The 57,314-nt window shown below is 68.5% G+C and carries 48 protein-coding genes and 5 pseudogenes (1 of these 53 running past the window's edge); 26 read left to right on the plus strand and 27 right to left on the minus strand.

What is annotated here, in order from left to right; genetic code table 11:
- Positions 1–68 precede the first annotated feature (68 nt).
- The gene (locus tag ACWDR3_RS06280; protein ID WP_450351229.1) at positions 69–1,250 is read right to left on the minus strand and encodes an amidohydrolase family protein; all 1,182 of its coding nucleotides are present in this window, start codon (positions 1,248–1,250) and stop codon (positions 69–71) included.
- A 213-nt stretch (positions 1,251–1,463) separates the two neighbouring features.
- Entirely contained in the window at positions 1,464–2,282 is an 819-nt protein-coding gene (locus tag ACWDR3_RS06285) for a FadR/GntR family transcriptional regulator (protein WP_450351231.1), read from the minus strand.
- A 155-nt stretch (positions 2,283–2,437) separates the two neighbouring features.
- Here ACWDR3_RS06285 and ACWDR3_RS06290 point away from each other — a divergent pair, with 155 nt between their 5' ends.
- On the plus strand, positions 2,438–3,265 hold the full coding sequence (locus tag ACWDR3_RS06290) for an enoyl-CoA hydratase-related protein (RefSeq protein WP_450351233.1): 828 nt from the start codon (positions 2,438–2,440) through the stop codon (positions 3,263–3,265).
- Entirely contained in the window at positions 3,262–3,837 is a 576-nt protein-coding gene (locus ACWDR3_RS06295; protein ID WP_450351235.1) for a DUF2889 domain-containing protein, read from the plus strand. Before ACWDR3_RS06290 ends, ACWDR3_RS06295 begins: the two co-directional genes overlap by 4 nt.
- A 178-nt stretch (positions 3,838–4,015) precedes the next feature.
- Here ACWDR3_RS06295 and ACWDR3_RS06300 read toward each other — a convergent pair whose 3' ends face one another.
- The gene (locus ACWDR3_RS06300) at positions 4,016–5,242 is read right to left on the minus strand and encodes an acyl-CoA dehydrogenase family protein (RefSeq protein WP_450351237.1); all 1,227 of its coding nucleotides are present in this window, start codon (positions 5,240–5,242) and stop codon (positions 4,016–4,018) included.
- Positions 5,243–5,375: 133 nt separating this feature from the next.
- Between ACWDR3_RS06300 and fabG the strand changes: the two genes are divergently transcribed.
- From fabG to ACWDR3_RS06325, 5 genes are read left to right on the plus strand one after another with little or no spacing between them, the layout of a single operon-like run.
- Positions 5,376–6,122 (plus strand): 3-oxoacyl-ACP reductase FabG, encoded by a 747-nt coding sequence (gene fabG, locus ACWDR3_RS06305; RefSeq protein ID WP_450351238.1) that lies wholly within the window; start codon positions 5,376–5,378, stop codon positions 6,120–6,122.
- 22 nt (positions 6,123–6,144) lie between these two features.
- The gene (locus ACWDR3_RS06310; protein WP_450351240.1) at positions 6,145–7,395 is read left to right on the plus strand and encodes an acetyl-CoA C-acetyltransferase; all 1,251 of its coding nucleotides are present in this window, start codon (positions 6,145–6,147) and stop codon (positions 7,393–7,395) included.
- Positions 7,395–8,834: an OB-fold domain-containing protein gene (locus ACWDR3_RS06315; RefSeq protein WP_450351241.1), complete on the plus strand. Its 1,440-nt coding sequence runs from the start codon at positions 7,395–7,397 to the stop codon at positions 8,832–8,834. Before ACWDR3_RS06310 ends, ACWDR3_RS06315 begins: the two co-directional genes overlap by 1 nt.
- A complete protein-coding gene (locus tag ACWDR3_RS06320) occupies positions 8,831–10,039 on the plus strand; it encodes an acetyl-CoA acetyltransferase (protein ID WP_450351242.1) in 1,209 nt (402 codons plus the stop codon). The genes ACWDR3_RS06315 and ACWDR3_RS06320 overlap by 4 nt, the downstream gene beginning before the upstream one ends.
- A gap of 16 nt (positions 10,040–10,055) precedes the next feature.
- On the plus strand, positions 10,056–10,850 hold the full coding sequence (locus ACWDR3_RS06325; protein ID WP_450351244.1) for an SDR family NAD(P)-dependent oxidoreductase: 795 nt from the start codon (positions 10,056–10,058) through the stop codon (positions 10,848–10,850).
- A gap of 7 nt (positions 10,851–10,857) precedes the next feature.
- On the opposite strand, the gene ACWDR3_RS06330 is transcribed toward ACWDR3_RS06325, so the two are convergent.
- Entirely contained in the window at positions 10,858–13,554 is a 2,697-nt protein-coding gene (locus tag ACWDR3_RS06330; RefSeq protein ID WP_450351245.1) for an ABC transporter permease subunit, read from the minus strand.
- A gap of 142 nt (positions 13,555–13,696) precedes the next feature.
- Between ACWDR3_RS06330 and ACWDR3_RS06335 the strand changes: the two genes are divergently transcribed.
- From ACWDR3_RS06335 to ACWDR3_RS06345, 3 genes are all read left to right on the plus strand, one after another.
- Positions 13,697–14,935 carry an ABC transporter substrate-binding protein gene (locus tag ACWDR3_RS06335; protein WP_450351247.1) on the plus strand — a complete coding sequence of 413 codons (1,239 nt, stop codon included), beginning with the start codon at positions 13,697–13,699 and terminating at the stop codon, positions 14,933–14,935.
- 75 nt (positions 14,936–15,010) lie between these two features.
- Complete coding sequence (locus ACWDR3_RS06340) at positions 15,011–15,715, plus strand: ABC transporter ATP-binding protein (RefSeq protein ID WP_450351249.1); 705 nt, start codon at positions 15,011–15,013, stop codon at positions 15,713–15,715.
- An 18-nt stretch (positions 15,716–15,733) separates the two neighbouring features.
- Positions 15,734–17,077 (plus strand): hypothetical protein, encoded by a 1,344-nt coding sequence (locus ACWDR3_RS06345; RefSeq protein ID WP_450351250.1) that lies wholly within the window; start codon positions 15,734–15,736, stop codon positions 17,075–17,077.
- 29 nt (positions 17,078–17,106) lie between these two features.
- On the opposite strand, the gene ACWDR3_RS06350 is transcribed toward ACWDR3_RS06345, so the two are convergent.
- Positions 17,107–18,300: an RNA-guided endonuclease InsQ/TnpB family protein gene (locus ACWDR3_RS06350; protein WP_450351252.1), complete on the minus strand. Its 1,194-nt coding sequence runs from the start codon at positions 18,298–18,300 to the stop codon at positions 17,107–17,109.
- A gap of 128 nt (positions 18,301–18,428) precedes the next feature.
- Between ACWDR3_RS06350 and ACWDR3_RS06355 the strand changes: the two genes are divergently transcribed.
- On the plus strand, positions 18,429–19,829 hold the full coding sequence (locus ACWDR3_RS06355; protein ID WP_450351253.1) for an acyl-CoA reductase: 1,401 nt from the start codon (positions 18,429–18,431) through the stop codon (positions 19,827–19,829).
- A 98-nt stretch (positions 19,830–19,927) separates the two neighbouring features.
- A complete protein-coding gene (locus ACWDR3_RS06360; protein ID WP_450351255.1) occupies positions 19,928–20,467 on the plus strand; it encodes a hypothetical protein in 540 nt (179 codons plus the stop codon).
- Positions 20,468–20,639: 172 nt separating this feature from the next.
- Here the strand turns inward: ACWDR3_RS06360 and ACWDR3_RS06365 are convergent, their stop codons facing one another.
- Both ACWDR3_RS06365 and ACWDR3_RS06370 read right to left on the minus strand, forming a co-directional pair.
- Positions 20,640–22,403, minus strand: a complete 1,764-nt coding sequence (locus ACWDR3_RS06365) for a protein kinase domain-containing protein (protein ID WP_450351256.1) — start codon at positions 22,401–22,403, stop codon at positions 20,640–20,642.
- A gap of 272 nt (positions 22,404–22,675) precedes the next feature.
- Complete coding sequence (locus tag ACWDR3_RS06370) at positions 22,676–23,383, minus strand: NAD(P)-dependent oxidoreductase (protein ID WP_450351258.1); 708 nt, start codon at positions 23,381–23,383, stop codon at positions 22,676–22,678.
- A 122-nt stretch (positions 23,384–23,505) separates the two neighbouring features.
- Between ACWDR3_RS06370 and ACWDR3_RS06375 the strand changes: the two genes are divergently transcribed.
- Positions 23,506–24,234 (plus strand): TetR/AcrR family transcriptional regulator, encoded by a 729-nt coding sequence (locus ACWDR3_RS06375; RefSeq protein ID WP_450351260.1) that lies wholly within the window; start codon positions 23,506–23,508, stop codon positions 24,232–24,234.
- Positions 24,235–24,533: 299 nt separating this feature from the next.
- On the opposite strand, the gene ACWDR3_RS06380 is transcribed toward ACWDR3_RS06375, so the two are convergent.
- The 3 genes from ACWDR3_RS06380 to ACWDR3_RS06390 all read right to left on the minus strand — a co-directional run bounded on the left by ACWDR3_RS06380 (position 24,534) and on the right by ACWDR3_RS06390 (position 26,527).
- Positions 24,534–24,917 (minus strand): hypothetical protein, encoded by a 384-nt coding sequence (locus tag ACWDR3_RS06380; protein WP_450351262.1) that lies wholly within the window; start codon positions 24,915–24,917, stop codon positions 24,534–24,536.
- A complete protein-coding gene (locus ACWDR3_RS06385) occupies positions 24,914–25,120 on the minus strand; it encodes a hypothetical protein (RefSeq protein WP_043665140.1) in 207 nt (68 codons plus the stop codon). Before ACWDR3_RS06385 ends, ACWDR3_RS06380 begins: the two co-directional genes overlap by 4 nt.
- 138 nt (positions 25,121–25,258) lie before the next feature.
- Positions 25,259–26,527 carry an MFS transporter gene (locus ACWDR3_RS06390; RefSeq protein ID WP_450351264.1) on the minus strand — a complete coding sequence of 423 codons (1,269 nt, stop codon included), beginning with the start codon at positions 26,525–26,527 and terminating at the stop codon, positions 25,259–25,261.
- A 620-nt stretch (positions 26,528–27,147) separates the two neighbouring features.
- Between ACWDR3_RS06390 and ACWDR3_RS06395 the strand changes: the two genes are divergently transcribed.
- Together ACWDR3_RS06395 and ACWDR3_RS06400 are read left to right on the plus strand one after the other, a co-directional pair.
- Positions 27,148–28,392, plus strand: a complete 1,245-nt coding sequence (locus ACWDR3_RS06395; RefSeq protein WP_450351266.1) for an MFS transporter — start codon at positions 27,148–27,150, stop codon at positions 28,390–28,392.
- A gap of 144 nt (positions 28,393–28,536) precedes the next feature.
- The gene (locus ACWDR3_RS06400; RefSeq protein WP_450351268.1) at positions 28,537–29,520 is read left to right on the plus strand and encodes a CehA/McbA family metallohydrolase; all 984 of its coding nucleotides are present in this window, start codon (positions 28,537–28,539) and stop codon (positions 29,518–29,520) included.
- A gap of 9 nt (positions 29,521–29,529) precedes the next feature.
- On the opposite strand, the pseudogene ACWDR3_RS06405 reads toward ACWDR3_RS06400, so the two are convergent.
- The 8 genes and pseudogenes from ACWDR3_RS06405 to ACWDR3_RS06440 all read right to left on the minus strand — a co-directional run bounded on the left by ACWDR3_RS06405 (position 29,530) and on the right by ACWDR3_RS06440 (position 38,438).
- Positions 29,530–30,337, minus strand: a pseudogene (locus ACWDR3_RS06405) (IS5 family transposase).
- 93 nt (positions 30,338–30,430) lie between these two features.
- On the minus strand, positions 30,431–30,823 hold the full coding sequence (locus ACWDR3_RS06410; protein WP_450351270.1) for a squamosa promoter-binding protein 15: 393 nt from the start codon (positions 30,821–30,823) through the stop codon (positions 30,431–30,433).
- 191 nt (positions 30,824–31,014) lie between these two features.
- Positions 31,015–32,244, minus strand: coding sequence for an acyl-CoA thioesterase/bile acid-CoA:amino acid N-acyltransferase family protein (locus ACWDR3_RS06415; protein WP_450351272.1), 1,230 nt, complete (start codon positions 32,242–32,244; stop codon positions 31,015–31,017).
- Between the two features lie 542 nt (positions 32,245–32,786).
- A complete protein-coding gene (locus ACWDR3_RS06420) occupies positions 32,787–33,203 on the minus strand; it encodes a nuclear transport factor 2 family protein (RefSeq protein ID WP_450351274.1) in 417 nt (138 codons plus the stop codon).
- Between the two features lie 118 nt (positions 33,204–33,321).
- A complete protein-coding gene (locus tag ACWDR3_RS06425; RefSeq protein ID WP_450351408.1) occupies positions 33,322–33,753 on the minus strand; it encodes an Rrf2 family transcriptional regulator in 432 nt (143 codons plus the stop codon).
- A gap of 556 nt (positions 33,754–34,309) precedes the next feature.
- Positions 34,310–35,263: a Ppx/GppA phosphatase family protein gene (locus ACWDR3_RS06430; RefSeq protein WP_450351276.1), complete on the minus strand. Its 954-nt coding sequence runs from the start codon at positions 35,261–35,263 to the stop codon at positions 34,310–34,312.
- Positions 35,264–35,637: 374 nt separating this feature from the next.
- Positions 35,638–37,218: an alpha/beta hydrolase gene (locus tag ACWDR3_RS06435; RefSeq protein ID WP_450351277.1), complete on the minus strand. Its 1,581-nt coding sequence runs from the start codon at positions 37,216–37,218 to the stop codon at positions 35,638–35,640.
- Positions 37,215–38,438 carry a serine hydrolase domain-containing protein gene (locus ACWDR3_RS06440; RefSeq protein WP_450351278.1) on the minus strand — a complete coding sequence of 408 codons (1,224 nt, stop codon included), beginning with the start codon at positions 38,436–38,438 and terminating at the stop codon, positions 37,215–37,217. Before ACWDR3_RS06440 ends, ACWDR3_RS06435 begins: the two co-directional genes overlap by 4 nt.
- Before the next feature lie 122 nt (positions 38,439–38,560).
- On the opposite strand from ACWDR3_RS06440, the pseudogene ACWDR3_RS06445 reads away from it, so the two are divergent.
- A pseudogene (locus ACWDR3_RS06445) lies at positions 38,561–38,767 on the plus strand (peptide-methionine (R)-S-oxide reductase); the annotation flags it as partial.
- An 81-nt stretch (positions 38,768–38,848) separates the two neighbouring features.
- Here ACWDR3_RS06445 and ACWDR3_RS06450 read toward each other — a convergent pair.
- Positions 38,849–40,141 (minus strand): annotated as a pseudogene (locus tag ACWDR3_RS06450) (IS701 family transposase).
- A 127-nt stretch (positions 40,142–40,268) separates the two neighbouring features.
- Between ACWDR3_RS06450 and ACWDR3_RS06455 the strand changes: the two are divergent.
- The gene (locus ACWDR3_RS06455; protein WP_450351280.1) at positions 40,269–40,670 is read left to right on the plus strand and encodes a hypothetical protein; all 402 of its coding nucleotides are present in this window, start codon (positions 40,269–40,271) and stop codon (positions 40,668–40,670) included.
- 82 nt (positions 40,671–40,752) lie between these two features.
- Here the strand turns inward: ACWDR3_RS06455 and ACWDR3_RS06460 are convergent, their stop codons facing one another.
- Both ACWDR3_RS06460 and ACWDR3_RS06465 read right to left on the minus strand, forming a co-directional pair.
- Positions 40,753–41,190, minus strand: coding sequence for a hypothetical protein (locus ACWDR3_RS06460; protein WP_450351282.1), 438 nt, complete (start codon positions 41,188–41,190; stop codon positions 40,753–40,755).
- Between the two features lie 51 nt (positions 41,191–41,241).
- A pseudogene (locus ACWDR3_RS06465) lies at positions 41,242–41,726 on the minus strand (IS5 family transposase); the annotation flags it as partial.
- Between the two features lie 604 nt (positions 41,727–42,330).
- Between ACWDR3_RS06465 and ACWDR3_RS06470 the strand changes: the two are divergent.
- Entirely contained in the window at positions 42,331–42,957 is a 627-nt protein-coding gene (locus ACWDR3_RS06470; RefSeq protein WP_450351284.1) for a TetR/AcrR family transcriptional regulator, read from the plus strand.
- 321 nt (positions 42,958–43,278) lie between these two features.
- Here ACWDR3_RS06470 and ACWDR3_RS06475 read toward each other — a convergent pair whose 3' ends face one another.
- The 5 genes from ACWDR3_RS06475 to ACWDR3_RS06495 all read right to left on the minus strand — a co-directional run bounded on the left by ACWDR3_RS06475 (position 43,279) and on the right by ACWDR3_RS06495 (position 48,639).
- Complete coding sequence (locus tag ACWDR3_RS06475) at positions 43,279–43,833, minus strand: TetR/AcrR family transcriptional regulator C-terminal domain-containing protein (RefSeq protein WP_450351286.1); 555 nt, start codon at positions 43,831–43,833, stop codon at positions 43,279–43,281.
- A 130-nt stretch (positions 43,834–43,963) separates the two neighbouring features.
- Positions 43,964–45,289: an amidohydrolase family protein gene (locus ACWDR3_RS06480; protein WP_450351288.1), complete on the minus strand. Its 1,326-nt coding sequence runs from the start codon at positions 45,287–45,289 to the stop codon at positions 43,964–43,966.
- A complete protein-coding gene (locus ACWDR3_RS06485) occupies positions 45,286–46,884 on the minus strand; it encodes an FAD-dependent oxidoreductase (RefSeq protein WP_450351289.1) in 1,599 nt (532 codons plus the stop codon). Before ACWDR3_RS06485 ends, ACWDR3_RS06480 begins: the two co-directional genes overlap by 4 nt.
- Entirely contained in the window at positions 46,881–47,786 is a 906-nt protein-coding gene (locus ACWDR3_RS06490) for an alpha/beta fold hydrolase (RefSeq protein WP_450351291.1), read from the minus strand. The genes ACWDR3_RS06485 and ACWDR3_RS06490 overlap by 4 nt, the downstream gene beginning before the upstream one ends.
- A 19-nt stretch (positions 47,787–47,805) precedes the next feature.
- Entirely contained in the window at positions 47,806–48,639 is an 834-nt protein-coding gene (locus ACWDR3_RS06495; RefSeq protein WP_450351292.1) for an alpha/beta fold hydrolase, read from the minus strand.
- A gap of 169 nt (positions 48,640–48,808) precedes the next feature.
- Here ACWDR3_RS06495 and ACWDR3_RS06500 point away from each other — a divergent pair.
- Together ACWDR3_RS06500 and ACWDR3_RS06505 are read left to right on the plus strand one after the other, a co-directional pair.
- Positions 48,809–49,024: pseudogene (locus tag ACWDR3_RS06500) on the plus strand (peptide-methionine (R)-S-oxide reductase); the annotation flags it as partial.
- Between the two features lie 229 nt (positions 49,025–49,253).
- Positions 49,254–49,637 carry a DUF2637 domain-containing protein gene (locus ACWDR3_RS06505; RefSeq protein ID WP_450351409.1) on the plus strand — a complete coding sequence of 128 codons (384 nt, stop codon included), beginning with the start codon at positions 49,254–49,256 and terminating at the stop codon, positions 49,635–49,637.
- Positions 49,638–50,503: 866 nt separating this feature from the next.
- Here ACWDR3_RS06505 and ACWDR3_RS06510 read toward each other — a convergent pair.
- Positions 50,504–51,382, minus strand: a complete 879-nt coding sequence (locus tag ACWDR3_RS06510) for a helix-turn-helix domain-containing protein (RefSeq protein ID WP_450351294.1) — start codon at positions 51,380–51,382, stop codon at positions 50,504–50,506.
- 84 nt (positions 51,383–51,466) lie between these two features.
- Between ACWDR3_RS06510 and ACWDR3_RS06515 the strand changes: the two genes are divergently transcribed.
- The 6 genes from ACWDR3_RS06515 to ACWDR3_RS06540 form a co-directional block, all read left to right on the plus strand.
- The gene (locus tag ACWDR3_RS06515) at positions 51,467–52,060 is read left to right on the plus strand and encodes a UbiX family flavin prenyltransferase (protein WP_450351296.1); all 594 of its coding nucleotides are present in this window, start codon (positions 51,467–51,469) and stop codon (positions 52,058–52,060) included.
- Positions 52,061–52,077: 17 nt separating this feature from the next.
- Complete coding sequence (locus tag ACWDR3_RS06520; RefSeq protein WP_450351298.1) at positions 52,078–53,502, plus strand: non-oxidative hydroxyarylic acid decarboxylases subunit C; 1,425 nt, start codon at positions 52,078–52,080, stop codon at positions 53,500–53,502.
- A gap of 30 nt (positions 53,503–53,532) precedes the next feature.
- The gene (locus ACWDR3_RS06525; RefSeq protein ID WP_450351300.1) at positions 53,533–53,769 is read left to right on the plus strand and encodes a non-oxidative hydroxyarylic acid decarboxylases subunit D; all 237 of its coding nucleotides are present in this window, start codon (positions 53,533–53,535) and stop codon (positions 53,767–53,769) included.
- Entirely contained in the window at positions 53,766–54,233 is a 468-nt protein-coding gene (locus ACWDR3_RS06530; RefSeq protein WP_450351301.1) for a pyridoxamine 5'-phosphate oxidase, read from the plus strand. Before ACWDR3_RS06525 ends, ACWDR3_RS06530 begins: the two co-directional genes overlap by 4 nt.
- Positions 54,234–54,307: 74 nt before the next feature.
- Positions 54,308–55,213 (plus strand): patatin-like phospholipase family protein, encoded by a 906-nt coding sequence (locus ACWDR3_RS06535; protein ID WP_450351303.1) that lies wholly within the window; start codon positions 54,308–54,310, stop codon positions 55,211–55,213.
- Between the two features lie 219 nt (positions 55,214–55,432).
- Positions 55,433–57,314: the 5' portion of an AAA family ATPase gene (locus ACWDR3_RS06540; protein ID WP_450351304.1), read on the plus strand. Its footprint extends 905 nt past the window's final position; only the first 1,882 of its 2,787 coding nucleotides appear in the window; the start codon lies at positions 55,433–55,435; its stop codon lies beyond the right edge, outside the window.

Genomic DNA, 57,314 nt, shown 5'->3' on the forward strand with positions numbered 1-57,314 from the left:
TAAGTTTGCTCTTCCGATCGGACCTGGTCGGTTGACCAGGTCCGCCGCCAGGCGGTGGCGTTCGGGGTTCAGCGGCTGATCAGCTGCTGCGCGTTGTTGTACATGATGTCGTCCTGGACCGACTCGTCGAGTTCCGCGAGGAGCTTGCGGTAGTCGGCGGGGTTGGCGATGCCTTCCGCGTGCGGGAAGTCCGAGCCCATCACGATCGACTCGTGGTAGCCGAGCCGCTTGACCAGGCTCGGGATGTCGTCCTCCGGGTAGGGCACCACGCGGATGTGCTTGCGGAACACTTGGCTGGGCCGCTCCGCCAACTGGCCGCCGATCCAGGGGCCGTTGCGGCCCATGCCGCGGCTCTTGTCCATGTGCCGGACGAAGTGGGGGACCCACTCGGCGCCGAACTCCGAGACCAGGACGTTGATGTCGGGGAAGCGCCCGAAGAGGTTGTCGAAGATGAGAGCGGAGAGCGTCTCCTCGATCGGGCGCTGGCCGTAGGTGTTCATCCACTGCCACGCGGACATCCGGAAGTGGATCGGGCTCGCGTCGTGACCCCAGGCGGGGGCGACATGCGAGTTGTAGTAGAACTCGCTGATGTGGTAGCAGACGCTGGCCTTGGCCTCGTTGACCAGTTTCCAGAACGGGTCGAAGTACGGGTCGCCCGGCGAGCGGCCGTACTGGGGCCCGGTCGGCAGCATGATGAACCGGGCGCCCTTGTCCAGGACGTACTCCAACTCCTTGACCGCGTGGTCCAGGTCGCGCAGCGAGAGCAACGCGGGGGAGTAGATGCGGTCCTGGTGGTTGAAGCCCCACACCTCGTTCATATAGCGGTTGAACGAGTGGTAGTTGGCGTAGAGCGGTTCGACGCCCTGCACGTACTCCTCGGCGACCAGTGCCCAGCCGCCCGGGTAGATGATCGTCTGGTCCAGGCCCTGCTCGTCCATGACGCGCAGCCGGGCCTCGCGGTTCTGGTACGACTCGTGCATCGGCTCGAACTGGTACGTCTCGTCGGGGTTGCCCGAGGCCATCGCCTTGAGCATCTCCTTGAGCGAGCCGGGCCGGTAGACCTGCCCGAACTCGGGCTCCAGACAGACCACGATCCGGTCCCCGGCCAGGATGACCTCGCGGCCGTCCGGGAGCGTCACCGGGGCCACCGCCTGGCCGAGGAACTCCTTCGGGAGGTAGCGGGTGAAGGAGTCCCGTTCCTCGTACATGTGCTGGTCGCAGTCGAAGATGGGCTTGCGCTGTTCGGCCATGGCCGTCGCCTCCGGACCCCAGATCTATTCAGTACGCCTCCTATAATTATCTAACTGTTTCGGAGACGCAAGGGGTGAAGGTGAGAACGGCAAGGGGTAGAGGTGAGAACGGCGGAACGGCTCGGCGATCCTCGGTCCGCCCGGTCAGCCGACGAGGGTCCGCCCGGTCGGTCGAAGAGAGTTCACCTGGTCAGTCGAAGAGAGTTCGCCTGGTCAGTCGAAGAGTTCGAGCACCGTCTTGGGGCCGGCCCCGTTCACCACGTCGTCGGCGCCGCTGATGTGGCGCTGCCACAGCTTCTCGGCCTCGTCCGCCTTGCCGGACTCGATCAGACCGACCAGCCGCACATGGGCCCGATGCCCCTTCAGGGCCTGCGCCTTCTGGGTCTCGGCGTCGGTGGCCGCCGCGGTGTACGAGGCGTTGGCCCGGTCGATGATGTTGCGCAGCATGCCGCAGAGGAGGATCAGCGTCTGGTTGCCGGTCAGTTCGACCAGCAGGGCGTGGAAGGTGTCCTGGGCCTCGACCAGGCCCAGCGGGTCGTCCAGGACGGTCTTCTCGGCCGCCACCGCGTCGCGCAGTCGCTTGATGTCGTCCGCCGTGTGCTTGGCGGCCAGTTGGCGCACGCACGGCGGCTCGATGACGGCCGCGGCGCGGTAGACGTCGCCCAGTGTGGCGCCGCGGTATTCGAGGATCAGGCCGGCGAAGCGGGCGGCGACATCGGAGTCCGGCGCGCTCACCCGGGCGCCGCCGTGCGCACCGCGCCGTACCGTGATCAGCGACTCGGACTCCAGGACGCGGAACGCTTCGCGCAGCGTCGGCCGCGAGATGCCGAACTGCTCCATCAGGCCCGACTCCGGCGGCAGGGCATCGCCGGGCTTCAGCTCGCCCCGTACGATCTGGCGGCGCAGCTCCGCGGCGACCAACTCGGCGGTCTTCGGGACACGCACCTGACGTCCGACGCGGCCACGCGCGGGGACGGGCACGGTGGGCGTTTCTGCACGGGCTGCCTCGGCCACGGCGGGCTCCTCCGTCATATAGCAAAATGAATCGTCTTAGTGCATCGAGGGTACCAGGTCAAGGTCTGGATGATCTTTCGTCGGCGGGGCCCGATCTGGTGCCCGGGCCATGGTTGGGTATATAGATGATTCATCTAGCTATAAACTCAACGCGGGCTCTGGGAGTGACCTCGATGAACGAGCATGTGGCCCCGGTGATCCTCAGCGAGCTGACCGGCGACGGGGTCATGCTGCTCACTCTGAACCGGCCCGAGCGGCACAACGCCTGGACGCTGGAGATGGAGCTGCTCTACAACGAGCTGTTCGACCGCGCCGAGGCGGATCCGGCGGTACGGGCAGTCGTCCTCACCGGCGCGGGACGCAGCTTCTGTCCCGGCATGGACATGAGCGTGCTGGACGGCGCGTCCTCAGGGGCGCGCCCCTGGCCGACCGACCGGCTGCCGCCGCGCACCCGGCCCATGTCGTTCCCCAAGCCCCTGGTGGCCGCCGTCAACGGCGCCTGCGCCGGCATCGGCTTCAATCAGGCGCTCATGTGCGACGTGCGGTTCGCCGTGCCGGGCGCCAAGTTCGCCGCCGCGTTCAGCGCGCGCGGCCTGGTGGCCGAGGACGGCGTCTCGTGGCTGCTGCCCCGGCTCGTCGGCTACGGGAACGCGAGCGACCTGCTGCTCTCCTCGCGCCGGATCACCGGCACGGAGGCGGAGGCGATGGGCCTGGTCAACCGTCTCGTCGAGCCGGAGGAACTGCTCCGGGCGGCCCTCGCCTACGCCACTGAACTCGCCCGCTCGGCCAGCCCGTACGCGATGTCCCTCATCAAGCGGCAACTGGCCGACGATCAAGCGAGAAGCTTCACCGAGAGCCGGGCCGCCGCCGCCGCGCTGCTGGCCACGGCGAAACGCGCCCCGGACTACCGCGAGGGTGTACGCAGCTTCATCGAGCGCCGGCCGCCGGAGTTCGCGGGCCTCGGGGAGAACGTGCCTGAGCCGGCGGAGGCCTCGTCATGAGCCGCGTCGAACTCCCGCTGCACCGCCGCACCATCACCGTCACCGCCCACCTGGAGCCCGGCGGCGAGGAGATCTCGGTCGAGGCGGAGCTGCGGGACGAGCGGCCGTGGGCGGAACCGGCGGTCGCCGACGTCCACCGGATGGTGCTGGCGGTGCGGGTCCGCCTCGCGGACATGACCATCGTGGCCGCCGACGCGGACATGCTGACGTTTCCGCACGCCGAGTGCCCGCTGATCACCCCGGTCTTCGACAGCCTGATCGGCCTCTGCGTCTCCGCCGGCTACAACCGGGCGATCCAGGAACGGTTCCGCGGCGTCCTGGGCTGCTCCCACCTCTACGAACTGGCCCGAGTGCTGGGCCCCGCCGTGGTCCAGGCGGCCATGTCGGCCAACGCGCGCAGCCGAGACGCGGGCGAACCCGCGAACGGCCCGCGCGCCACGGCCGGGGTGCTGAACAGCTGCCACATCTGGGCCCCGGACGGCGTGGGCCTGCGCAAGCTCGACGCGGGCTGGCAACCGGGGGTCGGGCCGCGTCCGGTGCCCGGACTCGGGACGTTCGAGACGCGCGAGTGAGTCCGCGGGGCTGAGAGTCGGCCACGCGAAGGCGGGGCCGGGGCGGTCGCGGCCGACCGCGCGGATGCGGAATCGGCCCGGCCGGGCGTACTCGGAGCCGACCGACGCGGCGGCAGCCGCTGATCGACCACGCCACTGGGGGCGCCGCCGAACTGGCCCAGCCGTCGCCGGCCCCGCTTCAACCAGTCATCGCCCTTGGCTCGCGCGGCAACCCCAGCACCTTCTCCGCGAGAATATTCCGCTGTACCTGCGAGGTGCCCGCGTAGATCGTCCCGGAGCGGGCGATCAGGTACGTCGTCGACCAGGACGCCGAGGAGTTCGAGGCGCCGGGGTCGTCCGTGCGGTAGGTGCGCAACGGCGGGCGGCCGACCGGCACTTGGGCGTGCAGGCCCATGATGTCCATCGCGAGATCGGTGACCTTCGTGTGGTACTCGCTCCAGAACAGCTTGGCGATCGACGACTCGGGGCCCGGCTCCGCGCCCTTGAGCCAGCCGGTGAGGATCCGGTAGCCGAGGTAGCGCATGATCTCGACCTTGGACCAGCACCAGGCGATCCGCTGCCTGATGATCGGATCCTGGTCCTTCCCGTACAGGCGGGCCAGTTCCACCAGGCGTTCCACCTCGGCCCGGAACAGGATCGGGTTGGTCGCCGCCTCCTGCCCGCGCTCCACGCCCAACAGGCTCTGGGCGACGGTCCAGCCGTTGTCGACACCGCCCACGACGAGATCGGCGCGGGTCCGGGCGCCGTTGAAGAAGACCTCGTTGAAGTGGAGTTGGCCGCTCATCATGCGGAACGGGCGGACCTCGACGCCGGGTTGGTCCAGCGGGACGAGGAGGAAGGAGATGCCGCGGTGCTTGGAGGCGTCGCGGTTCGTGCGGGCCAGCACGAAGATCCAGTCGCTGTGGTGGGCGCCGGACGTCCACACCTTCTGGCCGTCGATCACCCACTCGTCGCCCTCGCGGACGGCACGCGTCGTCAGTGAGGCCAGGTCCGAGCCCGCGTCCGGCTCCGAGTAGCCCTGGCACCAGGTGTCCTCGCCGCTGAGGATGCGCGGCAGGAAGTGGCCGCGCTGCTCGTCCGTGCCCCAGCGCAGCAGCGTGTTCGCCAGCATCTTCACGCCGAAGGTGTCCTGCGGCAGCCCGAACGGCACACCGGCCAGGGCGAGTTCCTCCATCAGGACCACCTGGTGGAGCTTGGACAGGCCGCGCCCGCCGTACTGCTCGGGCCAGGTCAGGGAGAGGTAGCGCTGCTCGGCGAGCAGGCGCCGCCAGTCCCGGGCGAAGGCCCAGGCGGCCTCCTCGTCGAGGGCGCCGATGCCCTTCCAGCCCGGCGGCAGCGTCTCGGCGAGGAACTCCTTGACTTCGGTGCGGAACGTCTCGGTCTCCGCGGGATAGCTGATGTCCACCCGTGTGCTCCCCTTGCTCGGCCTCGCCCGGCCACGCTCGCCCAGCCGATCGCTGTATTGATTGTTTCAGCATAATAGGTTATCTATTTAGAAGAAATAGTGAGGGACGGCGTCGAGCCAAGGGCGGGCTGACATGGGACTGCTGGACGGCCGGAACGCTGTCATCACCGGCGGCGCACAGGGCATCGGCTTCGAGATCGCCGGCGTGCTCGGCGCCGCGGGCGCGTCCGTCGTCCTCGGCGACATCAACGAGGACGCCGCCTCGGAAGCCGCCGAACGCCTCGCCAAGAACGGCATCGCCGCCACCTCGCTGCGCTGCGACGTCACCGACGAGGACGAGGTCGCCGCCCTGGTCGCCCACTGCACCGACACCTTCGGCCCGGTCGGCGTCATGGTCAACAACGCCGGGATCACCCGCGACGCGACCCTGCGCAAGATGGCCGTGTCCGACTTCCGCGCGGTCGTCGACGTCCATCTCACCGGCGCCTGGAACGGCACCCGGCACGCTGCCGAGGCGATGCGCGCGCACGGACACGGCGGCAGCATCGTCAACATCTCCTCCATCGCTGGCAAGGTCGGCAACTTCGGCCAGACGAACTACAGCGCCGCCAAGGCCGGACTCGTCGGCCTCACCAAGGCCTCCGCCAAGGAACTCGCCAAGGCGGGCATCCGTGTCAACGCCGTACAGCCGGGCCTGATCCGCACCGCCATGACCGAGGCGATGCCGGCGTCCGCCTGGGACGCGAAGCTCGCCGAGATCCCCCTGGGCCGCGCGGGCGAACCCGCCGAGGTCGCCCAGGTCGTCCTCTTCCTCGCCTCCGACATGGCGAGCTACGTCACCGGAGCCGTGGTCGAGGTGACCGGCGGCCGGTACATGTGACCCCTCATGAAAGGCCTGGCCGATGCCCGCCCTCCTGCGTGACGCGGTGATCTGCGAACCCGTGCGTACCCCCGTCGGCGGCTACGGAGGCGTCTTCCGCGACGTACCGGCGACCGAGCTGGCCGCCGCCGTCGTACGCGCCGTACTGGACCGCACCGGAATCCCGCCCGCCGCCGTCGACGACGTCCTGCTTGGCCAGTGCTACCCCAACGGCGAGGCCCCGGCCATCGGTCGCGTGGCCGCCCTCGACGCCTGTCTGCCGGTGGAGGTGCCGGGACTGCAGATCGACCGCCGCTGCGGCTCAGGACTGCAGGCGATCATCACGGCGGCGATGCAGGTGCAGACCGGCGCGAGCGACCTCGTGCTGGCCGGCGGCGTCGAGTCGATGAGCCAGGCGGAGTTCTACACCACCGGCATCCGCTTCGGCGTGCGCGGCGCGGACGCCACCCTGCACGACCGGCTGGCCCGCGGACGGGTCACCTCCGGAGGCGTCAACCACCCTGTTCCCGGCGGGATGTTGGAGACCGCGGAGAACCTGCGGCGCGAGTACGTCATTCCCCGCGAGGAGCAGGACCGACTCGCCCTGCGCTCCCACGAGAAGGCGGTCGCCGCCCAGCGCGAGGGCCGTTTCACCGACGAGATCGTGCCCGTCACCGTACGGACGAGAAAGGGCGAGACCGTCGTCGACCGCGACGAACACCCGCGCCCCGACTCGACGTTGGAGAAACTCGCGAGCCTGCGTCCCGTACTTGGACGCCGGGATCCCGAGGCGACCGTCACCGCGGGCAATGCCAGCGGACAGAACGACGGCGCCGCCCTGTGCGTCGTCACCCACCCCGAGCGCGCCGCCGAACTCGGCCTGCGCCCCCTGGCCCGTCTGGTCTCCTGGGCCGTCGTGGGCGTACCCCCGGAAACGATGGGCATCGGCCCGGTACCCGCCACGGCCAAGGCACTTGACCGCGCGGGACTGAAACTCGCCGACATCGACCTGATCGAACTCAACGAGGCCTTCGCCGCCCAGGTGCTTGCCTGCACCCGCGAATGGGCTCTGACCGAGGCCGACTTCGAGCGGTTCAACGTCAACGGCTCCGGCATCTCGCTGGGCCACCCCGTCGGCGCCACCGGCGGCCGCATCCTCGCCACCCTGCTGCGCGAACTCGACCGCCGCCAGGCCCGCTACGGCCTGGAGACCATGTGCCTCGGCGGCGGCCAGGGCCTGGCCGCCGTCTTCGAACGGCCCACCCACACCACCGACCCCAAGGGAGGACGCTGATGCCCGGACTGATCGCATACGGCGCCTACGTGCCGTACCACCGCCTCGCCCGGGCCGATATCGCCGCTACCCTCGGGACGGCCCCGTCCCGGGGCACGCGCGCGGTGGCGGGCTACGACGAGGACACCACGTCGATGGCCGTCGAGGCGGCGCGCAACGCCCTGTCCAGGGACGGACTGCGCACCCGCATCGGCCAGTTGTTCCTCGCCACCGCCGCGCCCGCCTACCTCGACAAGACGAACGCGACCGCCGTGCACGCCGCGCTCGGCCTCGACACGCACGTCCTCGCCGTCGACATGGCGGGCTCCGTCCGCTCCGGCCTCGGCGCGCTGGTCACCGCCGCCCGCTCCCCGGTGCCGACCCTGACCGTCCTGTCCGACCTGCGCACCGGCCTGCCGGGCGGCAGCGAGGAGAGCGCGGGCGGCGACGGCGCGGCGGCATTTGCCTTCGGCGGTCACCGCAACGGAGCCCCCGTACTCGCCGAACTGCTCGCCCACGACACGGTCAGCGACGAGATCCTCGACCGCTGGCGGTTGCCCGGCGCGCCCGCCTCCCGCGTCTGGGAGGAGCGCTTCGCCGAGGAGATCTACGCCTCCCTCGCGGACAAGGCGCTCACTGCCGCCCTCGACCAGGCGGGCCTGGACCGCGCCGCCATCGACCACTTCATCGTCTCCGGCCTGCACGCACGCGCGTGCGCGACGGTCCGACGTACCGCAGGCGTACGTCCCGAGGCCGCGACGGCCGACCTCACCGCGCAGATCGGCAACGCCGGCACCGCCCAGCCCGGCCTGCTCCTCGCCGACGTACTCGACCGGGCCGAACCCGGCCGGATCATCGCGCTGGTCGTGCTCGGCGACGGCGCCGGAGTCCTGCTCCTGCGCACCACCGACGCCCTCCCCGCACACCGCGCCGCCCGCCCCGTCGTCGCGCAGATCGCCGCGGGCAGCGCCCCCATGCCGTACGCCACCTACCTCTCCTGGCGGGGCCTCCTCGACCGCGAGCCGCCCCGCAGGCCGGACCCCGAGCCGCCCTACGCCCCGCCCGCGCACCGCCGCAACAGCTGGAAGTACGGCTTCGTCGCCTCCCGTTGCGAGAAGTGCGGGACCCGGCATCTGCCGCCGGACCGGGTGTGCGTGTCCTGCCGGAGCATCGACGCCATGACCGACGAGCCGATGGAGCACGTGCCCGGCACGGTCGCCACTTTCACCGTGGACCGGCTGGCCCACACACCGAGCCCGCCGATGCTCGTCGTGGTCGTCGACTACGACGGCGGAGGCAGGTTCCGCTGCCAGCTCACCGACGCCACCGAGGCCGACGCCGTCATCGGCGCCCGGGTCGAGATGACCTTCCGGCGCACGGTCACCGCCGCCGGCGTCCACAACTACTTCTGGAAGGCCCGGCCGCTGCGCACGGGCGAGACCGAGGGGACAGCCGTATGAGCTCGCACGGAATCCGGGACCGGGTCGCGATCGTCGGCATGGGCTGCACGCCCTTCGGCGAACACTGGGGCCGCTCGGCGGACGACCTGCTGGTCGACGCCGTGGGCGAGGCGGTCACCTCGGCCGGCATCACGCTCGACGACATCGACGCGTTCTGGCTCGGCACCCAGGCCTCCGGAGTCTCCGGGCTGACTCTGAGCCGCCCGCTGCATCTGCCGTACAAGCCGGTCACGCGCCTGGAGAACATGTGCGCGACCGGCTCCGAGGCGCTGCGCAACGCCTGTTACGCGGTGGCCTCCGGCGCGTACGACGTGGCGATGGCCGTCGGCGTGGAGAAGCTCAAGGATTCCGGCATGTCCGGGCTCTCGGGCACCTCGATGCCGGGTGCGGGCGACGACAGCCGCGGCGAGATCACCGCGCCCGCGAACTTCTCCCTGCTCGCCCCCGCCTACGCCGCCAAGTACGGCCTCGCGGAAGAGGAGTTGAAGGACGTCATCACCCGCATCGCCTGGAAGAACCACGTCAACGGCGCTCGCAACCCCCGCGCCCAGTTCCGCAAGGAGGTGCCGCTGGAGCGCATCCGCTCAGCGCCGATCATCGCGGGCATGCTCGGCGTGTTCGACTGCTCGGGGGTATCCGACGGTTCGGCGGCGGCGATCGTCGTACGGGCCGAAGACGCCTACCGGTACACCGACAAGCCGATCTTCGTGAAGGCGCTGTCCTTCGTCGCGGGCCCGGCCGACGGACTCCTCGATCCCGACTACGACTTCACCACCTTCCCCGAAGTCGTCGTCTCGGCCCAGGAGGCCTACCGGCAGGCGGGCATCACCGACCCGCGCGCCGAGCTCGCCCTCGCGGAAGTCCACGACTGCTTCACACCAACGGAGTTGGTGCTCATGGAGGACTTCGGCTTCTCGGAACGCGGACAGGCTTGGAAGGACGTCACCAGCGGCGCGTTCGATCTGGACGGCTCCCTGCCGGTCAACCCGGACGGCGGCCTGAAGGCCTTCGGCCACCCCATCGGCGCCTCCGGACTGCGCATGATGTTCGAGGCCTGGCTCCAACTGCGCGGCGAGGCACCGCCCGAGCGGACGGTCGGGGCCGTGGCGGAGGGCCGCTCGCTCGCCCTGACCCACAACCTCGGCGGCGGCCCCGGCGAATGCGTCTCGTTCGTGTCCGTCGTGGGCAGCGAACTCACCGACTGAGAAAGGTGGTTGAGTCATGGGACGACTCGACGACAAGATCGCGATCGTGACCGGGGCCGCGTCCGGCATCGGCGCGGCCACCGCCCGCCGCGTGGCGGCCGAGGGCGCCCTCACGGTCGTAGCGGATCTGAACCTCGACGGCGCGAAGGCGGTGACGGAGGAGATCCGGGCGGCAGGCGGATCCGCCACCGCGGTTCCGGTCGACCTGGGTGACATCGACTCCGTACGGGCCATGGTGGCCACGGCAGTTGAGACCTACGGCGGCCTTGACGTCCTGCACAACAACGCGGCGGCCACTCACCTGGCCGCCCGCAAGGACCTCGCCGTCCTGGAGGCCGACCCGGCGGTCTGGGACGACACCATGCGGATCAACCTCCGCGGCACCATGGTCGCGATCCAGGCCGCCGTCCCGCACATGATCGCCCGCGGCGCCGGTTCGATCATCAACACCTCGTCCGGCGCCGGTCTCGCGGGCGACCTGCGCAATCCCGCGTACGGCGCCTCGAAGGCCGCCCTCATCAACCTCACCCAGTACGTCGCCACCCAGTACGGCAAGCAGGGCGTGCGCTGCAACGCCATCGCGCCGGGGTTCATCGTCACGCCGGCGAGCGCCGGTTCGGCGCACGGGGCGATCCGGGAGAAGATGCTCCGCCATCACCTCACCCCGCGCCTCGGCAGGCCGGAGGACGTCGCCTCGGCGGTCGTCTTTCTCGCCTCCGACGAGTCCGCGTTCATCACCGGGCACACTCTGCGTGTGGACGGCGGACTGTTGTCCCACCAGCCGTACGTGGCGGACCTGCGGGACGCCTGAACCACCGTCAGGACAGTGTCTCCGGCTCCAGGTCGCCCAGGTAGGCGGCCCGGACCGCCGGATCGCGGCGCACCTCGTCCGGGGTGCCGGCGCAGATCCGGCGGCCGAAGTCGAGGACGACGACCTGGTCGCAGACGCTCATCACCATGTCGACGTCGTGCTCGACGAGCAGCACCCCCATGCCCCAGTCCTCGGCCAGCCGCCGCACCAGCTCGGCCAACTCCCGTGTCTCGTCGTCGGACAGCCCCGCCGCCGGTTCGTCAAGCAGCAGCACGGACGGTGAGGTCGCCACCGCCCGCGCGATCGCCAGCAACCGCCGCTCGCCGTACGACAGATCGCCCACCGGCCGATCCAGGCTCTCCTGGAGTCCGAACTCCCTTACAGCGACCAGTACTTGGGCGGGCAAAGGGCGGCTGCCGGGGCGGATCATGTCGGTGAGCCAGGTCCACCGCTCGGGTCGCTCGCAGGCGGCGTAGAGGTTGTCCAGGACCGTCATGTCCTCGAACAGCTCCAGCGACTGGAAGGACCGGCTCAGCCCGGCCCCGGCCCGGCGGTGCACCGGCACCCGGGTCACGTCCCGCTCACCGAGGAGGACGCTGCCGGACGCGGCCCGGGTGAAGCCGGTGACGGCGTCGATCGCGGAGGTCTTGCCGGCGCCGTTGGGGCCGATGAGCCCCACCACCCGGCCCGGTTCGACGTCCAGCGAGAGCCCGTCGACGGCGACGACACCGCCGTAGCGGACCGTCAGGTCGCGCACGTGCAGGGGGAGCGGTGCGGCGCGGGGTACGTCCGGCAGGGGGTCCGTCTTCTCCTCGGGTGCGACGGCGGCGCGCTGCGGGCGCAGCTTTCGTTCAAGTCCCCTTGCCTGCCTGCCGAGTTCCTTGGCGATGCCGTCCTGGTTGCCCACCAGGGTCAGTACCAGGACGATCCCGCCGATCAACGGCATCCACTCGCTCAGCCCGGGCAGCACCAGGTCCCCGAACCGGGCGCCGACCGTGCCCGCGGCGAACGTGGCGCCGAACAGCGGGCCGACGAGGAAGCCGACCCCGCCGATGACGGCGAGCCCGAGCGCGGTGACGGAGTCGAAGCTCGCGAAGTCGGAGAACACCACCGACGTCGAGCGGAAGCCGGTCAGCACTCCGGCGAGCGCGGCGATGGCCGAGGACAGGCCGAAGGCGTAGAGCTTGGCCGCGCGGACGTCGATACCGAGGGCGGCGGCGGCCCGCTCGTTGGCCCGTACGGCGATCAGGCGGCGGCCGGTGCGGCTGCGCCGGACGTTGGCGACCACGAGCGCGGCGGCGACGAACAGCACCAGGACCACGGCAGCGTAGCGCTGCGGATGGTCGACCCCGGAGATGCTGATGCCGAAGAGCGTCTGCTTGCCCACCGCGATGCCGTCGCTGCCGGGAGTCGTCGACAGGTCGGTGTTCTGGAAGACCATCGCCTCCAGGGTGGTGCCGAGCCCGAGCGTGATGATCGCGAGGTTCACCCCGCGGGTGCGCACGGCCGGCAGCGCGAACAGCAGGCCGATCGGCACCGTACCCAACACGCCTGCCAGCAGCGCGAGTTCGAAGGGCCAGCCCCAGTCCGCCGCGGCATGCCCGGCGATGAAGGCACCGGTCCCGGCGAGGGCGTAGGCAGCGAGCGAGACCTGTCCCGCGTAACCGGTGACCACGATGATCGACAGGATGATCAGGGAGAGCACCAGCGTGCTGGTGATCGCGTCGGCCCACAGCGGGGTGGACAGGCTCACCAGCACCAGCCCGACCACCACGGCCAGCGCGACCGGGACGGGACGCACCCTGCCCGTGCCCAGGGCCGGGAGCCGGTCGAGGAACGTGCCGCGCAGCGGCAGCGCCCGGCCGCGGGCGACCAGCACCAGAGCGATGAACAGGAACGGCACCGACGAGGCGAGCCCGGTGACGCCCGAGCCGAAACGCGTCAGTTCGGACTGCGCGACCCCCATGACCAGACCGCCCGCCAGAGTGATCGGGAACGACGAGAACCTGCCGATCAGGGCGGCTGCCAGCGCGCTCAGCAGCAGTGTGGTCAGCCCGGTCACCGACAGACCGATCACCGGCACGATCAGGATGGCGGTGAGTCCCGCGAGCGCGGAGCCCAGCGCCCAGTTGCCGGCGGCGATCAGGTCAGGGGACCAGCCGAGCGCGGCGGCGGCGCCCTCGTTCTCGGCGACCGCGGTGGTGCCGAGGCCGAACAGCGTGCGCCTGTAGAGGAGATGGAGCACCGCGGTCACCGCGATCGCGATGCCGAGCAGCCACACACGGTCCTCGGAGACCGTCGCCCCGGCGATCGTCAGCAGCCGGGTGGGCAGCTTGCCAGGGACCAGTTGCAGGCTGTCGCCGTAGCGCTTGACGGCGATCGCGGTGAGCACGATGAACACCGCGAGGGTGCCGACCAGCCGGGCCAGGGTGGACGCCCTGCGCAGCGGGCGGATCACCAACAGGTGGGTGAGCACGCCCAGTACGGCGGAGGTGAGCACTCCGCACGCGGTGGCGGGCCAGTACGGCACACCGTGCTGGACGGCGAGCTCCCACTGGACGTAGGCGCCGGCCATGCCGATCGCGCCGTGCGCGAAGTTCAGGACGCCGGAGCCCCGGTAGACCAGCACGATGCCGTGCGCGGTGAGCGCGTAGAGGGCGCCGAGCCCCAGGCCGAGCAGCGCGAAGCGCAGGACGTCGTCCATCCGAGGAACCTCCCAGACACGGGACGAGACAGTGCATTCATTTAAATAATTGTGCCGAGAGTACTTCACTAACCCAAAAATGCACCCCATGCTGTTCGGCATCTCGACGTCGCCCACTTTGGGCGCGAGCCCCGGAGGGACCATGAACGACTCACGCCTACGCAGAACTGCCGCAGCGAGCGCTCTCGCGGTGACCGGAGCCCTGCTCGCCGCAGGCTGCGGGGGAGGAGCGTCGGCCGACAGCTCGGCCGAGACCTCCTCGCTCAAGGGCACCCCGGTCAAGGTGATGGTCTGGGCGCCGGAGAACACCCAGGGCAGCGCCCAGCCCGGAATCCACCTCACCGCCCAGGCCTACGAGAAGTGGATCAACGCCAACGGCGGGATCAAGGGCGGGCCCCTGAAGGTCGAGTTCTGCAACGAGAAGGGTGACCCCGACGAGGCCGAGAAGTGCGCCCAGCAGGCCGTCGCGGACAAGGTTGCCGCGGTCGTGGGCTCGTACAGCCTCGCAGGGGACCGCTACATGCCCATCCTGCAGAAGGCCGGCATCCCGTACATCGGCGGTACCGGTGTCTCCGCGGCGGAGTTCTCCAACCCGCTGTCCTTCCCGGTCAACGGCGGCACCCCGGTGGTGTTCGCCGCCCACGGCCGCCAACTGGTGGAGCAGGGCTGCAAGAAGATCACCGGCGTACGGTACGACGTGGCCGCCGCGGCCGTGGTCTCGCACTTCCTCACCCTGGGCGCGGTCTCCGCCGGCGGGGCGGCGCCCAAGGACCTCAAGGTGCCGCTCACCGCGACCGACCTCGCCCCACAGGTCGCCGCGACCAAGGGCAGCGACTGCGTGAGCGTCATCCTGGGCACCGCCTCCGACCTGTTCGTGAAGTCGTACGTCCAGTCCGGCGACAAGACCAAGCTCGCCAGCGTCGTCGGCAACCTCACCCCGCAACTGGCCGCGAGCACCGGCGGCAGCGGCAGTCCTCTGGAGGGCGCCGCGATCACCGGCTACTACCCGCCGACCTCCGACGCGGTGTGGAAGGACTTCGTCACCGCGGCCAAGGGCAAGGACATCGACACCACCAACGGCGCCAACGCCACCACCTGGGTCGCCTTGAAGGTCTTCACCGAGGCGGCCAAGAAGCTGCCGACGATCTCGGCCAAGGCGCTGGTGCAGGAACTGAACACCACCGCCGGCATCGACACCGGAGGCCTGACCCCGCCCCTGAACTGGAAGGCGTCAACGGCCCTGCCGATCAAGGGACTCGACCGCATCCACAACACGACCGCCACCGAACTCGTCATCCGCGACGGGAAGATCGAGTGGGCGAAGGCCGGGTCGACATTCGTCGACGTCCGGAAGGTCCTGACGGCCGCGTCGCACGGCTGAGTCCGCTTGGGTACGGCCGGCCGCCGTTTCCGGTCGACTTCGGTTTCCGGCCGACTCCGGTTGAGGAGAGACCTCGTGCACGACACAGAAGTGCCCCTGATAGCGACCCGCGCCCTGTCCACCGGATACGGCAGCCGACCCGTCGTCAGCGACCTCGACCTGGAGGTCCGGCCGGGCGAGGTCGTCGCCCTCCTCGGCCCCAACGGCGCGGGCAAGACCACCACGCTCCGGGCGCTGTCCGGCGACCTGACGCCGATGAGCGGCGAGGTCCGCTGGCTGGGCACGCCCGGCCACGCGCCCCTGCACCGCCGTGCCCGCGAGGGCCTCGCCTATGTCGGCGAACGCGCGGTCTTCACCCGCCTCGACACCACCGAGAACCTACGCGTCGGGCGGGTGCCTGCCGACCGGGCCGTCGAGCTCTTCCCCGAACTCGAAAAACGACTCAGGACCGGCGCGGGCATGCTGTCCGGCGGCGAGCAGCAGATGCTGTCGCTGGCACGGGCCCTGTGCCGCACGCCCCGGCTCCTCCTGGCCGACGAACTCTCCCTGGGTCTCGCCCCGTTGGTCGTCGACCGCCTCCTGCGCGCCGTCCGCGAGGCGGCCGACCAGGGCCTCGGCGCACTGCTGGTCGAACAGCACGTGCACAAGGTGCTCGACATCGCCGACCGCGTCTACGTCCTGCGCCGGGGCCGCGTCGTCATGACCGGCACCCCGAAGGAACTGCGCGGAGACCTCGACGCCATCGAGTCCTCCTACCTCGCGAACAACCCGACGTCCTGACCGATTGAGGTGGTTGCCGTGCCCAGCGCACGCGAACAGATCCGGGCCCTCGCCCGGTCCGGCGAGACCTTCGACCAACCCGCCCACGAGGTACGGGAGTTGCAGCTCGAAGCAGCGCGGGAGGCTTTCGCCGCCCACCGCGAGCGCATCCCGCTGCTGCGCACCCGGGCGGACGAGACCGGCGTACACGGGATCAACGGTCTCGACGACCTCGTACCCCTGCTGTTCTCCCACACCAGCTACAAGTCGTACCCCCTCTCCCTCATCACCGGCGGCCGGTGGGACCGGCTCCTGCGCTGGTACACGACGGTGTCGGTGGTCGAGCCGGGAGACGTCGACGTCGAGGGCGTGAACGACATCGACGAATGGACCGACCGCGTCACCGCCGCCGGCCACCGCCCGTACATCACCAGCGGCACCTCGGGAAAGGTCTCCTTCCTCAACTGCGACACCAGCGACCTGAGTTTCCTGCACGACATCCTGGAGAACCTCACCTGCTGGCCCGAGCCGCTGCCGCCCGAGCGGACCCGCCGCGGCTATCTCCTGGCACCGGCGAGCGGTCCGATGCGCTCGATCGACGGCTACCGCTGGCACGCGGACGTCTTCGCACGACCCGGCGAGACGCACCTGCTCACCGAAGAACCCATGCGTGTCTCGGAGTTGATGAGCAGCGCCCTGCTGCGCCGCCGGATGGCGGAGGGCACCGCGACCCCGCAGGAGATCAGCTCCTTCGAGGCCGCATCCGGGGCCCGCGAGGAGGAACTTGGCGCGGCCGTCGCCCAGATCGTCGACGACATCGCCGCACACCGGACCGAGCCGCTGCTGATCGCCGGGATGAACAACCAGCAGTTCACCCTGATCCAGGCACTGCGGGCCCAGGGCGTACCCGACGGGAGCCTCCACCCGGACACGCTGGTCCTCAGCGGCGGCGGCAACAAGAACGGGGTCCTGCCCGACGACTACCAGCAGCAGTTCGCCGCCTTCTACGACGGCGTACGGCGGGTGCGCAGTTACGGCATGACGGAACTTCAGGGCTCCTGCCTGGCCTGCGAGTCGGGCAACTACCACGTGCCGCCGTGGGTGATCCCACTGGTCCTGGACGAGCCGGGCGAGAAGCTGCTCAACACCGAACAGGGCGTGGTGGAGGGCCGGTTCGCCTTCCTGGACGTCTCGCTGGAGGGCCGGTGGGGCGGGCTGATCAGCGGAGACCGGGTCTTCGTCGACTTCTCGCCCTGCGCCTGCGGCCGACCGGGACCGACCGTCCTGCCCGACATCCGGCGCTACGGCGACCTCGGCGGCGAGGACAAGATCACCTGCGCCGCGACACTCGACTCCTATGTACGAGGGATGATCCACAGTTGACTTCTCTCCCTCGTGGACGAGGGGGATTCCTACGGCTTGCGCCGTGGGGTTTTCTGCTTCGTCGCCGACTGCCCGCCCGGAGAACTCCGTTGAGGTCTTACACCGGCTCCACAGACAGACACCGCCAGCCCGGCGGCCAAAAGGTTCCGTGCCGCGTTCACGTCACGGTCGTGCGTGATGCCGCATACGCAGGTCCAAGTGCGAACGCTGAGAGGCATCGCATGCTGCAGAGCGCCGCAGGCGGAGCACAGTTTGGAGGAGGGGAGGAACCGGTCCACCGCGACGACTTCCCGCCCGTACCAGGCAGCCTTGTACTCCAGCATGGAACGAAACTCGCCCCAGCCCGCGTCGGAGACCGCGCGGGCCAGGCTCCGGTTTTTGACCATGCTGAGCACGGTCAGGTCCTCGATCACGAGCGTTTGGTTTTCGCGCACGAGACGAGTGGTGAGCTGGTGGAGCAGGTCGCGGCGTCGGTCGGCGATCCGGGCATGGATCTTCGCGACCTTCCGCCGGGCCTTGGCCCGGTTGGCTCCCTCGCCTTTGGCCTTGCGGGACAATTCTCGCTGGGCCTTGGCGAGACGGGCACGGTCACGACGCTCGTGCCGCGGGTTGGCGACTTTCTCACCCGTGGAAAGGGCCAGCAGGTGGGTGAGGCCGACATCGATCCCGATCGCCGCGTCAGTGGCGGGAAGCGGTCCTATGGAGGGGTCGTCGCACAGCATCGAGACGAACCAGCGACCGGCCGCGTCCTGCGACACGCTCACGGTGGACGGCTGGGCACCTTCGGGCAACGGCCGTGACCAGACGATGTCCAGTGGCTCCGCCATCTTCGCCAACGTCAGTCGGCCGTCCCGGAAGCGAAAACCGCTGCGGGTGTATTCGGCGGACTTCCGCGATTTCTTCCGCGACTTGGAGCGCGGGTACTTGGCCCGCTTGGCGAAGAAGTGGGTGAACGCAGTCTGTAAATGTCGCAGGGTCTGCTGAAGAGGAACGGACGACACCTCATTGAGAAAGGCGAGTTCTTCGGTGTTCTTCCATGCGGTCAGCATCGCCGAGGTCTGGTTGTAGGTGATCCGTTCCTGCCGCGTCCACGCCTCGCTGCGGGCGGCGAGGGCAAGGTTGTAGACCTTCCGTACGCACCCGAACGTCCGCGACAGCTCGGCCGCCTGCGCATCGCTGGGATGGAAGCGATACCTGAACGCCCGCTTCGTGTCAGTGGCCATGGCTCACAAACTAACTCAGCCAAAGCCGGTGCATCCGCGAAAGGAAGCCTAGGAGCCACTTCAGCACCCCTGGGCTTCCCGATGTCACGAGGGACCGAATCCAACTCACCTGCTGCGTAAGGACACCGATGAGTACTACCACGACGTATGGCGCGCTGGTTCCAGAGACGGAGGTCGTGCACGTGGTGCGCGGCGAGGTCGACCACGGCTCACCCGTCGCGTACGGCCGAGCCGGCTCGGCTTTCACCGCACCGGCACTCGACCTCGACCGTCTCGTCTGGCCGCGCACCGAACCCGGCCCCGCCTTCCACGTGCCGGTCGCGGAGATCGTCGATCTGCTGGTGGAGACCGGCGAGGCCCTCAAAGCCGACCGCGAGGGCCTGCTCGCCGAGGCCCTCGACCGCATGGTCCGGGTCAGCCCGCTCCCCGCGGAGGTCCTCGAACGGGCCTACGCCGTACTGTGGCGCAGCTTCCAACGGCCGGGCCTGTACGCCCAGATCGACCACGAACTCGGCGGAGCGGACGTGCTCGACGGCTGGCGCGAGGTGCACCTGCCCGAGAACCGGACCGCGGCCACCCGCGCGTTCCCTCCCCGCCTGGTGCACATCATCGCCGGCAACGCACCCGGCGTCGCCGCGATGTCCGTCGTACGCGGCGCCCTCACCAAGGGCGTCAACCTCCTGAAGCTGCCCTCGAACGACCTCTTCACCGCGACCGCCATCCTGCGCACGATGGCGGCGGTGGCCCCCGGTCACCCCGTGGTGCGCTCCTTCTCCGCGGTGTACTGGCGCGGCGGCGACGAGACGGTGGAGAGCGTGCTCTTCCGCCCGCAGTTCTTCGACAAACTGGTCGCCTGGGGCGGCGAGTCCACGATCCGCGGCGCACTGCGATACGTCGGCCCGGGCTTCGAACTCGTCTCTTTCGACCCCAAGACGTCCATCTCGCTGATCGGCCGCGAGGCGTTCGAGTCGCCCGAGACCCTCGCCCGAGCCGCAGACGCGGGCGCGGCCGACGCCACCTTCTTCAACCAACAGGCGTGTGTGGCCAGCCGCTTCCAGTTCGTCGAGGGTTCCTGGGCCGACGCCGACCGCTACGCCGCCCTGCTGTGCGAACGGCTGGGCGTGGAAAGGGAGTTCAGCTCGGCCGGCGGTCCACGGGTCACCTCGGCACTGCGTGAGGAGATCGACGTCCTGCGGTCGATGACGCCCGATTACCGGGTGTGGGGCGGCTACGACGGCCAGGGCTTGGTCATCCGCTCGCCCGAACCGGTCGACTTCCACCCGGACGGAAAGATCGTCGACGTCGTCCCCGTCGGCGCGTTGACCGAAGCCGTCGCACACGCCGGAGTGGCCACGCAGACGGTCGGCGTGTACCCGGACACCCGCAAGGCGGAACTGCGCGACGCCCTCGCCTGCGCCGGAGTGCAGCGCGTGGTCTCCCTCGGCAGGGCGGGCGGAATGCCGCCGGGCCTCTCCCACGACGGCTTCTATCCGCTGCAACGGCTCATGCGCTGGGTGAACGACGAGTGACGAGTTCTCCTTGCGGAAGTGGTAACTCCGCCCGGGCGAAGGGCAGAACGGGGCCATGCGAGACGACAAGGACCCAACGAGTCCCTGGAGGTGGTGACTTGACCGTCATCGTCGGCCTGGTCCATCGGGGGCGGGTGCACATCGCCGGAGACTCGGCAGGCAGCAGCGGTTCGCAGCTCACGATCCGCCGCGACCCGAAGGTTTTCGCCAACGGTCCCTATGTACTCGGGTTCACATCCTCGTTCCGTATGGGCCAGCTCCTGCACTACGCGTTCGAGGCACCACACCCCGAAGGCGACCTCGACCGATTCATGGCCACGCGCTTCATCAACGCCGTCCGCGCCTGCCTCAAGGACGGTGGCTGGGCCCGCAAGGACTCCGAGCAAGAACAGGCAGGCGTCTTCCTCGTAGGTGTCCACGGCCGCCTCTTCGAGGTCCATGACGACTATCAAGTCGGCGAGCCCGCCGTGGGGTATGCCGCTGTGGGCTCCGGGGACGAGTTGGCCCTCGGCGCCCTTCATGCCACCGCCGAGCTCGGCCTCAAACCGCGAAGGCGGCTGACTGCCGCCCTGCGTGCCGCAGATCATCACAGCGCATACGTCTCCGCCCCGTACGCCTACGTCAGGACACCCCGCTGAACCAACCCGCGGGAGGGCGGGAGCCGGCCGGCCACGCGCCGCGGACAACGCACCAGCGCGCGCGGTTCGCCGGCGGTGCCGTTCCAGGGATCCTTGAACGCCGTGTCACCCGGGTCGGATGCGGCGACCGAGCCGCCGCAGTCCGGTACCGCGGCGGGTGGGGCGGGGTGTGTCACTCCGTGCTGCGTAGGGCGAGCCAGGTCTCGTGGCCCACGATGCCGTCGGCGTCGAGCAGCTTGTCGCTCTGAAAGCTCCGCACCGCGGACTCGGTTCCGGCACCGAAGTCGCCGTCCACGCCTGTGTTCCCGACGCCATATCCGCGCTTCGTCAGCATGCACTGCACCTGCAGCACACGCTTGCCGCTGTCCCCCAGGCGCGTGCGTCCGTTGCCGCGGTAATACGTGCAGTCCGAGATCCAGGCCGGGGTCGCGGGCTCGGTGGTGGGCGGACTGCTCGGAGAGGACGAGGGAGTCGAGTCGGCCGAGGCGCTTGGATCGGCATCGGAAGCGGAGGGAGTGCCGTGCACCGCCGGTGCGGCGGAGCCGGAATCCCCGGGGTTCGCGGCCGCGCCGTTCGGGTTCGCGGCGCCGTCGACGTTCGTGCCGGACGCGGCTCTCGCGTCCGAGGCCCCGGGTATCGGTGACAAGGCGGTGCCGCCGGGCACGGTGCGGCCGGTCGTCGTAGCGGTCCCCGGGGCGGAAGCGGCGGGCGGGGTGTCATGGCGACTGAGCACGAAGACCCCTGCGGCCACCGCGCAGACGGCGATGCCCACGGCAACGGACTGTACCGACTTTCTCCGTGCCCAGGTGCGGACCCTGCTCTCCTGGGGGCGTGCCGATGGTGTCCCGGAGGCGTCGGCGGCGGCCACCACCGGTGGTTCGAGAACGGGCGCACCAGGTTGGCCGCCCCGCCCGGCCGGTGCCGACGGCATCGCCATCGGCCGTTCGTCAGGAGACCGTAATCGGGCTTGGGATGCGACGGGGATGCGGTACAGCACCTCGTACGCCCGCTGCCGGGCGAGCAGTTGGTCGGCGAGCGGCTCGGGCCACACGGTCGATTCGGCGAGTTCCCCGGCGGCATTGGTCAAGTCCTGTCCTGTGGGCCGCCGTTCGGGTTCTTTGGCCAGGCAGGCGGTCAGTAGTGAGCCGAGTGCCGCGTCGGCGGCCGAGATCTCGGCGAGAAGCTCGGGATCCGGCTCCTCGAATGCCACCCGGTGCATTACGTCGAGTCCCGTACCGTCGCCGAACGGGGCACGTCCCGCCGCCGCGTACACCAGAGTCCCGGCGAGTGAGAACACGTCCGACGCCGTTTCGGATCTGCCGGTCCTCAAGTGTTCCGGCGACATGTAGGCCGGAGTTCCCACCCGGACACCCGTGCCGGTGATCGTGCTGGCGTCCATGGCCTTCGAAATGCCGAAGTCGATCACATGCGCGCCCTCGACGGACACCAGTACGTTGGACGGCTTCAGATCCCGGTGCACGATCCCCGTGGCCGCGAGGTCGGCCAGCGCCTGCCCCAGTTCCGCCACCAGACGCCAGACCGCGGCCGTTTCCAGGGCGCCGTGCTCCCGTACGGCATGCGCAAGATCGAGTCCCGGGAGGTACTCGGTGGCCATCCACAGCAACTTGTCCTGGAAGCCCGTGCCGCGCAGTCTCGGTGTGTGCGACGTGCTGACCTGTTCGTGCACCGACGCTTCACGCTCGAACCGGCGCCGGAAGTCCGGATCGTCCGCGTACTCCGGCCTGATCACCTTCACTGCGGCCAGACCGGGAGAGCCGTCCGCCGGACGTGCCAGATAGACCCGTCCCATACCGCCGCGGCCGAGCAGTGCCAGCGGCGTATAGGGGCCGATGCGGTCCGGGTCGCCGAGGCGTAGGGGTGAGGCACCGGTCTGCCGGACTGCGGCGGCCTCGTTCGTTGCCAAGTCCGGTGGCATCGGCCGCTGTTCTGACAAGGATCCCCCGAAGTGATGTGTGCCGTACGTCAGTTCGGCCCCAAGGGATCACGAGGCTAGCCGAGCGGTGGCGTACGTTCAGGGTTTCCCGCACTTCCGTTCCCCCGGTGGGCTGTTCAGGACGCCTCGATCAAGCCTCGCCAGGAAGGGGGCTCCTCGGCCGAAGACAGCGTTCGGCGCGCCGCTGTGCCCGCCTGAGCGAAGGCCTCGGCCGCCGCTGTGGCGGCCGAGGCCTTGGCGCAACACGTGTCTCTTCAGTATCCGATCGTGAAGCGCCTCTGCACGAACTGCGGCAGCTCCGCCTCGTCGATCAGGGCGACCGCCGCGTCCTCCGCCGAGATGCGGCTGCGCCCCTCCGCGTCGCGAACCGCTTGATCGCCCCCGGTGCGGAAGCGGCCGGTACGCTCGCCGGGGGCGATCTCCTCGGCGGGGCTGAAGTAGGTCCACAGCCGGTTCGAGGTGCGCAGGACGTTGAAACCGTCGCGGGCACCGCGCGCCGACGCCGCGTAGGCGCGGGGCAGCCCAAGCTGGTCGAGGATCTCGTGCATGCGCTCGGCCGAGTCGGCGAGCACCAGCCCGGGCTCGACCTCCAGGCTGCCTGCGCCGCCGATCACGATCAGCCGGATCCGCGGATGGCTCTCCAGCGCCTTCAACAAGGCGCGCGCCACGCTGGAGTGGGTCGTGGGGTCGGCGATCGAACGCCGGACGGTGTCCTCGAAGTCTTTGGCGGCGTTGCCGGGCTGGTAGCCGCTGATGAGAACGTCGAGGCCGGGCAGTACGGCCGTGATGCTCGCCGCGTCCAGGACGTCGACGCTCGCCCAGGTGATGTTCTCTCGCTTCTCGTCGGCCTGCGGCTGCGAGGCGTCTCGGCTCAGTGCCCTGACGTGATGTCCTCGGTCGAGGGCTTCGGTAACGACCCGGCTGCCGATGGTCCCGGTGGCTCCGACGACTCCGATGTGCATGGTTCCCCCTCTTCATGCGGATGTGAAGGCGCAATCAACCAAGTTGGATACGCCGTGCGTTTACTATACGCCGTGAAGATTGTTCACGGCATCCAATCTTGGTGACGCTGTAGAGTATGCAGGTGGCAGGTACAGCGAGCAGGGCGAGAAGCACGGGGCGACGCGAGCGGCTGCGGGCCGAGACGACGGCCGAAATCAAGAACGTGGCGCTGGTGTTGATGGCCGCTGGCGGGCCCGAGGCCATTACCCTTCGGGCCATCGCCCGCGAGATGGGCATGACGGCCAACGCCATCTACGGCTACTTCGCCACCCGCGACGACCTGATCACCGTGCTCATCAACGACGTGTACACCGAGTTGGCCGACGCCGTGGACGCCGCCTGGGAGAGCGCCTCCGCCAAGGGGCCAGCCGCCCGGATCCAGAGCTGGGCCGACGCCTTCCGCAGTTGGGCCCTGGCCAACCCCGAGGGCTTCCGGCTCGTCTACGGTGATCCCGTTCCCGGCTACAACACCCCCCACGGAGGCGCCGCCCCGGAGGCTGCCCACCGGGTCTGCGCGGGACTCACCGCGCTCGCGGCAGCCGCCTGGCCGCACGCCGAACACCTCCATGAGAGCAGCGAGTTCGGGTGGTCCGACTTCGACGCCGGGCTCGTCGACAAAGTCCGCACGGACTTTCCCGGCCTGCCGCCCGCTGCCGTCGCGCTCGCCCTGCGCCTCTGGGGGCGCCTGCACGGCCTTGTCTCGCTGGAGATCTACGGCCATCTGCGTAATCAGACGACCAATCCGGACAAGCTCTTCCGGGAGGAAGTGACCCAGCTCGTACGGTCGTTGGACATCCCGCCGCGAAGCTGAAGCATCCGCCGGGACGAGCCTGTCGGGCAGCCGCAGCAGGCCTTCTCCTCGGGAGGCCTTCGAGAGCAGTGGCTTGATCTCTGAGGCGAATGGCGGACGGGGCCTCGCCGGACTGCGGTTACACCTACCAGACGTCTTCTGCCGCCAAGCCGGACGGCTCCTTCGCGGTGTCGGCGACGGTGCAATAGACAACGACCGTGGCTGACGCCGAAGCACGACCCGTGCCGGCGGTAGTCAACCTCCAGCGCCTGGGCAGTGTCAGGGCCAAGCCCGGTCCGACCGTCCGGCCCTGCACAGTGTCACTCGCCGCGCCAGGACTCCAGCCGCTGCGCGACGGCGCGCAGATCGGCTTCCTGCCCCCGGACCGCCCGGGCGAGTTCGTACAGATCGTCGTCCTTGGCCTGGAGAGGCTGACCGGAGACGTGCATGTACTGGCTGGCGCAGGCCCAGCCGATGACCAGGTTGTAGTCGGTGAAGGGGCGCAGCAGTAGCGCGGTGTGCAGGAAAGTGGCGGCTCGGGAGGCGGCCTCTTCGTAGTACAGGACCCCACGCTCCCGCTCGAACGTGTGCCGGTCTGCCATGAACCCCAGTGCGCCCCAGTCGGCGATGGGCACGTTGAGCGGGGAGATCGCCGACTGGATCTGCAGGACCCAGCCGACATCGACACGGATGATCGGGCTCACCGCTGTCCCTCGGGAAAGCGGGCCACGACACCGGGCAGCACCCGGGCGGCTTCCTCGACCGCCCCCTCCACGAAGGCGAGCCGGTCTGCCTCCTGCACGGTCACATCGTGCACGTGCTGCTTCAGACTCCGACCCGTGAGCGCTGCCCGTTCGCGGAGCCGGGCCATCTCGTCTTCGGTGAATTCCACGTTGAGTGCAGGCATGAACGCAAGGTACCGCACTCGGTACCGGGAGCGGTACCTCGCGTCGCGTGATCCAGCACGGGGGGACGGCTGGGCGGCGCCGGGCGACTCCTGTTGTCGGGCGATGAGGATCTGGACAAAGGGGCTTTGCCGAGGTCTTCACTGTCTGCCGGCGACCATGCGCAGGGTGGGTTCGCTGCGGAGTCTTACGAAGATGACGCCCAGAGCGACGGCCTGTATGAGGGCGCAGACCAGGATGACGGTGCCGAGGTGCGCCGGCGGGGTGAGCGCTACGAGGATGCCGGCTGCGGGGAAGGGCAGCAGAAGCAGCAGCATCGTGAAGGAGAGGGTGGCGCCGAGCGCGGTGACGGGGATGATCAGCGAACGCACTGTGCGCAACACGACCGTGAGGCCACCGTCTCCCGCCATGAAGATCGCTATGAGGACGGTGTAGGAGCCGTAGGACGGAGCTTCGGCAATGGCGAGACACGCGGCGGAGGCGAGCGTCGCCGACACTGTGCCCACCCCCCAGAGGTCGAGACGGCGCACCGCAAGGCGGCAGCATGTGATCGCCAGCAAGGTCGCCGCGGCGGCGGCCGACCACATGGCGCCGACGTCGGCGGAAGAACGCCCGAAGGTCTCCACCACGATCACAGGACTGGCCGACTGGAGCAGCCCGAGGGCGAGGTTGGAACAGGCCAGCCCGGCCACCAGCCAGCCCAGGACGGGAAGCGTCAGCAGAGTATGCAGGCCCAGGCGTAGCGCACTGTTGTTTCCTGCGGCGTCGGAGCGTGCGGCGCGCAACGGGGTCGGGGGAGTCTGCAGACCGAGTACGGCGGCCACCAAGGACACCGCGCTCAGACACCCGAGCATCCATCCCGGCCCTGCCAGGAGAAGGAATCCGGCGATCAGTGGGCCGACGACCGCGGCCGTCAGGTCGATGCCGACGAGGACCGCCTGGATTCCATGAGACCGCGTTTTGTCCCGCCGGGTGGCGATCGCTCCGACTGCTTCATTGGCGACGAAACCGAACTGGGAGAGGGTGCCGGTGACGGCCGCCAGAGACAGCACGACCGCGGTCTCGGACGTGCCCCGCGGAAGCATGAGCAGGGCGACCGCCGCGAGTGCCACCACTGTGGCGCGGGCGAGGGAGGCGATGAAGCAGACGATTGCCGCGCCCCGGCGGTCCACGGCACGGCTGGCCGGGACGAACGCCACGATCCGCGGAGTCCACTCCAACGCGAACGCCAGGCCGGTCAAGGACGGGGAACCGGTAATGGTGAGGACCAGCAGCGGCATGGCGTACGTCGCCATGGAGAACGCCAGCGCGTCACCCGCGCGCGGAGCATAGATGCGCCGAAAGGGACTGCCGGACGGAACGGCGGCATGCCGACCGGCAGGCAGGTTCTCGTGCACGGTGATGGCCACGAAAGAGGGAAGCTTTCGATGAGATGTGTCGGAGACGAGGAGGAATCCCGGTCACTTGTGGGGAAAGGCGTGAGGGGAAAGGGACCAGGTTGCGGCAGGTTCTCGTGGGATTGGCCAAGGCGGTCAGAGGGGGACCGAGTTGCATCTGCGCTCATCACGCGACACGCGAGGTGACCTGGCCTCCACTTCTGGGAAGGAAGAGCAACTGGCGTGCAATCACCGGCATTTGACGATCGGACTATACCGCTCTCAAGGTGACGTGGCATATACGGTCTGGGATTCTTCCGTCGGAAACGAAATGCCCATCTCCGGCCTAAAAGGGCCTGGCTGCAAGATATGCGGTTGTATCAGGCCGATACCGGTGGCCACTCTCTCAATACGGACGCGACCCCTGCTGAAGTGCAGGGCTTGCCGATGTCAGGTGGGCCGGTGGGTGAGCTCATCGGTGTGGCCGACGGACGTCCGGTGCTCGACCAGCTCACCCCTGGCCCCGGGGCCGCGCGAGTTGCCCGGCACGGAATCTCCTCTTTCCTCACCTGACGCAGAGATGTACGTTTGTGCGTACTTTCTTCGATTCGCTATGCCCTCGGCTGCCGCACGTTTGGATCGACCCTGTAGTGATGGACCTGGCCACGCGTCGCCGTCGTACGGCGTTGTTCCTTCTCTTCCTCGTGCCGGGTCTGTCGATCTCCTCCTGGGTGACACGAACCCCCGACATCAGAGACCAACTGGGCGCCTCGACCGCGCAGATGGGCATCGTCCTGTTCGGCCTGTCGGTCGGCTCCATGCTCGGTGTCCTCGGCTCCGGTGCGCTGGTGGCGAGGTTCGGGACCCGGCCGGTCATGGGTGTGGGGACTGTGCTCGTCATTCTCAGCATGGTGGTGATCGGCTGCGGAGCATGGTGGTCGTCCGCGTCCGTCGTCATGGCGGGGCTCTTCCTCTTCGGCGCCGGCATGGGTGGGGGCGAGGTTGCGGTCAACGTCGACGGCGCCGACGTCGAGCAGATCACCGGCCGAACGGTCCTGCCCACACTCCACGGATTCTTCAGCCTCGGAACCGTGGTTGGAGCTTCGCTCGGCATTGTGTGCACCGCTGTCGGGTTCCCCGTGCAGTGGCACCTGGCCACCATCGCGGTCGTCACCGCGGCGATGTTCGTCTACGCCCTGCGGGCCATCCCCAAGGCTGTCGGCAAGACCGTTGCCACCAAGCAGACCGGCACCGCGGAAAGGCCGCAGCGTCCGGCGGTCTGGAAGGACCGGCGCCTGCTGCTGATCGGCGGCATCATCCTGACGATGGCGCTGGCCGAAGGCGCCGCCAACGACTGGCTGCCCCTGCTCATGGTCGACGGACACGACATGGACCCCGCCCTGGGATCCGCCGTCTACACGGGTTTCGCCGCCGCCATGACCATTGGTCGCTTCGGCGGAGGCTTCTTCATCAACCGCTACGGCCGCGCTCCCGTCGTGCGCGCCAGCGCGATCTCCGCCGCCCTCGGCCTCTCCGCCGTCATCTTCGTCGACAACGGACTCATTGCCGGAGCGGCCGTCCTCCTCTGGGGACTGGGCGCGTCCCTCGGGTTCCCCCTCGCGCTCTCCGCGGCCGGTGACTCCGGGTCCGACTCGGCCGCACGGGTCAGCCTCGTCGCGATGATGGGCTATGTCGCCTTCCTGGTGGGACCTCCCGGCCTGGGCTTCCTCGGCGACCACTACGGCCTGCGCGCAGCGATGATCGTCGTCCTCGCCTTCGTTACCGTCGCGATCTTCCTTGCCCCCGCCGTCAACACCCGCCGCACAACACCGACGAGCCCCACGGGCGGCCCCCAACCTGCACCGGCAGACGAACACCACGGCCGCACCGGTCACTGAGTACCTGCTGTCTAACTGATCGTTTCAGAATGAGATCGTGATCTCGACTTCTCGGCGACACAGATCTCGTTGATGCCACGGAACCGGTTGCTCTTCTTGCACGTTGCCTCGACAGGCCTATGAGGGGGAAGAACCTTGTCGAGCTTGAGCTTCCCGCCGGTGCGGGCGGTCGGACGTGGGGCGACCTGGTACCGCGGCGACAGCCATATCCACTCCTTGCGCTCGGACGGAGGAGAACTCACTCCGGAAGAGTTGGCGCTCCGAGCCCGCGCTGCCGGGCTCGACTTCATCGCGACGACAGAGCACAAAGCCGCTGCGGAACCAGGTGCATGGAGGCATCTGGCCGCTGATGACTTCTTGATTATTCTCGGCCAGGAAGTGACCACGAAGACCGGGCACTGGCTCGCGCTCGGCCTTCGTCCCGGCCAGTCCGTCGACTGGAACTATGGGGTCGGAGACGAACGGATCGATCAGTGTCTGGACCAGGTCCATCGGGTGAGAGGCCTATGTGTAGTGGCGCACCCGCATGCGCCCTACGCATCGGGCGACTTCATGTACCCCTTCCAGGGCTTCGACGTGGTGGAGGTATGGAACGGGTCATGGACTTCTGACCAGCCCTGGCAGGCTGACAACGAGGTTGCCCTGGCCGAATGGGGGCGGAGGCTCGCAGCCGACATTCAGTCGGGTTCGTGGCGGCCGGCGATGGGCAACAGCGACACGCACTTGGAGGGGCAGATTGGCATCCCTCACACGGTGGTCTTCGCTGAAGAGTTGAGCACGGAGGCGATCCTGGCGGGGATTCGCTCTGGCCGGACCTGGATTGCCGAGTCGGCAGCCGTGGAGGTGTCGTTCACGGCCCATTTGGAGGGCCGCATCGCCGGAGTGGGAGAGCGACTCGCAACACATGGTGGGCAAGTAGAGGTCCGCGCAGTGGTACAGGGCGTGCCAGCGGCGACTGTCAGTTTCCACACCGATCGAGAGAAGGTCCACCACGCGGTCGTTCCGGGTGATGGAGCAGGTCTGGTGCAGTGGTACACGACGGCCGAGGACTCGGCGTTCGTCCGCATCGAGGTCCGCCATCCCGACGGGACCGTCGCCGCACTCACCAATCCGATCATCCTGTTCTGACTGATCGCTTCATTGCGCGGTGCGCAGGCGACGGAGGCAGATGAGGCTGCAGGCCAGTTCGAGCAGGCCCTGGTGCAGGTCGGCGCGTCGTTCATTGCGGATCCGAAGTCGCTTGAACTGGTGCAGCCAGGCGAAGGCGCGCTCCACCACCCAACGCACCTTGCCGAGCCCGGAACCGTGACCGACGCCGCGTCGGTCGATCAGCGGCTTGATGCCGCGCTTCCACAGCAGTCGGCGGTGCTTGTCGAAGTCATAACCTCGGTCGGCGTACAAGCGTCGGGGCTTGCGGCGGGGCCGTCCACGCAAACCCCGGATCGGCGGGACCGCGTCCAGTAGGGGTAGAAGCTGGGTGACATCGTGCCGGTTGCCGCCCGTGAGGGTCACGGCGAGCGGGGTTCCGTGCCGGTCAACGATGAGGTGGTGCTTGGAGCCGAGTCGAGCCCGGTCGACAGGCGAGGGGCCGACGTGATCCCCCCTTTGAGTGCTCGGACATGCGAGCCGTCCACGGCGCAGTCGTTGAGGTCCAGCAGGTCGGCGCGGCGCGCTCGTTCAACAGGACGGCGTGTAGGCAGGGCCAGACGCCGGCCTCGGTCCAGTCCCGCAGTCGGCGCCAGGCCGTGACTCCCGAGCAGCCCACAGTTTCCGCCGGGACGTCCCTCCGGGCGACGCCGGTCCGCAACACGTACATCACACCCGCGAGCGCTGTCCGATCGGGAACACGCAACCGCCCTGGATGACGGCGGCGCCGCTCGGGTGCCGGTGGCAGCAGCGGAGCAACCCGCTCCCAGAGGTCGTCGGGAACAGGATCCGAAGGCACATCTGACACCTTGCCGACCTAGATCATCGAGTACAAGGGCAACAGCACATGACGTTCGATGAGAAGCTCTGCGTGAGCCACAGGTCCGGCTCATCAGCCCAGGTAGAAGCCCTCGCCCTTCTCGTTGGGCTGCAGCGGTGCAAACTGCCGCAGTTCGCTACCCCGGATCATCCACATGCGGAAGAACCCCTCCTCCTGATCCATAACCAGGAGCTGTACCAGGTGCGGCTCGCACCACGGCATCTCGAACACACGCTGCTTGAGGGCGTCGAGGTTGGCATGGTTCACAGCACCCGCCCACACCTCGCACTCGGGATGCTTCCAGCCACCCCATTGGTCGGTCTCAGGACTCGTGAGCAGCTTCAAGAAGCCGACCCCGTAGACCTCCGGTTGAGCACGACGAGGGGCATCCGTCCGCAGCCACTCGCTCAACGCCTCCACACTTGCGCTGTCAGCCAGGTCTACCGAAATCATCACGTTCGCCACTCAACTCATAGCGAGCGTTGTACAGCAGCAGCCAGCGTCCCTGCCTGACTTTTCCCTGGCACGTCAACGTGCCTACCTGCTCTCCCACGGTCCTGCACTGCTCATCCTGAAACGATCGGAAAGTCAAGACGAGGAACTTGTGCGGGTGCCTGTCTCTGAGCCCGCGGTTGCGGTGTGTGGCATGGATGTCACTACGGTTCGAGTAGTTGGAGCACGTGTGGCCAGCTGTCGGCTTTTGCCTGGGCGTTTGTTGCGCGGGTTCCGCCCAGGGGGCCGGCGCCACTGTCAACGCTGTCGGGGAGGTAGGGGACGGTCGCAAGGGCGTGTCCGGCTTTCGGGTAGAGCAGGGCTTGATACGTGTGGCCGCTTTCGTTGTGTTCGCGTGCGATCGACTCGGCGGAAGGCAGCGATCCCCATATCCGGTCGTCGCCGCCGGCGATGGCCAGGACGGTGCCGCGGACGTGGTTGAGCGGGATGGGGACCAACTGCAGTCCCTTGCCGTTTCTGGTCCATGCGGCATGTCCTTGCCCGCAGCTGAGACACCCTTGGTAATAGGCTCCGTTGGTGTTTCGGCTGGGCATGTACACCACGGAATTGTCGACCAGGTCGGGGTAGTACTGGACCATCAGCTGGGCGGCTTCGGATCCACGTGATGCCCCGATGATCGTGAGGCGTTCGGGGTCCGCCTGTGGCTGGGCGGCCAGCTTCCGGGCGGCGGAGACGAAGTACTCCAGGGCAATGCCGGACAGGTTCTTGGGCCGTCCCTGACAGCTGAAGTAGCACAGAGCCAGAGCGGGATGGCCGCGGGAGGCCAGCAGCGCTGCCGCGAGCGGGGACGCGGTACCGCCTTCCGAGCCGCCGACGAGCAGGACCGGGGCCCGGCGAGGTCCGCCCGAGGGAGGAAGGAAGAGCTCCCCGTTCAGTTTGTCGTGAGCCACGGTGAGTGCCGTGTGACGCACTCCGCTCACAGTCCAGTTACGGGTGAGTCGTTGCTGGGCGATGGTGCGGCCGCCGGCTTCGACTGTGAGGCGCACCTGGTACGAGGCGGCCTTCTGCAGATCAGCGGTGTGGAACCAGCTCTCGTCAGGATCGCCCTGCGCGGGGGTCATGGACCAGAACAGGCCCATACCGTCGGCGCCCCGGTACGTCCCGGCCGTGGGCTTGGCGCGGTCCAGGTCGAGGACACCCCTCTTGTCGGCCTTGAAGTCGGCGCGGCCTGTCCAGGCCATGCCTTCGGCGTCAGTGGCCCGGGCCGTGACCGCGACCTTCTCTCCGGAGGCGAGATCGCCGATCCGGATGTGCACCGGTTCGTCTGCGAAAGCAACCGGCTTGTCCACGGAGATGGTGGCCGTTCGACTGTGCTGGACGTCCGTTTCATGGTTTGCGCCGCAGCCGGCGGAGGCCAGCAGGACCAGAGCCACCGCGCTGGTGGTGATGTGTCTTCCCGCTCTCTGCATACGTGCAGTGTGATCGTCTACCGCCTGGGAACGGAAGGGCGGAAAGAGGCAGTTGCTGTTGCAGGTCGGTGTGGAGGCTGGTGTCGATGCCGGTCCGTCACCTGAGGTCAGGCTGCCTGTTCCGGCTTTGGCACTTACTGATTGTCTCAGAGCCTCATGCTGAAACGATCAGTAAGTCCCGTTCGCTGTAGGCCTGTCGAGCACCTTCGAGGAATGGGTGACCTGGTGTATCGAGTGGGCTGCGACCCGTGGTGCCACTTCCTGGTCGGCGCCGGGGCGGAGGGCTGGGGCAATGAGGGGGAAGCCGGAGACTGGCGGAAGGCGGTGGGGTGCCTAATCGACAGTTGGTGTCGAAGGTCCGTTATCCCAAGGGGCGCTGGCTGGTTGCGTTGGGTCGGTGGTTGGTTCTGTTGAGTGTTTCGGTCTCGGTCGTGGTTTGACTGTCCCTCTACCGGCATGCTCCGGGCGGGCCGTGCCGGGCCGCGGGGTCCCTGAGTACCCTCCGTTCAGCCGGCGTTGAACGCGTCGGCGACGGTCAGTGTGTCCTCGTACAGGTGCATGCGGACGATCCGGCCGTCCTCGACCGCCAGGTGCATGGCCACTGGTGTGGTGAACTCCTTGCCGGTGGCCGCGACGGAGTGGGTGAAGACCGCGAGCAGCACCACGTCACCGCCGTCGACGATGAAGCGCTCCAGCACGACCTTGCTTCTGTCGGGCGCGAAGTGCGGCCACATCGTGGTGAAGTAGGGTGCGACGTCTTCCCGGCGGGTACGGCGCCCGGTCCAGGGCAGTGCGTCGCTGCCGGGGACGTGCCAGTCGATCTCCTCGGAGAACACTTCCTGGATGCCGCCGGGGTCCTGCCTGCCGAGGCGTTCCAGGAACTTCTCGACCACGGTCCGCGAGAGTTGAGCGTCTGTCGCCATTGTCCTTGCCCTTTGTCTCTTCGTCTGATTGAGATATGCCGTTGATGTAACAGTTTTTGTTACATCGATGTGCGCGAAAAGCCGTCCCCTTCAATCAGGGGAAGCTGATGGTTCGAGGTCAGGCGGCTTTGAGGATGTCCCGCAGCACGTCCTCCAGCGTTGTCCTGGCCAGCTCCCTGCGTAGGGCGGCCTCTACGTCGCCGTACACGGCGGTCATCGCCGGCCCGATGCCGTGGCCCACGACGCACTCGGGGTCCGGTGTCGTGCGATGCAGGGCGAAGACCGGTCCCGGTTCGATCGCCTCGTAGACGTCGAGCAGAGTGATCGCCGCCAGGTCCCGCGCGAGCGTCCAGCCCGCCCCCGCCCCCCGCCGTGAATCGGCCAGGCCGGCCTTGCGTAGCTCGCCCAGCAGGCGGCGGATCACCACGGGGTTGGTGTTGACGCTCGTCGCGATCTGCTCGGAGGTGGCGACCTCGTGGCCGCGTCGTTGATACAGCCCGATCCATGTCAGGGTGTGCGCCGCGACGGTCAGTCTGCTGTTGGCGCTCACGTCGGACTTCATCTCCCTCGCCCCGCGGTTCTTGTTGTAACCGTAGTTGTTACAACTGGATGCGGCAAGCCATGCTGGTGACAGGGCAGACATGGCCAAGAAGCACGCTGCCCGCGAGGACACCATCACCGAGTACTTGCACCGAGTGGTGGGTGATCCGGTCAGCGTCGATGTGCTCGACGTTTGCGACGGCGGGGGCATCCTCAGCCCCACCTGCGTGCCGGCTGTTCAGATGGTTCCTGCCGGTCACCCGGAGAGAGCGAGGTCTTGCAGGGACCACGATGGTCGATGACACGGTCAGCCGGCGGCTTCGGCACACCGAACAGTGGTAGGCCCCACGGCGACCCTCGCGGGCCGGATTCACGCCGTCGCGCCACAGCGCGAAGGCAGTTGCGCATTCGGTTCGGTGGGGGACTGCCTGGAGCCGCTGCTACCGCAGCCCGGCTCTGCCCACTGCGGCCCGTCTCGTAGTCACATTCCCCGGTGGCGACACATAGCGGTACGTGGCCGTGGTGGCAGCAGGCCGCGTTCCTCGCGGAACCGTAGCGTCGACGAGTCAGCCGGCGAGGGGGGACCGGTCTGTTGTGGTGTGGGGCACGCGGAGATGTTCCAGCAGGAGTCCTTCGCGGGTGGACCAGGGACAGATCTCGACACTCTTGGCGCCGCAGGCCTCTATGAGGGCTTGCGCGACCAGGGCTCCGGCCAGGGACTGTTCGGCTCGGTGCCGGGAGATTCCCGGCAGCTTGCCACGGCGCGACGGCTTCGCCCCGGCCAACAGGGCGACCGCAGTGCGCAGTTGGGGCAGGGTCAACTGCCGTCCGGCTCGTGGCGCCTTTCCCCTTGCCGCGGCGAGCCGGGCGAGCTGTTCGAAGGTCTTGGAGCAAGCCAGCACCCGCACGCCCGGTTCGGCGAGCGGCAGGTCGGGGACGGCTGCCAGGGACTGGCGCAGGTACTCGCGGATCTCGACCAGTCGGCGTCGGGACGGTGCCGTGCCGCCGGGTAGCCAGTCCCGGGTGATCCTGCGCGCGCCCAGCGGCAGCGAGTGGACGGAGCGGGGCTGGTCCTTGGTGCCAGAGGCGATCTCGACGGTTCCGCCGCCGATGTCCAGGACGAGCAGACGCCCGGCCGCCGGGCCCGCCCACTGGCGGGCGGCCACGTAGGCCAGCCGTGCTTCCTCCTCGCCGGTCAGCACTCGCAGGTGGGTGCCGGTGGCGCGTGCCACATGCGCGATGATCGCGTCCCGGTTGGGCGCGTCCCGGATGACGGACGTGGCGAACGCGAAGACTTCCGGTCCGCGCAGGCGCGGGTTCGCGGCGACGGCCTCGGCCACTGCCCGCTCGACGCTTTTCACGCCGGCCCTCTCCAGCCGTCCCTTGCGGTCGAGGGTCTCGTGCAGCCTCAGCCGTACCTTGCGGGAGAACACCGGCTCCAGCACCGCACCCGGGCGCCGCCGCACGACCGTCAGTAGAGCACTGTGGCACCCGACATCGAGCACGCCTGCCTGCCGCACTTCATCGCCTCCTCAGGCCTCGCGCTCGACGCGACCGGCTTCTTCTTCAGCCCTCCGGCAGTCGAGACGACGGCGTGTCGGGTTTCCGGCCCAGCGTATGAGCATATCGTGGCTGCCCGCGTACCCTCCGACCTGTCCCCGAAGCAGCCGTCCTGCAGCTTGCCGGACCGACGCGGGCTCAGCCCGGGGAGGGGGCTGCTGAAGCGGTTGCCGGGCGCCGTCGTTGCAGTCCCGCGGACGGCGCCCGGTACGTCATGCGCGCGCCATAGCCCGGGTTGCGGGGTAGGTGCTGCCTGCGGACCTACTGCTCCCTTTGGCCACGTGCGGGCGAACGTCCGCGCCGGCCGGGCCCCCTCGAACGGGCGGTCCGGTGTTCACCGGGAGCCGCGGGTGCGTGCGCTGCAAGTGACGTCCGCGGCCGGAAGACGGCCGCTGGCGAGGTAGGAGTTGACCGTGGCATCGACGCACGGGGCGCCGTAGACGCCGTACACCGCGTGCTGGTCGGCGCCGCTGAGGGTGACCAGGCGGGCGGATGGCCACGCCCGGCGCACCGCTGTGGCGCCTTCGTAGGTGGTGCGCGGATCTCCGGTGGCATTGACGAGCAGGGCGGGGAGGTCCTTCCTGATGGTGGTCGGGCGCTCACGGGGCGGGTCCCAGTAAGCGCACGGGTTGAGGTTGTTGGTGACCGGACCGAGCAGCGGGTCCAGCACACGGGCGCGCTGGACGTCGCGCCAGTAGACCTCCGGATCCCGCGGTGCAGCCTTGTCACCGCACAGGATCGCTGTCTGGACGCTGCCGTAGGGAGAGTCGGCCCCGGTCAGCTCGAATGCGAGAGCGTCAGCGAGCCACGGGGACGGGATGACCTGGTGCCCGCCGGCTGCACGCCTCAGATCCCGTACCCCTTGCGCGAAGTCCCCGTATGCGGCGTCGTTGTCCTGCGAGAGGCCGTTGATGACGATGATGGGCACCATGTGCTCGTCGACCCGGTAGGCGCCCAGCCGCAACGGTGTGCGGGCGGCGGCGGCCTGGATGCGGTCCACGGCCGCCAGCACCGTCTTGCGGGTGCGGCCCAGGCCGTAGGTCGTGTCACGGGCGGCGGCCCAGGAGGCCCATCCCTCCAGCGCGTGGCGGTTGGCCATCTCGGTGCCCTGCAGCAGCCGGGGACCGTACCGGTCCGGTGCTATGACGCCGTCCAGCACGACGCGGTCGGTGCGGGTGGGGAACATCGTGGTGTACACCTGGCCCAGGTAACTGCCGTAGGAGTACCCGAGGTAGGAGATCCGTCGCTCGCCGAGAGCTGCGCGGATGATGTCCATGTCGCGTGCGGTGTTGCGGGTGGTGGCGTACGGCAACACGTCGCCCGCGTGTTGTCGGCAGCGCTGGGCGAGGTCCTGCGAGGACGCCGCCGCGCGGTCGAATCCGGCCCGGTCGGCGCCGGCGCCCCGAAATGCGGAGCCGGTTGGCCAGTGGCAGTCCAGCGGGGTGCTGCGGCCGACGAAGCGGGGATCCACGCCCACCACGTCGTACCGTGCGCCGACGTCCTTCATCGCCGCGCGCACCCACGGCGGGTCACCGAGCGTCTGCCCGCCGGGGCCGCCGCCGTTCAGCAGCAGGGGGCCGATGCGGTCGGCCGTGTCGGTGGCACGGATCCGGGAGATCGCGACGGTGATCGTACGGCCACCGGGGTCGCTGTAGTCCAACGGCACGGTCACATCGGCGCATTGGGCGCCCGCCTGCTCCAGCTCCTTTCCGGTCGTGTCCTGAGGGCCGAGCACGCAGCTCTTCCAGACGAGCTGCTGGTGGTGGTAGCGGGTGAGGGAGCCGGAGGCGGCTGCCTGGGCCGGGCCGGCTGTGGCGGGCAGCAGGGGGAGGGCGAGAGCGGCGGCGGCCAGGCCCCAAGCGGCCTTTCTCGTCGTTCTAGTCGCGCACTGCGGCGAGCGGGCTGGGCGGATCACTGATGTTCCCCTTCTGTCGGCTGTCCACCTGCGGAAGGCAGCCCTTCACACAGGGCGTTCTGGACCACTTCCTGGAAGTCCTGTTCGGCCTGGAGCGAGTCCGGCACCTGATTGAGCGCGACGGCGACGCTCCGTCCGCCGGGCCCGACCGCGGTGAGCGCCCGGTGGCCTCCCGGCACGGTCCCCGCGTGTCCCCACCACAGGCCGCCGCAGCGCAGCGGGGAGGCGATGAGGCCGAGCCCGTAACGAGCGCCGGGCCAGAGCCGGTCGGGGTCGGCGGCCACCGTACGCCGCATGTCGGCGAGTTTGTCCTCGGGCAGCAGACGACCGTGGACAAGCGCGGTGATGAAGCGGGTCAGGTCGGCGGGTGTGGACACCAGCGCACCGCCGACCCCGCCGAAGGTCGTGTTCCAGTCGGTGCCGTCGGAGAGACGACCGTCTTCGCCGGTGAAGTAGCTGCGCGAGTGCGGCCCGCGGATTGATGTGGCATCCCCGGGCCAGTATGTGTCGTGCAACCCGAGGGGCCGGATGACGCGGCGGGTGATCTCCGCCTCCGGAGAACGGCCTGTGACCTCACCGATGATCAGGCCCGCGAGGAGGTAATTGGTGGTGGCGTAGTGCCAGTTGTCGCGCGGGCGCGGCAGGTCGAGAGCGCGGTCCACAAGCTCGCGCGGCTCGAAGTGGCGATACCGGAGGCGTTCGGGGTGCTCCCACTCGGGCGCGTCGAGGTAGTCGGGCAACCCGCTGGTGTGCCGCAGAAGTTGACGCACGGTGATGCGACGACCGTCGTAGCCGTTGCGCCGGATCAGACCGGGCAGGTAGCGGTCGAGCGGAGCGTCGAGTGAGACCAGGTTCTCGGCTGCGAGTTGGAGCACGACCGTCGCGGTGAACGTCTTGGTGATGCTGCCGGCACGCAGCCGGTCGGTGACGTTCGTGGGGCGGCCCGTGCGCAGGTCGGCCGTCCCGGCGGTCTCGGTCCAACTCCCGCAGGATGCGGGCGTGTTGTGGTCGGTGACCAGGACCGCGGCACCGGTGATCCGGTCGCGTTCGGTGAGGGTGCGCAGGGCCTTTCGCAGTTCGTCGTGCGGACCGCAGGCGGCGTGCTGTCGGGCCGTGGGCGGCTGTGCGGCAGCCGGAGCGATGGGCACGACGACGGCCGCCAACAGGACTGCCACGCCTGTGCGTCTGCCCAACACCGAGGTTAAGAGGGAGGGGGCCATGCGCCACAACGCTAGGCACCCGCCGCGGCGGGGTCACTCAGGGAGGCAGGTGATCCACAGGTGGGGGCAACCACAGTACGGAGTAGGGGGGATGCCCCCTTGAGAGGGAGAAGAAGGGCCGCTGGCCGTCCTTCTTCGATGCACGCAATAGCGATGCGGTGGAACTTTTGGCGGACCGGTCGCACGGGATGGTGCGGACGGAGGTGCGGTGTGCTCGGTGCGGGTCGCATCTTGGGCATCTGTTCGAGGGGGAGGGGTATGCGACGCCGACGGACCAGAGGTACTGCATCAACAGCATTTCGCTGCGGCTGACGCCCGACGAGGGCTGACGCGGGACCGCAGGTTCGAGCCCTGGGCGGGACTCGAACCAGCGGCCAAGCGCTTAGTACTCCAGCTGTAGATAGTGATCTTCACGCTTCAGTGGCTTGTCGTCGGTAGGGACTGGCCTGGGATCTGGCCTGGTGGCGGCGTCGCCAGTGCGACCAGTCGAGCCGATGGGCGGCATCGTGCACGGGGCGGACCACGAGAGCGATGAACAGGCGCTGGATCTCGTTGCAGGTGAGCGGTGAGCGGTACGAGATCCCCGGAAGGGGCCTGACGGGTGTGCTCGTCTGCGCGTACGACCGCGAGGAAGGCATGCGCGAGCATGACCAAGGTGACCCACCGCGACCACGAGGTATAGCGGCGGACCCGGTGCTCATCCCGGCCCGCCAAGCCCTTTCCGGATTGGAAGAACTCCTCCACTCGCCATCGAGAGCCGGCGACCCGGACCAATGTGGTCAACGGGACCGGCATGGGCGAATAGCAACGGTAGAAAGCGAGTTCGCCTGTGCTCGGGTTGCGGCGGATCAGCAGCTGACTGCTACCGGGGCCGGTCAGGTCGACGACCGCTCATTCGTAGAAGCGGTGGCCTTTTGCCCCTGCTCCTGCGGAGAGCCTCTGCCACGCACGCTTGAGCACCTTCTTGGCCAGGACGTCCGCGCGCAGCTTCCCCCTCCGGTGGTTGCGTCGTGCGAGCATGCCACTGCCAGGGCGTAGCCGATGCCGCGTCCCTCCAGCGTTGTTCGCAGTTTCGGGTTTCCGCCGTAGACCTCGTCGCCGGCCACCCATGCGGGCCGGTGGCCGGCACCCGGAAGCCGGGTGATCATGCGTGCGGCCAACTCCGGCTTGGTGGTCATGACGGTCTCCTCGGCCAGACCTGCAGCGCGGCAGCGTTCGGGAGCAGAGGTCCAAGAACCGGGGACATACAGTTCCCGGTCGACCGTAGCGTGGCCGTGCTGACCTGCGTAAATCATGTAGACGGCGACTTGGGCATTCTCGATGCGTCCGGCTGTGCCCGTGTACTGGCGCTGGACGCCGACGGTGTGGATCCCCTTCTTCAGGTCTCCGGTCTCATCGACCACCAGTACGGCGTCGGGGTCATGTAGGTGCTCGACCACGTACTCCCGTATGTCGTCACGGACTGCATCGGCGTCCCAGGAAGCCCGGCACAACAAGTGCTGCATCCCGTGCGGGCTCGCCTCGCCAACCCATTCGGCGATCGTCCAGCAGTTCTTGCGGGGCAGGTCCGACAACAGGCCCAGGATCAGCCTCCGGGCACGCCGACGGGGTTCGATTCGCGCGAACCGGCCTGCGATCCAGCTCAAGACCGCCTCGAAAGACTGCCGCCAATGGACGGGATCTATGCTGTGGCCGGCGGCCACCGTCTCTTCGTTAGTCCACACACCTCACGATGATCAACGGTGGCCGCTTCCCCTACGGGACTGGCCGGCCGCTCAGCCACCGAGGGCAGCAGGATCGGCGGTCTGAGCTGTATGAGGATGGAGCGCAGTGCAGGTCGCCGGAGTCGACATCTACGTGAACCACGCCGTGCTGCACCTGGGGGCAACCGATTGGGTTCCCCTCTCCCTCGCCTTGGCGGAGGCACCCGCAGCCAGCTGCGATACCCACGTAGCGGTTCGGGTGCGGCCGCAGACGGGGCTTATCAAAGTACGTCTCTTCGTGCAGCCGCAGTCTGAGGATCCCGAAGGGGCCGACCCCGCGTTCACCACGGTCTTCGACGGCTCCCTGCTATTGCCTGACGGCCGCATTGCCGTCGGCGACGTAGAGCAACTGACCCGCTTCGTATATCGAGTGGGAGACCGCGGCGAGTTCAGAGTGCGAGTCGCAGTGGACTCTCCAGGCGCGGACGCTCGTGCCATCGACGTCACGATCGTCCAAAGCGTCATCTGACAACCCAAGACGGCCAGTTGGCGCAAGCGTGCTGGGTGGTCAGCCGCCTCCACCAGCAAGATCACGATCTACAGCTGGAGTATTAGAGATGTCTGAGTTGGCGATGGAGCCCTGCCTGCAACTCGTACCAATCGCTCAGTTCACCGGGCGTCCCTGTCTGGATGAAGTCGTGAACGACGTCCCAGGTATGATCCATGGACAGTGCGACGTCTGCGGTGAACGCGTATAGCTCGTCCATGATCACCACTTCGACCTCGGCGCTCGGTGCCGCGGAATCATCGCCTACACGAAGAGACACTCCGCCAGAGTTGTCGAAGAGGTGGAGGACAGCGTGATCTCCTTTGAAGCCCAGAGCCAAGTAGGGGAGATCGCCCTCTGGCCGCCGGATCTCAAGGTAGCCCTGGCCGAGGCCGGTTCCGAGGGCCTCGATGTGAGCCTTAAGGTCCTGGACATTCGAGTGCCGTTCGAGCCCTGAGAACCAGCCGGTCTCCAGTGCCGTCGCCGCCCACACCACGTTCATTCCTGCTCCTCCCGCCCTCGTCACGCTACCTGGCCCTCTTACCTGCCGCTTTCACGGATGTCCGTCCTGTGCACACCGGCGGTAGCAGATGAGGGCACTGGCCAATCCAACGAAGGCGAGGAAGTGTTCACCCTTTCGTTCATAGCGACGATGCAGTCGGCGGTAGCCGTTCAGCCATGACATCGTGCGCTCAACCACCCAGCGATGCCGCCCCAAACGAGCCGACGACTTGACGCCGCGGCGGGCAATCCGAGGCACCATCTGCCGTTGCCAGTTGCGCAAGTGGTCGAAGTCGTAGCCCTTGTCTGCGTGCAGTTTGGCGGGCCGCCGACGGCGTGGACCGTATCGCGAACGGATCGGCGGGATGCCGCGCACGAGCGGGAGCAGAGCCTGGCTGCCGTGCAGATTGGCACCAGAGATGCCCACGGAGAGGGGCAGGCCGTTGCGATCACAGATGACATGAATCTTCAATCCCAGCTTGCCGCGATCGGTCGGATTCGGTCCGGTCGAAGGCCTCCTTTAACCGCACGCACACTGCTTTCCGGGACGGTGGCCGTTCCGGAGGAGCGGCGACGTCGGAGTAGGGGGCCCGGTGAGTGTCTGGGGCACGGGAGCGCGCACTGAGCCTCCGGAATTTCATGATGTACGGTCAGAGACCGTCGGCAGCGATGCTGAGTTTGAGCTGCGCGTCGGCCGACACTGAAGGCGCCTGGGGATGCGCTTGTTCTGCATCTTCCGGGGAAACGCTCCTCCGAGATGAGGTTTCCTTCCGGTCATGGCCCTGGCCGGCCGGGCCAGGCCGAGCAGCGGCACGGCGGCCTCCGTGCCGGGCCGCCCGTTGGTCAGCGGCGATGGCCGCCGTGCGATCGCTGCGGTGGGCGAGATCAGGGGGAGGGTCTGTTCGGTTGCCATGTCCCCTGACGCCTACGGCTGTGGGATTGGCCGGTGCCGGAGTCCCTGAAGAGCGGTCGTCGATGGGCTGATCGAAGGGGGAGACGCCGCTCCATGCCCAACCGGCGATCTCCAAAGTGGATACGGTGTTGCTGTTATGGTGCCGGCCGAGGAGGTGGACGTTCAGTGGCAGCAACTGGTCCTACGCGAGCGACCACGGCATCGGCTCGGCGCCCGGGGCGTCCGCCCGTGCCGCTGGAGCGCATCGTCTCTACAGCACTGCAGATCGTGGACGATGAAGGGGCCGACGCTCTCTCGATGCGGACGCTGGCCCAGCGCCTGGGCTCGGGCACGGCGACGCTGTACCGGCATTTCGACAATCGGGCAGCGCTGGTCGCCCATGTCGTGGACCGCATGTTCGGCGCCGTGGAACTGAACGGCGATGAACTCCTCGCGATGGGCTGGCAGCAAGGGCTGCGGACGGTCGCGCACACCATGTTCGAGATCCTGGCCCGGCACCGGAACGCTGCGCGCCTGATGGTCGAAGAGATTCCCCTGGGGCCGAACGCCATGGCGCTGCGGGAGCACTGTGTTGCGGCGCTGCTCGACAGCGGCTTCCCACCGCGACTGGCCGCGCACGCCTTTGCCACCCTCTCCCGCTACGTCCTCGGATTCGCCATACAGGTCAACGGTCATGGCGGCGGCGGGCAACTTGACGACGCACAACTGTCCGCCGTCTTTGAGGGCGTCGATCCAGCCTTGTTCCCGGCAACGGTCACCGTCGCCGGGTCGATGCCCGTTCCGATCGAGGACGAGTTCTCCTTCGGACTCGAACTCCTTCTCAGCGGGCTTGCCCACCTACGCGACGACGCCTGACCAGCCAGGACGATGCGAACCTGAGGCCGCCGGCCTACGGAGTCATCTCGGTCGGCGTCGAGCGTCGCTACAGCTGCCGGTGATCCTCGCGTCCTCATGGAGTACGACAACACACAGCGGTACGCCACGCCCGCTCGGTGTGGCGTGACCTGACCTCCGACTTCGGACTGGACGTGCTCGCCGAGCACCGCGCACACATGGCACACGAGTAGGGCGTACTCGGGGGCGCCGTACACACCCGTACCGCCGGTCCACCCCCGAAAGAACCAGCAACATGACCACCCTGCTGATTGTCGACGACGAGTCTGCTGCTGTGTCGGGTCAGGTACGGGCGGCAAGCCTGGCTTCGACGCCGTCGAGAAGCGAATGCAGTCCGAAGGACACATACGGGCGAGGGGTGGCTGCGAGGGCGGCGCCGATCGCGAACGTGACGACGCTCTGGGCGGCTTGCTCGGCATCCCGCCTGGTGAGGCCGGACGCTTCGCAGACCGCGAGCAGGTGCTCGTCATGACGGTCCCTGGCCGGGCCGTCGAGAGGCTGGATGGTCATGGCGGCCAGCAGCCAGGGGTGCCTGAGAAGCATCGAACGCAGGTTGTCGGCCATGGCCAGGAGGACCGGACGCCATTCGGCGCCGTCGGGAGCGGGGAGATGTGTCTGTCCCCAGACGGTGTCAGCGGCCAGCAGGAGCAGATCCTGTCTGCTCCTGACGTGATAGTAGAGTGCCGCCGCGCTGCTGCCGAGACGGCTGCCGAGTCTTCGCATGGTCAGACTCTCGATGCCGCTCTCGTCCAGAAGGGCAATGGCCGCCTGGATGATCTGCTCCTGGTGCAGGGCGTCGCGGGGCATCCCCGCAGTAGGCGGCATGGGGCTGCTCACGGGACCTTCTTGCTGTGGGAACGAGGCCGCGGTGTGCGGCTCTGAGGGCGCGTGGCCATCGCGCCGACGAGGACGGACGGGTGTCGTGCGCGTCGGCGCGCGGTTCAGGCGCGGGGGCCGTTGCGGTATGTCAGCCGGGAGAGCCCGCGGGCCTGATGCTGCGCAGCAGCCGCTCTCCGGACTCGCGTAGCTGGTCTTTGACCTCGTCGAGGCCGGATGCGAGCAGGGCGTGATCGCGTTTGCGCCAGGTGCCGGCGACCATCACGGCTTCGATGTTGGCGATGTCGGCGTGCAGGACCGTGGCGATGGGGTCGTGCGCCGGCCACAGGTTGAGCGCCCGGGCGTCGACGGCGACCAGGTCGGCCTGCATGCCCGCCTCGATCCGGCCCACCTTGTCCGCCAGGCCCAGTGCCTTCGCTCCTTCGACCGTGGCCCAGGCAAGCGCCTGTTTGCTGGTGACAGACGGTGTGTTGGCGTACATGCCGGTCGTCTGCCGGTGGTGGGCGTGGTCCAGGCTGCGCTGGTGGGCCAGAGCGATCCGGGCGGCGGTGAGGAGCTTGCCGGGTACGGCGGTGTCGATGTCGGTGCCCAGCGAGGGTGCCGCGCCCAGGCGTAGCAGGGATCCGGTGATGGGTGTGCCGTGTCCCTGGCCCAGTTCGTTCTCCGGGGTGGTGGTGAAGGTGACGCCCGTCTCGACGAGCGTCTTGATCCAGTCGTCGGGCAGGTCGGCTCCGTGTACGACGTTGGTCAGGGGGCTGAACAGCCTGGCGTTGCGGACGGCTTCCCAGCCGGGTGAGGGTTCGCCGCCGCTCTGGTGCATCGAGACGACGAGGCCGCGTTCCGCGCCGGCTCGGAAGTCGGCCACCGCGGTCTCGGCGGAGGAGTACTGCGGCCCCTGGAGTGCCATGCCCAGAGTGAGGAGGGCGTGGTCGCGGACGGGGCCGTCGAGCAGCCGGTCGATCTCGGCGAGCGGGTGGGGGATCTCCGGCGAGCGGTAGGGCGTGCCGTGCAGGAAGACGGCGCGGATTCCGGCCTGCACCAGTCCCTCGACGGCCGCGTCGGCGTGCTCGGGCGACAGGGCGTTGTGACACCAGTCGCCGAGGGTGGTCGTACCGCAGTTGATCTGGTTCAGGGCGCCGGCGAGATTGCTGATGTGCATGTCGGCCGGGGTGTACTGACCGACGCACTCCCCGTGCAGGTGGGTGAGGTACTCCATCAGCGTCCAGTCGGCGCCCACGGAGCGCAGCGCGGTCTGCCAGGTGTGCAGATGGGCATTGACCAGACCGGGGATGACGATGCGGCCGGAGAAGTCGACGACCTCGGCGTCGGGCGCCTCGATGGTCTCGCCGACGGCGGCGATGGTCTCGCCGTCGACGAGGATGTCGACCTGCTCGGCGTCCGGCCGGTCCGGCGTCATCGTGATGACGTGCGCCCCGCGCAGCAGTACGCGGCTCATTCAGTGGCCCCCGAACCGGGGGAGGTGCGGCTCGGTTGGGACATGGTGCGGCTCCTTGCCTGGGGCGTCATTGCCCGCACGGCGGCTTGTGTGGCGGTGAGGAAATCCCGAGTGGCGATGTGCCCGATGTAGCCGTCGGGACGGATCAGCAGCAGCGTGTCGCCGGTCAGGCCGTAGGCAGTCCGCAGCGTGTTCTCGGGGTCGGAGAAGGCGAGGCCGTCGCCCGCGGCCGATCCGACGGTGAGCCGCTTCAGCTGGGCGCCCGTCGTCGGCCAGTCGAGGAGTTCGAGGTCCCGGGCTGCGCCGGGGCCGTGGGCGATGGCGGTGAAGTGCGGTCCCTGGAAGAGGTTGAACAGGCGGGTCTCGGCGCCGTCGGGGCCGAGCAGTCGGGCGTCCGGGGCGCGGTCGCCCACGTGCGGCGTGCTGGTGTCGCCCCTGTCGCCGTCGGCGGGGGCGAGCGGGCCGCCGTAGTAGGTCAGGGCGAGCTGCTGCTCGTCCTTGCCGCGCTTCATGCTGGAGGGGTCGAGCCTGGCGAGGCCGCCCCATTTCTCCGTGGACAGTCCCAGGACCCCGGCGGCGATCGGCTGCCGCTCGGCCTCGTAGGTGCCCAGCAGAGCGGTATCGGCTCCGGCGAGTACCTGGCCGAGCTTCCAGCCGAGGTTGTAGCCGTCCTGCATACCGGTGTTCAGGCCCTGGGCACCGGCCGGGGTGTGGACGTGCGCCGCGTCGCCGACGAGGAAGACACGTCCGCGGCCGTAGTGCTCCGCAAGACGGATGTTGGGCCGGAACACGGACGTCCAGTGGATCTCGTGCAGCTGGATGTGCCGGTTTCGGGTGTGGGAGTGGATCCGGTCGATGATGGCGCCGATCTCCTGGGACGGCTTCTCGTCGGGCGTGAGCCGGATCATCCACTGGAACATGTCGCTGTCGGGGAGCGGGCAGGCGCCGATGAGCTTGCCGCCGAGGCCGGGCCACATGTGCCACCGGTTGCGGGCCAGGCCACTTACTGAGGCATCCACGATCAGTACGCGCTCGGCCTCGTCCGTCGTCCCGACGAAACCGATGCCGAGCTGCTTGCGCACCACGCTGGAGCCGCCGTCGGCCCCCACGGCATAGCGGGCGACGATCTCCTCGACCCCGTCCGCGCCCACCACCTTGGCGACCACCGTGCCCTCGTCCTGCGTCAGCTCGGTCAGTTCCTTGCCGAACTCGACCTGACGGCCGAGCTCACCGAGCCGGGCGTGCAGGGCGCGGTCCGTTCGGAACTGCGGGATCAGCCAGGTGTTCGGATACGGGACGTCCGGGGTCGCCTCTTTGTGGGGGAACATCTTCCACGGCACACCGATGGGTCCCGCATGGATCCCGAGCTTGGGATAGATGTCGCCGCCGGCCAGCACGTCGTCGAGAGCGCCGAGGTCTTCGAGGACTTCGAGGCTGCGGGGCTGGATGCCCTTGGCACGCGAGCCGTCGAAAGCGTGGGGGGACCTGTCGACGATCCGGACGTCGAGTCCGCGGCGTACGAGGTCGATCGCCAAGGCGGAGCCCGAAGGGCCGGCGCCGATGATCAGTACGTCGATGGCCTGCGGGCTGGTCATGAGTCGAGCCTTTCGGTGCGTGCGGACACGAACGGGACGAGCTGATCGGCGACGTCACGAGGCCGTTCGAATGGGGCCATGTGCCCGCATTTGTTAATTACGTGATGTTTCTGAGGCGTCAGCAGGGCGCGCGCCGTGTCGAACTGCACCAGCGGCGTGACGTCGTCCTCGTCGCCCCACAGCAGCAGCGTCGGAATGCCCAGTGCCCCCGTCCGCCGGAAGAGGTCGTCACGGCCGGTGAAAGGCAGGTGCTGCAGGGTGTCGAAGACCGCGTAGAGCGAGCCCTCGAAGCGGAGGGTGTCGAGGACCATCTCGGTCAGTTCCGCGCCGAGCCGGGGATCGCGGACGTTGTGCCCGAGGTGCCCCTGGAGCAGCTGAAGGCCGCGACGGCGGGCGACCACACCGGCCAGCAGATCGCTCCGCAGCAGCCGGTCGGGGGAGGCCAACCGCGGTTTCGCGAGACCGGCGGGTCCGACGATGGTGAGAGTGGACACCGACGAGCGGTACTGGGCGGCGTACGTCATGCTGACCAGCGCGCCCATGGAGGTGCCGACCAGGTGCAGGGGCCGCGCCGTCAGGCCGAGCCGGTCCGTCAGCTCGGCCAGCTGCCGCGTGAACAGTGTCTCGTCGTATCGCGCCTGTACCCGGTCGGAGTAGCCGCGGCCGTAGGCGCTGCAGGTCAGAGTGCGCAGCCCGCGGGCGTGCAGCTCGCTGACAAGGCCGTCCCAGTAGAACAGCGGGATGGTCAGACCGCCCGCCATCAGGACCACATCCCCGTCCTCGGGCCCCGTCAACTCGTAGTGGGTGACACCGTCGGACAGCTCGATGAAACTGCCGCGCAGCGCCTTGCGCGAGTCGGCGGTGAGCTTGCGGTCCTCGCCCGAGGCTACGAAGTACTTCATGGAACGGGCCTCCTTGCCCTCAGTTCGCGGGGATGTCGGCGCAGGAGCCGAGGAACTTCGCGATCGCGTCCGCGACCCACCGCGGTTCCTCCTCCGGCAGCAGATGTCCGCCGTGGGGGTGGATCTGCTCCTGGGCGCCGGGGATGTCGCGGGCGAAGTGCTGGCCGTCGATGCTCGCGCTGCGCAGCACCAGCGTGGGCACCGTGATGCGGGGGATCTGCGCGCTGCGGTCCGGCTGGTCGGTGTTGCAGAAGTCGACGAAGGCCGAGCGGTTACCGGGGCGGCTCATCAGCTGATGGGCGCGGTCCACCATGGCGTCGTCCACGATCTGCGAATGCGGTCCGACGGCCTCGCGCAGGTTGCGTTCGAGTACCCCGCGCGGCATCACCCGCCTCAGCAGGGGCCGCACCAGCGGGTTGCGGGTCAGGCGCATCCCCGCGGGCACCGTCTTCTCCGGGTAGCCGGTGGCATTGACCAGCACCAGGCCGGTCAGCCGCTCCGGATGATCCAGCGCGACGTTCCAGGCGATGTTGCCGCCCAGGGAATTGCCGGCTACCGCGTAACGCGGCACGCCCAGCGCCTCCACGAAGCCCGCCACCGTCGCGGCGTACGCCGGAACGCGGTAGTCGCGGTCCTCGCGCGGGCCCGTCAGTCCGAACGCCGGCAGGTCGGGACGGATGACATCGAACGAATCCGACAGTAGATCCGTCGCGCGGTCGAAGTGCTGCAGGGATGAGGCACTGCCGTGCAGCAGTACGAGTGCCGGGCCGTGCCCAGCACGCTTGTAGTGGATCCGCAGTCCGTCCACCTCGACGAACCGGGAGTCGGGCTGGGGCTCAGACCAGGTACTCATAATGGCTACACTGTTACCGATATGACGGTCGTGTCAAGAGGAAGTCCCCGCGTGTTACGGCCACGGTGGCCTTGAGCGAGGAGATGGATCAGTTGGTGCGCCGCGCTGCCGCTCGTCCGCCGGTCCCACCGGACCGGCTCGGCGGGCCGAGAAGTGTGCATGCACGAAGCACGCCGGCTGGCCGTCGTTCTTCGATGCACGCAATAGCGATGCGGTGGAACTTTTGGCAGACCGGTCGCACGGGATGGTGCGGACCGAGGTGCGGTGCGCTCGGTGCGGGTCGCATCTTGGGCATCTGTTCGAGGGCGAGGGGTATGCGACGCCCACGGACCAGAGGTACTGCATCAACAGCATTTCGCTACGGCTGACGCCTGACGAGGGCTGACGCGGGACCGCAGGTTCGGGCCCTGGGCGGGGCGCGATGCAGAAGGCGGACGGTCTGAGCTGCGGGTTTTGGCGGGGCGGCTTGTGGTGGCGGGGAGTTTTTGCCCCACGGCGCGGCGGAGGGCCGGACGGTGACTGGTCTTCGTGCGGGCCGTGGGGCTGATGCCGAGGTGTGGCTGCGGCGGGTGGGCGCTGTAGTGGTGGCGGGGGTGGCTGCGTACGCCTCGTATGTGCATCAGCGTGAGTTCGCGGTGCAGGGTGGTGCTGATCGGATGAGTGCGACCTTGTGGCCGTTGTCCGTGGATGGGTTGCTTCTGCTGGCGACGGTGGGGGTGTTGAAGCCGGCGGGTGGGCGTGATCGGCGTATGCGGGTGGTGGTGGGCTGGCTTTCCTGCTGGGGATCGCGGTGTCTTTGGCGGCGAATATTGCGGCGGCGCCGGTTCTTGCGTGGAAGCCGGTGTTGGTGGCGGGGTGGCCGCCGGTGGCGTTGCTGCTTGCGGTGGAGCTTCTTGCGCATCGCTCGGGTGAGGATGCCGGGGGGACGGCTTCGGTCGATGGGGAGGGCGAGGCTGTGGATGCCGGTGATCCGTTGCTGGGGCGGGCCCGTGAGGTAGATGTTCGGGTTTGGGAGCTGTTTCAACGGCCTGTGTCGGCTGAGTCGTTGCGCTAGGAGTTGCGGGTGGGTGCGGATCGGTCGCGGCGACTGGTGGCGTTGGTGCGGGCGGGCCGCAACGGCAGCCCTCCCGGCTGAACCCGAGGGCGCGTCTCGCGATCTGCTGACCCGCGCCCCTCTCGGGGCCGAGCGGCGACCGGGTCCTCAGTAATCGATGTTTCCGTGGGTGTTCTGGACGCGTGACGAGTGTGCTGGCGGAGGCATGAACATCTGCCAGCGGGTTCTTCGTTCGCTGGTGGTGTACGACGCATATGGATCTGACCAGCGCGAATGCCGGTTCGGAAGCAGAGATGGTGGGCCCTGGCCCGCCTATGGTCTGGATCTTGATCGTGAACTGGGCGAAGTTGGAGTAGGGGGCCTCACTCGAGGTGAGGTGTGATGCGGGAAGCCGGGAGGACGAAGAGATCCTCTTGAAGTTGTCTATATGACCGCTCTGACCTGCGGCGATGCGGCAACCTTCTACTCTGGCTTGCGCTTATGGTCCTTTCAAGGTTCTTTCGAGGGGGTGCCGCGTTGTGTAGTCGGTTCTCCCCGCGCGCTCCCCGACGGAGCTGAAACTCCCCAGATTCTCCCCAGGGCGGATGCCGGATGGCGGCCGTTGAGCGTGAACTTTCTTATTAGCCAGATGGGAGCGTCGATCACGCTTTGTGAGGGATGCCGGAACGGAAGACGTGAGCGCGCAGGATCAATGATGGGCGCTCTTGGGGGCCACTTCGCAATGGCGCAGATGGCCTCTTGGGGGTATGGCGATTTGCCGAGGTGTGGGCGATCGCCGAGATGCTCGGTTTCGAAGTCCGTTGGAAGGCTTCACGCACCGCGGGCGCGGAACTCCAGTGGGGTCAGCTCGGTGCGATGACGGAAGAACTTCGTGAACGCTGTGGCCCCAGGGAATCCCAGGCGCGCCCCGATCGTCGCCGAGGGCAGGTCGGTGTGGACCAGCAAGCGTTTGGCCTCCAGCAGGACCCGGTCGTTGATGAACTGCTTGGCGCCGCACCCCACCGCGGCCCGGGTCGCCCTGGTCAGCGTGCGCACGCTGTAGCCGAGCCGCGCCGCGTAATCCTCCACCTGGTGTGTCGAGGTGAAGTCACGTTCCACTGCGGCTTGAAAGCGCAGAAACGCGTCCCCGACCTCGCTCCGCTCGACAGGTGCGTCCTGCAGGCCCGCCAGGCGTAGGGCCACCACCGCGAGCATATGGCGCAAAAGCTCCAGCTGGACGTCTGATGGGTTCGCGGCCCATCGCACGTATTCGCGTTCCAGTACCTCCAGCAGTAGCCATAGGTCTTCTCGTTCGGCGCCTGCCAGTACCGAGGACGGTTGCCAGGTGCCGCGATCGATGTCCGCGATCTGCGCCGCAACGCCGTCGAGAAAATCCGGTAGAAAAAGAACGATCCTCCCTTCGGCTTGGTCGAGTGGAGACGCATATCGGTAGACCTGCCCCGGCCGTGCCCACAGCCAGCTGCCTGGGTCCAGTTCGTGGTGGGCGAAGTCGAGCGAGCAGTGGAGGGTCCCCGAGCGCACCGCGATCAGGACGTGGAAATCGGGGCGCCGGAGCGCGTACGGGTCCACTCCGTGTCCGGCCGCCCGCGTCAGGAGACGCGGGAAGCTGATCACCTCGACGCCGGGAGGCGCGCCGACATCCGCCCGGTAGGGCAATGCGGCAATCGCAGTGTGTCCGTTTCTGACCATGTCTTGTCCTTGACATGCGACTACATAGGTACGGGTGAATCCTAGTCTCGGTCATGTAAGACCGAAAATGTTGAGGAGCCGATCATGCGACTGATCGTGGGCGTCACAGGGGCCACCGGCGCGATCTTCGGCGTGCGCCTGCTGCAGCGCCTGAAAGCCATGCCCGAGGTGGAGACGCACTTGGTGCTGTCCAGGTGGGCGCGGACCACCATCGAGCTGGAGACCGGGCTTTCGGTCCAAGACGTCTCCGCTCTGGCCGACGTCGCCTACAGCCCCGAAGACCAGGGGGCGGCGATCTCCTCGGGATCGTTCCGCACCGACGGCATGATCATCGCGCCCTGTTCGATGAAGACCCTGGCAGGCATTCGCGCCGGGTTCGCGGACGGCCTGATCGGCCGTGCCGCCGACGTCGTGTGCAAGGAGCGCCGCCGACTGGTGCTGATGCCCAGGGAGACGCCGCTCAGTGAGATCCACCTGGAGAACATGCTCGCGCTTGCGAAGCTGGGGGTGCGCATCGTGCCGCCCATGCCCGCCTTCTACCACCGGCCGTCCACTGTGGATGAACTGGTCGAGCACATCACCACCCGCGTGCTCGACCAGTTCGAGCAACTCGACCCGGGTGTGCCGGACACCGCGCGCTGGCAGGGGATGCGCGCGGCTCGAAACTCGGCCGCCTGATCTCAGAGGAAGACAAAATGCCGTACGACGACCTGCGCAGCTTCCTCGACGCCCTCGACAAAGAGGGACAGCTGCTGCGCGTGACGGACGAGGTGCTGCCGGAGCCGGACGTGGCGGCCGCAGCCAACGCGGTTTCCCGAATGGGTGACGGCGCGCCCGCGCTCTACTTCGACAACATCGCCGGATTCGCCAGCGCCCGGATCGCGATGAACGTCCACGGCTCATGGGCGAACCACGCCCTCGCTCTCGACATGCCGAAGGAAGCCGGCACCGAGGAACAGATCCAGGAGTTCGCCCGACGCTGGGAGAATTTCCCGGTCAGTCCGGAGTGGAGGGACGCGCCGCTGTGGGCGGAGAACTCTCTGTCCGGTGAAGACGTCGACCTCTTCAAGGTGTTGCCGCTGATCCGGCTGAACGAGGGAGACGGCGGGTTCTACATCGACAAGGCCGCTGTCGTGTCGAAAGACCCCGACGACCCGGACCACAGCGGCAAGCAGAACGTCGGCATCTACCGCATCCAGGTCAAGGGAAAGGCGCGGCTGGCTCTGCAGCCGGTGCCGATGCACGACATCGCGCAGCATCTGCGCAAGGCCGAGGAACGCGGTGAGGACCTGCCCGTCGCCATCGCCGTCGGCAACGACCCGGTGATCGCCATCGTGGCCGCGACGCCGATGCGCTATGACGAGAACGAGTACGAGCTGGCCGGCGCGCTGCGCGGGGCACCTGCGCCGATCGCGGCCGCACCGCTGACCGGGCTGCCTGTGCCGTGGGGTAGCGAAGTCGTGATCGAAGGCGTCATCGAAGGACGCAAGCGGGAGATCGAGGGACCGTTCGGTGAGTTCACCGGTCACTACTCGGGTGGCCGTCGGCTGCCGGTGATCCGGGTCGATCGGATCTCCTACCGCACGAGCCCGGTGTTCGAACACCTCTACCTGGGCATGCCGTGGACCGAGCTCGACTACCTGATCGCCGCCAACACGTGTGTCCCGTTGCACAAGCAGCTCAAGGGCGATTTCCCCGAGGTGCGCGCGGTCAACGCGATGTACACCCACGGCCTCGTGGTGATCGTGTCGACGGCCAAGCGGTACGGCGGCTTCGCCCGCGCCATCGGACTTCGGGTGCTGACGACACCCCACGGCCTGGGCTACGCGGCCACCGTGATCGTCGTGGACGAGGACGTGGACCCCTTCAACCTTCCCCAGGTGATGTGGGCGTTGTCCACCAAGATGAATCCGGCGCAGGACCTGATCACGGTCCCCGCGATGTCGGTGATGGAGCTCGCGCCGCAGGGGGACCCGGCCGGCATGGTGGACAAACTGATCATCGACGCCACCACCCCGGTGTCCCCGGACGCCCGTGGCAACTACGGCAATCAGGTGCGCGATCTGCCCGAGGCCACCGAATGGCTGAGCAGGTTGCAGAAGCTCGCCGCAGGTCGCTGAACACCACCATCCACAAAGGAGGTTGCCGAGATGTCGAGGATCTGTCCCCGATGTGCGCACGAGACCATCGAGCTGATGTTCGCATCACCTGTCGAGGGTGTGTGGGAGGTGCTGCAGTGCGTACAGTGCCTGTACTGCTGGCGTACCAGTGAGCCCGCGCGACGCACCGACCGTGACGCTTACCCGGAGAGCTTCCGGATGACGGTCGACGACATCACCGCCGCCCCTGAAGTTCCGTCGATCCCCGCGCTGCGGGCCACCCGGTGAACGACCCGGCGCGGGCGCTGGCGGAGTACACGACCGTGAACCTCGCCTACGTCGACGAGGCCGGCGATCCTCAGGTCTGCGCGCTGTTCTTCGCGCTGACCGAGGAAGGCTCGCTCGTCTTCGTCAGCTCGCGATCGACCAGGCACGGCCGCGCGCTCGCGGTCGGCGGCAGGGTCGCTTTCACCGCTCAGGCCGAAGGCCAGAGCTGGACGACGATCGCGGGTGTGCAAGGCGGTGGCGTCTGTGCGGTGGTGTCGGGTCCGGCGTTGGCCGAGGCGCAGGCGAGCTATGCGCGAAGGTTCGCCTTCGTGGCCGAAGACCCGGTTCTGCGCGCCGCCCTCGCGTCCGCCGAGCACTGGGAGATCAAGCCGGACTGGTTGCGGTTGATAGACAACACGCAGGGGTTCGGGCACAAGCAGGAATGGTCGACCGCGCTACCGATCGAAAGAACCTGGATCGGTTGAACGGCGGGAGACAAATATCGTGATCTTGTCAGACGTCGTGTCAGGCAACGTCACACGAGCTGAAGGACAGCAAGATGAACAAGCATGAGGCACAGTCGGGCTCCGAAGCGGCGCCGACGCACGCACTCGTCTTGGGCGGCGGCGGCCCCGTTGGCGCTTCGTGGACGTCGGCCCTCCTCAACGGGCTGGCGTCGGCAGGACTGCCGGTGGCCGACTCCGATGTCGTGATCGGGACCTCGGCCGGTGCTGTCGTGGGCGCTTGGCTGACGATTCAGGCGGACGGTCTCGCGTCCGTCCCCGAGCTGATGCGGGAACGCGCGAAGTGGCACGCGGCCAAGGCAGGGAGCGGTCAGGCGAAGCCGGAGCTGTTGCGCCGCATGGCCGAGGCGGCGAGTGGGGGCGAAGGTTCCGCACTGAGCATCGCTCAGGCCGCGGTCGCCGCGATCCCGCCGATCTCGGCGGACCAGGCGAAAGCGCTGTGGCAGTCGTCGTTGCCGCAGGGCGAGTGGTCGAGCCGGCTCCGGATCGTCTCGGTGAACGCCACCACCGGAATCGCACACGCGTGGTCGAACGAGGACGGCCTTCCGCTGGGTGTGGCCGTCTCCAGTTCCACTGCGGCACCGGGCGCCGCTCCCGCCGTCGTGGTGGACGACGTGCCCTGGGTGGACGGTGGCGTGCGCTCCGGCACCAACGCCGATCTGCTCGTCGACTCCGCTGAAGGCGACGGCCGACTCGGCCTCGTGAGTGGTACCGGTGGAGGCAAGGTGCTCATCGTGGCGCCGATGCAGTCTGAGGACATCGTGCGTGAGGAGGCATCCCTCACGGAGCGGGGCTTCGACGTCCGGATCATCATCGCCGAACGCTTCTACCAGACGCCCTTCGGTCTGCTCGACCCGCGCTTCATCGACGCCGCCGTCGAAACGGGCACACGACAGGCACGGGAGGCGGCCGCGGAGCTGGTGCGGTGGTGGAACCAGTGATGCTCAACAGTGCACAGATAAGCGGAAGCTGAGCACGCCGCGACCACACGCGGTACGGGCCACACGATCTGGTGGGACCCCGAGCTGTTGTGACAGCTCTGGCGTCAGTTCTGGCGCCAGCGCCACGTAACCGCCGCAGGGCAAGCGTTCACGATGCGGTCGTGTACGGGTGTTGGTCTGCTTCGGCTCATCGTGAACGCTTGTTAGGAGTTCAGTCCTGTGGGCCACCGTCACCTGTTCGAGTTCGGCGTCGCCACTGCGCCGGTGGGGCGCGCCGACGAGCTCGAACAGATCCGTGGCTTCCTGGCGGACAAGGGCGGTGGCAGCGCGCTGCTGTTGTCGGGTCAGGCCGGAGCGGGCAAGACCGTTCTGCTCAACGCCGTGGCGGACGCCGCGCTCATAGCAGGCTCGCGCGTTCTACGGGCCGCCGGCGTGGAGTTCGAGGCCGACGTGAGCTATTCGGGACTGAACCAGGTGCTTCTTCCTCTATACGAGGAAATCGAGGAACTCGACGGCATTCACGCCGAAGCCCTTCGGGTCGTTATGGGCTTCGGCAGTGGTCCACCGCCGGAGCGGCTCGTCGTGTGCACCGCGACCCTCCTGCTGCTCCGTCGTGCAGCCGGCGGGAACGGTTTGCTGATCGTGGTGGACGACCTGCCCTGGCTCGACAGAGCCAGCGCCGCGGTGCTGGGGTTCGTGGCCCGCAGACTCAGCGGCAGCGGCGTTTCCTTTCTCGGAGCCATGCGATCGGAAAGCGAGACGTTCTTCAACCGGAGCGGTCTGCCGCGGTACGACGTGCCACCGCTGGACAGAAAAGCCTCACGGGCCTTGATCGACGCTCGGTTCCCCGTTCTCGCAACGCATGTACGTCAGAGATTGCTGGCAGTGGCCGAGGGCAACCCTCTGGCGCTCCTCGAACTGCCCGCGGCGTTGACGGATCAGCAGCGCCTCGCGCTGGAGAACATGCCGGCGGTGCTCCCGCTTGGACAACGGCTGCAAACTTTGTTCCTCACCAGGGTCTCCGCCCTGCCATTGGCCACCCGGCGCCTGCTGCTGCTCGCGACGCTGGAGGGAACCGGTGACCTCCGGGTCCTGCTCGCGTCGGCGCGGCAAGCGGGCTACGGAGGAGGTCTCGACGACGTCGCCCCGGCCGAGCAGGACAGGCTGGTCGCGATCGAGGAAGGCACCCGGCGGCTTGTGTTCCGCCATCCGCTGATCTGCTCGGCGGTGGTGGACGCGTGCACGAGTGCGGATCGCCGTGCCGCCCATCGTGCTCTGGCCCTGGTGCTGGCAGGCGAGCCCGAGCGCCAAGCATGGCATCTGGGTGAGGCAACGGTCGAACCGGACGAACACGTGGCCGCCCTGCTGGAACGAGCCGCGCGCCGGATCGCGGCACGCGGCGACGCGATCGGTGCGGTCGCCTCCCTGGTCAGGGCAGCCGACCTGAGCCCACGTGACGCGAGCCGGGCCCGCCGGCTCGCGGAAGCCGCGTACATCGGTGCAGAAGCCACCGGTGAACTCCGGAGCGCTTCCGAACTGCTCGAGAGCGCGCGGCTGGCCGACCCCGAACTGCTCAGGTCCCCGTACGCCACCGCGGCCACCGTCTTCCTGATCATCAACGGTGACGGGGACATCGAGACCGCCCACCGGCTTCTCGTCGGTGCCATCGAAGCTGGAGCGCACCACTACGACGCCAAGGATGACGCCCTCGTCGACGCGTTGCACCTGCTGTTGCTGGTCTGCTTCTTCAGCGGTCGTGCGGAACTTTGGGAACCTTTCTACAAGGCGCTCGGCCGGTTGAGACCCGAGCCTCCTGTACTGCTGGCCGTGGCGGCCGCCACCTTCTCCGACACCGCGAGGTCCGGCCTCGCGGTCCTGGATCGCCTGGAAACCGTCCTCGACGGACTCCAGGAGGAGACCGACCCGGCCAGGATCGTCCGTGTCGGCACCGCCTCCCTCTACGTCGACCGTCTGGCGGACCTTCGTGAGCCCTCGTGGCGGGTCGTCCTGCAAGGACGCGATGGTGGCCCGGCGCGCCGCCAGATCGGCGCGATGATGCATCTTTGCCTGGACGATTACCTGGCGGGCAGGTGGGACGAGT

This window comes from Streptomyces sp. NPDC001002 (genome assembly GCF_053599215.1).

Excerpts from the sequence above, each read along its gene's own strand:
- ACWDR3_RS06280 (WP_450351229.1), bottom strand. The coding sequence starts at position 1,250 with ATGGCCGAACAGCGCAAGCCCATCTTCGACTGCGACCAGCACATGTAC.
- ACWDR3_RS06285 (WP_450351231.1), bottom strand. The coding sequence starts at position 2,282 with ATGACGGAGGAGCCCGCCGTGGCCGAGGCAGCCCGTGCAGAAACGCCC.
- ACWDR3_RS06290 (WP_450351233.1), top strand. The coding sequence starts at position 2,438 with ATGAACGAGCATGTGGCCCCGGTGATCCTCAGCGAGCTGACCGGCGAC.
- ACWDR3_RS06295 (WP_450351235.1), top strand. The coding sequence starts at position 3,262 with ATGAGCCGCGTCGAACTCCCGCTGCACCGCCGCACCATCACCGTCACC.
- fabG (WP_450351238.1), top strand. The coding sequence starts at position 5,376 with ATGGGACTGCTGGACGGCCGGAACGCTGTCATCACCGGCGGCGCACAG.
- ACWDR3_RS06310 (WP_450351240.1), top strand. The coding sequence starts at position 6,145 with ATGCCCGCCCTCCTGCGTGACGCGGTGATCTGCGAACCCGTGCGTACC.
- ACWDR3_RS06315 (WP_450351241.1), top strand. The coding sequence starts at position 7,395 with ATGCCCGGACTGATCGCATACGGCGCCTACGTGCCGTACCACCGCCTC.
- ACWDR3_RS06320 (WP_450351242.1), top strand. The coding sequence starts at position 8,831 with ATGAGCTCGCACGGAATCCGGGACCGGGTCGCGATCGTCGGCATGGGC.
- ACWDR3_RS06325 (WP_450351244.1), top strand. The coding sequence starts at position 10,056 with ATGGGACGACTCGACGACAAGATCGCGATCGTGACCGGGGCCGCGTCC.
- ACWDR3_RS06330 (WP_450351245.1), bottom strand. The coding sequence starts at position 13,554 with ATGGACGACGTCCTGCGCTTCGCGCTGCTCGGCCTGGGGCTCGGCGCC.
- ACWDR3_RS06335 (WP_450351247.1), top strand. The coding sequence starts at position 13,697 with ATGAACGACTCACGCCTACGCAGAACTGCCGCAGCGAGCGCTCTCGCG.
- ACWDR3_RS06350 (WP_450351252.1), bottom strand. The coding sequence starts at position 18,300 with ATGGCCACTGACACGAAGCGGGCGTTCAGGTATCGCTTCCATCCCAGC.
- ACWDR3_RS06355 (WP_450351253.1), top strand. The coding sequence starts at position 18,429 with ATGAGTACTACCACGACGTATGGCGCGCTGGTTCCAGAGACGGAGGTC.
- ACWDR3_RS06365 (WP_450351256.1), bottom strand. The coding sequence starts at position 22,403 with ATGCCACCGGACTTGGCAACGAACGAGGCCGCCGCAGTCCGGCAGACC.
- ACWDR3_RS06370 (WP_450351258.1), bottom strand. The coding sequence starts at position 23,383 with ATGCACATCGGAGTCGTCGGAGCCACCGGGACCATCGGCAGCCGGGTC.
- ACWDR3_RS06385 (WP_043665140.1), bottom strand. The coding sequence starts at position 25,120 with ATGCCTGCACTCAACGTGGAATTCACCGAAGACGAGATGGCCCGGCTC.
- ACWDR3_RS06395 (WP_450351266.1), top strand. The coding sequence starts at position 27,148 with ATGGACCTGGCCACGCGTCGCCGTCGTACGGCGTTGTTCCTTCTCTTC.
- ACWDR3_RS06420 (WP_450351274.1), bottom strand. The coding sequence starts at position 33,203 with ATGGCGACAGACGCTCAACTCTCGCGGACCGTGGTCGAGAAGTTCCTG.
- ACWDR3_RS06440 (WP_450351278.1), bottom strand. The coding sequence starts at position 38,438 with ATGGCCCCCTCCCTCTTAACCTCGGTGTTGGGCAGACGCACAGGCGTG.
- ACWDR3_RS06460 (WP_450351282.1), bottom strand. The coding sequence starts at position 41,190 with ATGAACGTGGTGTGGGCGGCGACGGCACTGGAGACCGGCTGGTTCTCA.
- ACWDR3_RS06480 (WP_450351288.1), bottom strand. The coding sequence starts at position 45,289 with ATGAGCCGCGTACTGCTGCGCGGGGCGCACGTCATCACGATGACGCCG.
- ACWDR3_RS06485 (WP_450351289.1), bottom strand. The coding sequence starts at position 46,884 with ATGACCAGCCCGCAGGCCATCGACGTACTGATCATCGGCGCCGGCCCT.
- ACWDR3_RS06490 (WP_450351291.1), bottom strand. The coding sequence starts at position 47,786 with ATGAAGTACTTCGTAGCCTCGGGCGAGGACCGCAAGCTCACCGCCGAC.
- ACWDR3_RS06495 (WP_450351292.1), bottom strand. The coding sequence starts at position 48,639 with ATGAGTACCTGGTCTGAGCCCCAGCCCGACTCCCGGTTCGTCGAGGTG.
- ACWDR3_RS06510 (WP_450351294.1), bottom strand. The coding sequence starts at position 51,382 with ATGGTCAGAAACGGACACACTGCGATTGCCGCATTGCCCTACCGGGCG.
- ACWDR3_RS06515 (WP_450351296.1), top strand. The coding sequence starts at position 51,467 with ATGCGACTGATCGTGGGCGTCACAGGGGCCACCGGCGCGATCTTCGGC.
- ACWDR3_RS06520 (WP_450351298.1), top strand. The coding sequence starts at position 52,078 with ATGCCGTACGACGACCTGCGCAGCTTCCTCGACGCCCTCGACAAAGAG.
- ACWDR3_RS06525 (WP_450351300.1), top strand. The coding sequence starts at position 53,533 with ATGTCGAGGATCTGTCCCCGATGTGCGCACGAGACCATCGAGCTGATG.
- ACWDR3_RS06535 (WP_450351303.1), top strand. The coding sequence starts at position 54,308 with ATGAACAAGCATGAGGCACAGTCGGGCTCCGAAGCGGCGCCGACGCAC.